Below are 57,671 nucleotides of genomic sequence, written 5' to 3'. Positions count from 1 at the left end.
AAATATCATAAAGATGTGAAGACTTTTGAAGTGTATGATATAAGTCAAAACTTCATTTCTCTGTTTTACGCCGATTTTCATCCAAGACCAGGTAAACGAGGCGGTGCTTGGATGACTTCTTTTAAATCACAATTCCGAAAGAATGGAGAAGATAATCGACCTCATATCTCCAATGTTTGCAATTTTACTCCTTCCACAGAGACAAAACCCTCATTGTTAACTTTTAACGAAGTAACCACACTCTTTCATGAATTTGGTCATGCTTTACATGGTATGCTTGCCAACACTACCTATCCGAGCTTATCAGGGACTTCTGTCTATTGGGATTTTGTGGAACTTCCCAGTCAGATTTTAGAAAACTGGTGCTACGAAAAAGAAGCTTTAGAGCTTTTTGCCAAACATTATGAAACAGGAGAAGTAATTTCTATGGAATTGATTCAAAAGATAAAAGATTCGGCTGCTTTTCAAGAAGGCATGGCTACCTTACGTCAAATCAGTTTTGCGAAATTAGATATGGAATGGCATGGTAAAGACCCATTTGACGTTGCTGCTGTCAAAGATTTTGAAACTAAAGCCTTTAAAGGCACACAACTGTATCCAGATACATCAGAAACTTGTATGAGTACGGCTTTTGCTCATATTTTTCAAGGAGGCTACTCCTCAGGATATTATAGCTATAAATGGGCCGAAGTTCTTGACGCCGATGCGTTTGCATACTTTAAAGAATATGATATTTTTAATTCTGAAGTTGCCGAAAAGTTCAAGGAACATATACTTTCAAAAGGGGGAACAGAAAACCCTATGACCCTATATAAGCGTTTTCGTGGACAAGAACCAAAAATTGAGGCCTTATTGGAGCGAGCGGGATTATTGGCGATCAACACGTAACTAGTGTTAAGCATAGCCCAAAATTACTGATTGTGATCTTCTTGTGATATTTTTTTGAGTCGTTTGTTAAGACAAGAAAGATATTTAACTTAAAACCTGTAATTTTGACACTCCGAAAAACAAATATGCCCCTTCACGAATTACATCCTGATACTTGGATAGACAAATACGCTGATTATCTTTTTAATTATGCAATTACACGTGTGAGCGATACTGAAATTGCTAAAGATTTAGTACAGGAAACTTTTTTTGCAGGATTAAAATCAGCAAAAAATTATAAAGGTGAAGCTGCCGAACGCACATGGCTTATAGCCATTCTTAAACGAAAAGTTATTGATCATTACCGAAAAATCAATTCAAAAAAAGGTAAAGCAGAAGTTAGAATGAGTTATGCCAACACCTCTGAAGAAGAAGGAGATTGGCTTGAAGAACGTGTCGCAGACCCATTTAGCAAAGGCGGTGATGAAACTTTGGAAAATGAAGAATTAGGACTGGCGATTCAAGATTGTATTTCAAAATTGCCAAAAAAACAGTCCTTAGTCTTCTCAATGAAAACAATACAGGGCATGAGTACCGAAGATATTTGTAATGAATTAGGAATTAATCCGTCCAACTTATGGGTCATGATACATCGAGCACGTACGGCGCTCATGGGCTGTATGAATCAAACATGGTTTTAGACGTATGAAAACATCTCGTGAAAAGGCAAAGGAAATTTGCACCAAAAGTCAATATGGAGAAGCTACTTGGTGGGAAATTCTTCAACTTAATGTTTATTTACTCTTTTATAAAGATTGCGCCCAATTTTCTGCAAAGAACAGTAAGCTTACATCATTATGCGAACAGGCTAACATGCAAGTAATTTCCGAAGAGGATAAAGAGGCCATGAAAAAAGAATTAGAAAAACAACTTTAAACCGCTTTGGTCAACATGCACCAAATTCCTAAAAACATTATTGGCAGTAACTCAACCCAAAAAGAAGCAAAATACCTAGGTTGTTTCTCCCTCGTCAGTTTAATTGCATAAAATAATAACACTCCTATAGCCAATTCGCCAATTACTATCATATTTGATAATCCATCTTTTAAAAAAACAAGGCCAACGTAAATTATGATTAAGAAATAAGTGACCGACTTCGTTTTTTTGACTCCTATTCTTTGAGGCAATGTTTTTAAGTTAAAATCATCATAGCGCAAATCTCTAATTTCGAAAGGCATTAACAAGATCAATACGACCAGAACACGTTGTATCATCAAAACGACAATGTCCCATGTCAATGGTAATCCTTCATCTTTCACCGGCAATAGTACTGTACACCCCATCCAAACCAGGGCGACCAAATAAGTTTTCATTCCACAAAGACTTCTCAAATTCTTGGCTCGCGGTAAAAAAGGAATGGCATATAAGGCGCTTACAAGTACTAAACAGACTATAACAATCCAGAGCTCTGTTTTTAGGTAAATCAAAAAATACATAGCTCCAAAAAAAGATAAAAAACTAAAAGCCTGAATTAATCGATGATATGGATTTGATATAATTAGATATTTTTTCGCCTCTACGCCGTACTTAATGAAATTATAACAAACAATGGTACCAAAAAACAAAAAACCGATTAAGGCAGTATTTGTTGAAGTTTCTAGGGTTTTCACAGAAATAAAGTAAAAGGAGACCACTGCTAACCCCACATGAATACTAGCATCTAAATAAAAATTAAAAATATGCTTAAACAGCTTCATTAAACAAAATTAGGCAAACCAAAATCATAGTGGATTTCTGGTTAAAAACTTTGTGCTCAATAGTTTTAAATTCAGCTGTTTTCATAGAATTAATCCCTAATTTTGTGGACTTTATTTGATAAAAATATGAATACAGATTCATTCGCTTTACGCCATATTGGCGTTCATGAAAAAGATTTAAAAAGAATGTTCGAAATCGTTGGAGTAAATGATTTGGAAGAACTTATTAGCCAAACCATTCCTGATGATATTCGTTTAAGCAACAAACTCGATTTACCAGATGGCATAAGTGAACATGAATTTTTAAATCATATACAGCACCTCTCAAATAAGAATAAAGTATTCAAATCGTATATAGGACTAGGTTATCATGAAAGCTTAACCCCTTCCGTTATAAAAAGAAACATTCTTGAAAATCCGGGGTGGTACACTGCATATACCCCTTACCAAGCTGAAATAGCCCAAGGCAGGTTAGAGGCCTTATTGAACTACCAAACTATGATCTGCGATTTAACAGGAATGGAATTGGCCAATGCATCTCTTTTAGATGAGAGTACTGCTGCGGCAGAAGCCATGACCATGTTATATGATATTCGCAGTAGACAACAGAAAAAAAATGGGGTTTTGAAATTCTTCGTGTCTGAAGAAATACTGCCCCAAACCATGAGTCTATTGGAAACACGATCAACTCCTTTAGGTATTGAACTTGTTGTAGGTAATCATGAAGAATTTGATTTTTCAAACGACTTTTACGGTGCTATTCTGCAATATCCAGGCAAATATGGGCAAGTGCATGATTATGCTGCTTTTGTTAAAAAAGCGCAAGAGAATGATATTAAAGTTGCTGTTGCAGCAGATATTTTAAGCTTGGTGTTATTGACCCCTCCCGGTGAATGGGGTGTAGACGTTGTAGTGGGCACCACCCAGCGATTCGGAATCCCTTTGGGATATGGAGGGCCTCACGCTGCATTTTTTACTACTAAAGAAGCTTATAAAAGGAGTATACCTGGTCGTATTATTGGAATGACCAAAGATACTGATGGCAATCCGGCAATGCGCATGGCATTACAAACCCGAGAGCAACATATTAAGCGTGACAAAGCAACTTCAAACATTTGTACCGCTCAAGTATTACTTGCAGTGATGGCAGGAATGTATGCCGTATATCACGGTCCTGTTGGGTTGAAGTATATTGCCAAAAAAATACACAATGCTGCTAAGGTGGCTGATGGGTTTCTGCAAAACTTAGGTTATAAACAGCTAAATTCAACTTACTTTGACACCATAAAAATTGAAGTTGAAAACTCTAAAGAAGTTCAAAGTATTGCTGAAAAGCATGGGGTTAATTTAAACTATATTGATTCTAAAACAATTTCTATTTCATTTAATGAAGCAACTTCATCTCATGACTTAAAGGTCTTAATGGGAATTTTTTCTTCTATAAAAGAGTATAATGTAGAGAAAGAAAGTTTCATGGTTTTTGCAAATCAAATAGACAGTATTTCAGATTCACTAAAACGTAAATCCTCTTTTTTACAACAGCCTGTTTTCAATTCCTATCATTCAGAGACCGAATTGATGCGCTATATCAAAAAACTCGAGCGTAAAGATTTGGCATTAAACCATTCAATGATTTCTTTGGGCAGTTGTACCATGAAGCTAAATGCTGCATCAGAAATGCTGCCTTTAAGTCTAGCAAATTGGGGAAATGTTCATCCATTTGTGCCATTGAATCAAGCAGAAGGATATCAAATTATGCTTCAGGAATTAGAAAAACAATTGAATGTAATTACTGGTTTTGCGGCGACATCATTACAACCTAATTCTGGTGCTCAAGGGGAGTATGCCGGTTTAATGACCATTCGAGCTTATCATAAATCTCGTGGAGATTCACATAGGAACATTTGTATTATTCCTGCTTCGGCCCATGGCACTAATCCTGCTTCAGCAGTAATGGCAGGCATGAAAGTAGTCGTTACCAAAACTGATGAAAAAGGAAATATTGATGTTATTGATTTAGAAGAAAAAGTCAATTTACATTCAGATAATTTGGCCGCATTGATGGTTACCTACCCCTCAACACATGGTGTATTTGAGTCATCTATCAAATATATTACCAAATTGGTACATGATAATGGAGGACAAGTGTATATGGATGGTGCAAATATGAACGCTCAGGTAGGTTTGACCAATCCAGCAACTATAGGTGCCGATGTTTGTCACTTGAACCTACATAAAACCTTTGCTATTCCACATGGGGGTGGCGGACCAGGTGTTGGACCCATTTGTGTAGCAGAACAGCTAAAACCTTTCTTACCATCAAACCCTGTAGTTGAAACGGGTGGAGAGCATGCTATTACCGCTATTTCTGGTGCCCCTTGGGGCAGTGCTTTGGCTTGCTTAATTTCTTACGGATATATTAAAATGCTTGGTGCTGACGGCGTTACTGATTCGACAAAAATTGCCATATTAAACGCAAACTATATCAAAGAGCGTCTTAACGGTAAGTATGATGTACTCTACACTGGAGAAAAAGGACGGGCAGCCCATGAAATGATAATTGATTGTAGGCCTTTTAAAGAGCATGGTATTGAGGTTACAGATATTGCAAAACGTTTAATGGATTATGGTTTTCACGCACCCACAGTATCTTTTCCAGTAGCTGGCACCATGATGATAGAACCTACGGAAAGTGAAAGCTTGGCGGAGTTGGATAAGTTTTGTGAAGCGATGCTTTCAATTCGAGAAGAAATTCAGCATGCCATTATTGAAAACCCAAATAACGTATTAAAAAATTCACCACATACTTTAACCATGGTTACCTCTGATACTTGGGATTTTCCATATACGCGAGAACAAGCCGCATTTCCACTTTCATTTGTAAGCGAAAACAAATTTTGGCCATCGGCGAGACGTACTGATGAAGCATTTGGGGATCGTAATCTAATCTGTACTTGTACTCCTATCGAGGCATATGCCGAAGTATAACTAAACCCTTGTATTGCAGGAACTAAGCTTGTTTACACAAAAAGATAATGGAGTTTTTATTCGATTAGCAATAGTAAGCTGATAGTTGAATATCGTAACATTTATTATGCATGCATAATAACGAGTTTAGTTTTACAGTATCTTGTAATTTACAATTAGATTTTACTAACTACACATGAAAATAGGAATCACAGGAACAGGTAGTTATTTACCCGAAATTATAACCACAAACGATGATTTTATAAATCATAGATTTCTTGGTCCTGATGGTAGCGAATTTGAACATTCAAATGCCACCATTATCGAAAAATTTCATGCAATTACCGGAATTGTTGAACGTAGATATGCCCCACCTGAGTTAAAGACGTCTGACCTTGGGTTCTTATCCGCAGAAAAGGCCATAACAGATGCTGGCATTGATAAAGAAGAGTTAGACTATATCATTTTTGCCCATAATTTTGGTGATGTCCAAACCGGTAAAATACAAGGCGATACTTTACCATCACTAGCTACTCGAGTAAAACACCTTCTTAAAATAAAAAACACCTCATGTGTTGCTTATGACATACTTTTTGGCTGCCCAGGTTGGATTGAGGGTGTAATTCAAGCAAAAGCTTTTATTCAAAGCGGAATGGCTAAAAAATGTCTGGTCATTGGTGGCGAAACCTTATCACGGGTTATTGACCCACATGACAGGGACAGTATGATTTACTCTGATGGTGCTGGTGCATGTATCTTAGAGGCAGATAGTAATAAGGGCGAAATTTTGGCCCATGCAAGTCAAACACACGCTAATGGCGAAGCCTATTATCTTTATTTTGATAAAACCAATGATCAAGAGGGATGTACTGATACAAGATATATTAAAATGCATGGTAGAAAAATATATGAATTCGCATGTTCGAATGTTCCGCAGGCCATGGCTGATTGTGTTGATAAAGCTGGAGTCGGAATTGATGATGTAAAAAAGGTATTCATTCATCAAGCCAATGAAAAAATGGATGAGGCCATTATAAAACGATTTTACAGACTATATGGAAAAGAAGCTCCAGATGGGGTAATGCCTATGATTATTCAAGAAATGGGAAATAATTCGGTCGCTACGGTTCCTATTCTTTTTGACCGTGTTCGAAAAGGTAAGGTAGAAAACCACGGATTAAAAAAGGGAGATGTTGTCATTTTTGCCAGCGTTGGAGCTGGTATGAACATTAATGCGATTGTATATCGCATATAGCGCGATACAATCTTCTTTATCTTTTGTTTTTTATTTTGTCAGGTATTAGTTGTCATTTGTCATTTGTTTTTTGGAATTTTAGCCCATGTATGAAGGCAAATATCCATATAAACGTTACCGAATCACCCTTGAATTTCTTAAAAAGCATATTTCAAAAGATGCAAGTATTTTAGATTTGGGCGTTGAAAACCCATTTTCTGAAATATTAAAATCTGAAGGGTATGCTATACAGAATACCAAAGGTGAAGATTTAGATCTTAATTTTAAAAATGTAATTGATTCCCAGGCCGAGGTTATAACTGCTTTTGAGATTTTTGAACACCTTGTAGCTCCTTTCAATGTTTTAAAAACGATTAAAGCAGACAAGTTGGTTGCCAGTATTCCTATGCGATTATGGTTTGCATCAGCTTATCGGAGCAAAACGGACCCCTGGGATAGGCATTATCATGAGTTTGAAGATTGGCAATTTGATTGGCTTTTAGAGAAAGCAGGTTGGAAAATTGTAGATTCGATCAAATGGACCAACCCAACAAAAAAGATAGGGTTTCGCCCACTGTTGCGATACTTTACGAATAGGTACTACCTAGTTTATGCAGAAAGGGTTTAAATTTGGCTTATGCATATAAGCATTGTCATTCCTGCCCATAATGAAGAAAAGTTTCTCGAGGTTTGTCTAGAATCATTTGTTGTGCAAACTCAACCACCGGAAGAGCTTATTATTGTTGACGACAACTCTTCAGACCGTACTTTTGAAATAGCAACGGCATTCAGCAAAAAATATGACTGGATTTCAGTTCTTCAACGTAAAAGTTCTGATAAACATAGACCAGGTAAAAAAGTAGTAGATGCGTTTAACTATGGGCTGAAATACGTCTCTAATTATAATTTAATCGGAAAGTTTGATGCCGATATTGTTCTCCCCTCGAATTATTTTGAGCAAATGTGTAACCATTTTCAAAGCAATTGGAAATTAGGCATGTGTTCTGGGCTGCTCTATATTAAAAAAGATGAAAATTGGGTGTATGAAAACATTGCTGAGAAGACCCATATTCGTGGCCCGATAAAACTATATCACCAAGCCTGTTTTAATAAAATTGAAGGTTTGAGGCTTGGAACGGGTTGGGATACCGTTGATACTTTGTTGGCAAAGTACCATGATTTTGAAACCTTGACTGACGAAAACCTTAAAGTAAAACATTTGCGACCAACAGGTAAAGGATATACAGCAAAAAATTATCAAGCTAAAGGTGAAGCCCTATATAGAATGCGATACGGATTGCCCTTGGCGAAAATTGCACTCTTAAAAATGGCTTTACAAGCCAAAAGTCCGAAGCTCTATCTGCAAGGAATTTTTAGTTATTTAGGGGCTTGGTTAACCAGAAAAGAACGCTTTGTTAATACCGATGAGGGTCGTTTTATAAGACAGTTACGTTGGAAAGGCATACTTGCTAAATTGTTTTGATTATAAACTTACTTATTTAAGTCAATTGCCATTGAGGCCATTTTGATCAAAGAATGAAATATAGCATTAATCCAATACCTCAACAATTGGTTTCCCAGTAGTTCCATTAGGGAAAGCAATTCCTAACATACTGGCAATCGTTGGAGCAATATCAGGAATCTCTGTTCTTGAGAAGGTCTCTCCTTTTTTAATTCCATTACCATAAAACAATAGCGGCACATGGGTATCATAAATCATTGGAGAGCCATGGGTTGACCCTGTTCTTGGATATGATATAAAACTCGGCTTTAGCACAAAAAGGACATCTCCAGAACGTTTTTGATTCCATCCATTTTGTAAAATATAGGGAATACCTCTAGTATACTCATTTTGCCACATTTGATAGCCAGTATATACCATATTCACATCTTTATAGCCTTGTAGTTCAAATGCAATTTCTTCTTGTACATCATCCAAATCCATATCAAGGTTATTAATGACTTTATGATCTAAAAACACTTGATAATTACTGATGTTCTTTACCAAATCAGTCGTTCCGTACTTATATTTCAAGAACTCATTAAATTGTTTTTTTAATTCATCCATTTCAATATAACCTGCCGGGATTTTTTGGTCTTTTAAATAGGCCGGAACATGAATTGCGCCATGGTCGGCAGTTAAAAAAACAGTATAATTTCCGCTACCAACTTCTTGGTCCAGAGAGTTCAATAAACGCTCTAAATCTTGATCCAATCGCAGATAAGTGTCTTGTATCTCTTTTGAATTCACACCAAACTTATGGCCTACATAATCAGTACTAGAATAACTTACTGCCAAAAAATCAGGTACGCTATCTACCCCAAGGTTTTCATTTTTTAATGCCTCAATGGCGAAATCTGTAGTTACACTATTTCCAAAAGGCGTGGCTTTAATAAATTCATAGTCTCTTGTTTTATCTAATAAATTTGGAGTGCTATGCGGAAATGTAGGGGTTGTTTCTGTTTTAAATAGACCTTCATATTTATTATTATCTGAACCACTTTCTACATATAAATCAATACTTTTTATTGTTGTCCATGCTTTCTTATAACTCTGCGCTGCCTCAGATTCGTTAAAAGCCATCACCCAATTTGGCAAAGTTTCCATATAATATGAACTGGTCACCCATTTGCCAGTATCATCGCCTTCAAACCAATACGCTGCATTTGCAGTATGTCCGCCAGGTAAAACGGCACCTCTATCTTTAAGCGCTATAGCAATGGTTTTACCTTTCATTTGAGTATGTAGCCGTAATTGGTCAGTTATGGTGGTCGTAAGCATTCGATGTGGAGACATTTTTCCGGCTTCTGAGGTTGTACCAATAGATTCTTGGGTGTCGTCAGAGGCGCAATACACTTCTTTATCTTGTTGTTTATCATACCAATTATTACCTATTATACCGTGTGATGACGGGCTAGCGCCAGTATATACGGAGGCATGTCCAGGACCAGTGCTGGTCGGCGCATAATTAAAATGATGGTTTTTACAATTGAACCCTTGATTTGCTAATCTTTTAAATCCGCCTTCACCATAGTGATTCCAAAAACGGGTCAAATAATCATAGCGCATTTGGTCTACTACAATACCGACTACCAACTTTGGGTTTGTTTGTGATTGTGAGACAGCAATCGCATTTTTAGTTTTTGCTTTTCGTTGTGCATTAGCAACTGAAAAACTAGCAAATAATGCAACTATCGTTATAATTAGGCATAATTTTTTCATCTTCTAAATTTGAATCCCACAAAGCTATCAATTAAAATTTTTAAAAATTTAAATCAAGGTTAAATACACATCAATATTGTTATTTTTACGCTTGAAGTAGATTTTGCATTTTATGAATTACATAGCTTCTATCGGCAAGTATTTTATAATGGTATGGGAAATTTTTAAAAAACCTACCAAATGGCGTATTATGCGTTCTTTAATTTTAAAAGAAATTGATGAACTCATCTATGGTTCCATGGGCATCATCATTTTCATAGCTTTCTTTATTGGCGGTGTTGTTACCATACAAACAGCTCTAAATTTAAATAGTCCTTTTTTGCCCAAAAGCCTTATAGGTTTTGCAACGAGACAATCAGTAATTTTAGAATTTGCACCAACGTTTACTTCAATAATAATGGCAGGTAAGGTAGGCTCATATATCACTTCAAGTATTGGCACCATGCGTGTTACCGAACAAATTGATGCTTTAGAAGTAATGGGTGTAAATTCGCTGAATTACCTTGTTTTTCCAAAAATAATTGCCATGCTCATGTATCCTTTTGCCGTGGCAATTGCCATGTATGTTGGCGTATTGGGTGGTTGGGTTGCAGCTGTCTTTGGCGAATATGCACCAAGTGGAGAATTCATAAAAGGCCTTCAGCTTGACTTTACTCCATTTCATGTAACATACGCTTTTGTTAAGACACTGGTCTTTGCGCTCGTTATTGCAACAGTGCCTTCATTTCATGGGTTTTATATGAGAGGTGGGGCGTTAGAGGTTGGTAAAGCCAGTACAACAGCTTTTGTCTGGACCAGTGTGGTAATCATCATATTAAACTATGTATTAACACAATTGATGCTAGGGCAATGATAGAAGTAGATAACATACACAAATCGTTTGGTGACGCTCATGTTTTAAAGGGCGTTTCAACTTGTTTTGACCAAGGCAAAACCAATTTAATCATTGGGCAAAGTGGCTCTGGTAAAACCGTGTTTTTAAAGTGTTTACTAGGGCTTTTCGTACCTGAAGAAGGTAGTATCAGTTATAGTGGACAAAAATATTCTGAATTATCTACCAGTGAAAAACGAGACTTGCGTCAAGACATGGGAATGGTATTTCAGGGTAGCGCCCTTTTTGACTCCATGACCGTAGAAGAAAATGTGATGTTTCCTATGGATATGTTTACCAAAAGAAATATGGGTGAAATGAGGGATAGGGTCAATGAGGTACTACAACGGGTAAATCTAGTTGATGCTAACAAAAAATATCCTTCAGAAATTTCTGGAGGAATGCAGAAAAGAGTTGCCATTGCTAGAGCAATTGTTATGAACCCGAAATATCTTTTCTGTGATGAACCTAATTCAGGTTTAGATCCTAAAACTGCAATTTTGATTGATAATTTGATTCAAGAAATTACTCAAGAATTTAATATTACCACGATTATCAACACCCATGATATGAATTCGGTTATGGAGATTGGCGAAAAAATTATTTTTCTAAAAAATGGTTTTAAAGAATGGGAAGGTACCAACAAAGAAATTTTTAAAACAGACAATGGCGCGGTAACTGACTTTGTGTACTCTTCTGAGTTATTTAAAAAAGTGCGCCAAATGTATATTGAAGAACGGAATTAAATCATACTACTCCACTTTTCTCACTTGAATTGTGCTGTCTTTCAAACGAACTTTTAACCAATCGCTTATTTTGTCCATCTGGGCCTGACCTTCGTTCTGAGATAATCCATCTTTAAATTTTACCTCAAACAAAGCAGTAGTATCCGTTTTATTAAAATCAGTCTGGATACGGTTGGAAAAACCAATCCCTATAACGTGTTCATAATTCACTTTGGCTTCTGCTGTGATTTCTTTAAAAGGTATACTTTGAGAAGCGTATCTACCCAAGTTGGCAACTTCTTCCTCTAAAACGCGAATACGTTCTTCTTTTGTCAAAAGTTCAGCTTTTTTAGACTCGTACAATTCGTTTACATAATCAAATTTTTGCTGTGAATCGTCACGCCCACCTTGTAAAACCCTTAATTCTGTATCTATAAGCCTAGTGTACGAATTCTTTCTGTTACGCCAAGTATTTACAATATTTTCTGGCACTTCTTCTGTTCCTAAAATGGCGACTTCAATATAAGACCCGTATTTTTTATCAAAATGAAGATCAGTTAAATCATTCTCATAGCGACCACTACCTTCAAATTCATAAATCTCAATGGTATCGGCTAAAAACTCTTGAGCCTGTTTTCTAAACAAAGATTCTTGCAGTACGTCATAAAATGTAATTCCCGCAGGAATCATAACGGCTAAACCTACTAAAGAAGCTATTCTAGCTATAAACCTTCGTCTTTTTGAGTTGGCATAACGGACCATAGGAAAACGTAAATATTTAACCACTAAAAAAGTAGCTAAACCTATAAAAATGGTGTTTATAGTAAAGAGATACATGGCCCCTAATGCATATAACGGTTTACCTATGGCCAAACCAAAACCTACGGTACAAAGAGGAGGCATTAAAGCTGTAGCAATGGCAACTCCAAAAATAACACTGGCTATAGTACCCTTTTTTGCTCTTGCAATTACCAGTGCTAAACCACCAAAAAAAGCAATCAATACATCCCGAATATCTGGAGCTGTTCTTGCCAATAATTCTGAAGATTCATCACGCAAAGGAAACAAATAGAAGAAAAGAAAAGCTGTCAGCACACTCAAAACAACCATTACGGTAAAATTCTTTAGTGAGCGCCTGAGCATATCGATATCATTAATGGCCAATGACAAACCCATACCCAAAATAGGACCCATTAATGGTGAAATTAACATTGCACCAATAACCACAGCGGTAGAGTTTGCATTTAAACCTACAGAAGCGATAAAAATAGAACATATGAGAATCCAAGAAGTATGACCCTTGAATGGAATATCGGCAATTATCGATTCTTTCGTAGCAATGGGGTCTGTATTACTTCGTATCTCTAAAAGCTCAAAAAGAAATTTTTGAGCATTACCCAATAAACCTTTAAAGTCCTTTTTTATTTCTTCCCCACTATCTGGAGTAGTATTTGTGTTATTTTCTTGAAAAAGATTTTCACTCATAATTTATGCATACTGTTCACCAAATTCATCTTGAACCTGGCCTCGTACTTTCTTGATATCTTGTTGTTTTGATTTGGGATAAATTAATAATACATCATCTTTATCAACAATGATATAATCTTCTAAGCCATCAACCACAATAATTTTTCCTTTTGCCGAACGAATCATATTTCCTTTAGCATCAACTAGTAAAGACTCTGCATTAACAACAGCATTGTCTGATTCATCTTTGTCTAATTTCTCATACAAAGCTCCCCAGGTGCCCAAATCATTCCAATCAAAGGTTGCTGGAAGGGTAAATATTGACCCGGAATTTTCCAAGATAGCATAATCTATTGAAATGTTTTCTGCTTTAGGGTAATTTTCAGCTATAAACTCTTGTTCTTCAGCAGTATTATAGCAAGACATTCCTTTATCAAATAAGTCAAATTGCTCTGATTGATAATTTTTAAATGCCTTTACGATTGTAGTCACGCTCCACATAAAAATACCCGCATTCCATAAAAAGTTACCTTGAGCCAAAAAATCTTTAGCAGTTTCTAAATTTGGTTTCTCACGAAATTGGGCTACTTTTTTTATCCGATTCTGACGCTCTTTCTCATATTCAATATATCCAAAACCTGTATTTGGATATGCAGGTTGAATGCCCAAGGTACATAGCACTTCTTCTTTTTCGCACTTTTCAAAACAAGCAATAACATCATTCTCAAAAGCTTGTTCATCTTCAATCCAGTGATCGCTAGGAGCAACAATCATCACAGCATTCGGATTCATTTTTTGAATCTTGAGTGAAGCATACAAAATGCAAGGTGCTGTATTTCTCATAGCTGGCTCTAAAACTACTTGCGCTTGTTTCACCAATGGAAGTTGTTCTAGTACCAAATCATTATAACGTTCATTGGTCAGGATAAGAATATTTTCTGTCGGAATAAATTTATTCAGACGAGAAAAAGTTTTTTGAATTAGGGTATCACCTGTCCCCAACATATCATGAAATTGCTTAGGGTTATTTGTTGTACTTACCGGCCAAAATCTAGATCCAACGCCACCTGCCATTAAAACAGCATAATAATTTTTATTCATGGTTTATCTTTTAGTCACTGATTAATTCTACTTCTGCATTAGGTTGAAACAAATATAGTCTGCCGGTTGATAGTTCAATGCATTCATAACGTTTTACGCGCTTCTTCCCCTTCTGAAAAAGTTTACCGTTATAGATTCGAAACTTACTACCTAATGGTAATTCAAAAACGTAAGAATTTTCTTTCTGTTGTTCTGTGTCAAAAGCTTTTAAAGCAATAGACAAATTTGCATCTGTACTACTACTCGCTTTAGGGTTTTTAAAATGACGGGCAATAACGGGTAATAATTTAATAGGGAAAATTTCAGGCCTTATAAATGGTACCATTAAATGCTGAAAGGTTCGCTTCCACTCTAAACCATGAGGTTTTATACAACGGCCAAATTTTTCAAAAGCAACTAAATGTGCAATCTCGTGCACAAGTGTAATCAAAAAACGATATTTATTCAAAGATGCATTTACCGTTATTTGATGCAAGCCATTCGGTAATTTTCTGTAATCACCATGCCTTGTAACACGATGATTTACAATTTTTAGATTTACCCCATGCATTTTAATCAAACTAAAGCATGGAGCTACTGCTCTCTCTGGAAGATATTTTTGTAAGACATCATTCACATGAACAAAAATAGGAGATAAAAATAATTAGCGGGAATATCTGTATTTTTAAATCAAAGATAATTTTCATGACTGTGAAACCTATTCTAACATTTAGTTGTTTCATACTTTTTTTGATAGGATGTACCGAAAAAAAAGAAACTACGTTTAGTGAAATGCTAAAGGACGAACCTTCAATTATCGGTAAAACCAAATATCTGACCTCACCGTATGTTACCGCTGGAAATCGGATTTATATGGTCGGACATCAAGATGGTTCTTTTCCAGAATTAGGGTGGCATGTTAAAGGCGAGATGGGGGGGATTTGGAACCATCCTATCAAACTTATGGATGGTTTTGACATACACCTGAACTGGGCAGATGAATCTTACTCACTTAATAGTGCACACAGTTTCACGAATTACCCATATACCAATAAACATCATTTTTTAATTAATGAAAAAGCATTAGAAATTGAGCGATGGCAATTTGTACCCGATGATAATGAGGGGCTTGTCGTACAAATACATATTATAAACAAAGGAGTGAGCACACAGTCCTTTTCGGTTGATTTTGTTGGTCATTCAGATTTAAGGCCGACCTGGCTTGGTGAAAGAACGGATATGATAGATAGTCAAGATTTAGCAAATTTCAACGATGTTATAAATGGATGGGTAGTAAAAGATGAAAAAAATCCGTGGTTTGTTTGTTATAATTCTCAATTAGTTCCTGAAAGAACTACCAATACAAATCAAAAATATAAAGGAAATGGAGTTTCTAATGCTCTTAGCTATTCCATAACCTTAAAACCTAATGAATCAAAAACTATAACTTTTGCCATCGCGGGATCTTACAAGTCTGAAAAAGCTGCTATTACTACCTTGCACACCATTCAAAATAGCCTGCCAACACTAGTTAAGAAGAAGAAAAATCGATATCAAAAATTGGCAAATCAAACCAAACTGAACATTCCTGATAAAAGATTAGAACAAACTTTTGAATGGTTAAAATACAATTGTGATTGGTTAGTTAGAACCGTTCCTGAAATAGGAACAGGCATCACGGCTGGTATTCCTGACTACCCTTGGTGGTTTGGTGTTGATAGCGAATATGCCCTACAAGGGTATATGGCCGTTGGTCAAGAAGATGCGGTTTACAAAACAATCAAGCTTTTAGATAGTGTTTCTGAAGCAGTAAACGGCAACGGCAAAATAATTCATGAAATGTCAACCAATGGTGCTGTTTTTAATGATGGTAATATCAACGAAACACCGCAATTTGCCACTTTAATTTGGCGTATTTATCAATGGAACGGTGATAAAGCTTTTTTAGAAGAGTACTTCCCTACTATAGAAAAAGGATTGAAATGGCTTATGGATACCAATGACTTGGACAAGAATGGTTTTCCCGAAGGATTTGGCATGATGGAAATTCACGGTCTTGATAGTGAAATGATTGACGTGGCTGTTTATACCCAGAAAGCATTTGCCGATGCGGCGAAAATAGCCGACATATTAGAGAAAAAAGCTTTAGCCAATACCTATGAGGCCGTAGCAGCGAATTTAAAAGACAAAATAAACACCGATTTCTGGTCAGAAGATTTTAATTCATATGCCGATTTTATTGGAACAGATGAACAGACCCTGCACCTTATTGAAGATGCCATTATAAGAGCTGACACCCTAAAAAAACCATGGTCGATTGCAGAAATGGAACAGACCAAACAATTTGTTTTAGATAATCCTTCTGATAAACCCCGTCCTTTTGTCTTACATCATAATTGGGTCGTGAACACTCCAATGGAAATGGGCATTGCTGATAATGACAAAGCTCTAAGAGCACTAGAAACCGCCAAAAATTATGTAAATCCTTTTGGGGTTTTTGTTACAGGCATTGACCGTGATGAATCCGCAGGGTCTAATGAAAATACGTATATAGCCCCTCCAATTTTTACTTATACAGGGGCAGTCATGACTTTGCCCACAGGAGTTTCTGCCATAGCCGAAAATAACTATGGTAGACCTAATGAAGCTTTAGATTACTTAGAACGTATGACACGATCTTTTAGTTATGCATTGCCCGGCAGTATGTACGAAGTATCTCCTGATTTTGGAATGATGGCACAGGCATGGAATATCTATAGTTACGCCTACCCTATTGTACATCAATTTTTTGGCATACAACCCAATGCCGCTGAAAAAGAAGTTGTGATAAGTCCGCAAATGCCTGATATGTGGAATGAAGCCTCTTTGGAGAATATAAAAATCGGTGATAATGAAATCTCGGTGTATTATGCCAAAAATAATGGTAAGCCTTCAATTAAGGTAAAACAAACCAATACGGATTGGAACCTTATTTTGAAAACAATACATACCAAGCAACCAAAAGATTATAAGGGTGAAATCGCGATTTCAGAAAATGAGACTATAGTCACCGGACAAGGAGAAACGATTTCCATAACCTATTAAAAAAAATGAGGTATTTAAAAATTACAGTTATTTTAACTTTTGTTTTGATAAGTCTGGGCTGTTCAAGTTCAAAATTCAAATCGAGTTGGACAAAAACTCAAGCCCCTGAAACTTTTACGACAAAGTTTATGACTTCAAAAGGTGACTTTGAGGTAGTTGTGAACGCAAGTCATCACCAAGGGCTGTGGACCGTTTTTACCAATTGGTCAAAACACGCTATTTTGACAATATTTTATTTTACAGGGTTAATCCCGGTTTTGTTGCCCAATTCGGAGGTAATTTCAGTGTTTTATACAATGCCTGGAACCGCTACAAAATAGCTAACAAACCCTTACTGCAAGGTAATGTGATAAGGGAACCTTAAGTTTTGCTCGTGGAGGAAAAGAAAGCAGAGGTACGGATTTATTTATCAACTTGCGCGACAACAGTCGTTTGGACACCCTTGATTATAATGATGTTAAGGGTTTTCCAACTTTTGGTAAAGTGACCATAGGCATGAAAGTTTTAGAAACGCTATATGATGGTTATTCTGATACTACTATGAACGACCTTGAGACTATGTATAAAGATCTGGATGCCTTTATCAAAAAATATCCAAAACTGGATACTATTTTTAAAGTTGAACTTATCAAAAACTAAGGCGTACTATTACTTACCTGTAGTAATTTGCCATTATATAATTTATGTCCTGTCAATGCAAAATCCTTTATATAAGTAGCCATTTCTTTTGCCGTAACCGGCGCTTCATAACCAGGAAAGGCTTCAGCCAACATTTCGGTCTTTACCGCACCTATGGCCAAAACATTAAATGAAGGGCCTGTCTCTTTAAATTCCTCGGCCCAAAGTTCCGTTAATGTGATTACGGCCGCTTTACTAGAACTATATGCTGACAAACCCGGGAATTTCATACTCCCTTGCACGCCACCCATAGAACTTATAGTAACCACATGGGCATCTTTGCGCATTTTAGGCAATAAAATTCGAGTCAGTTCCGCGACACCAAAAACATTTACCTTATAGACCTTTTCAAAATCTTCAGGCGAAGTTTCCAAAAAAGGCTTGTTCAAGAGACTTCCGGCATTATTGATGAGTACATCTACTTTTCCCCAGTCTTGAATGAACTCTTCTACTTTTCTGTAATCATCGGCTTCACACAAATCAAAGGCAAAAGTGGCAATATTGTTGTGGTTTAAATCGAGTATAGGTCTTGGATTTCTGGATAATGCAAGTACTTTATGCCCTTCATCTGCAAGTAATTTGGCCAATTCAAAGCCGATTCCCCGGCTTGTTCCTGATATGATTATATTTTTATGAGACATGTATCTTATTAAATGACTATTATTCCCGTTAGAAAGAAATATGAAAGCTGTTGACTCAAATCGTGGTTATGCTCTGTATTTAATTTAGTCTTATTTCTTGAGTTGGCGCATTTGTAATTCCTTCAATAACAGGAATCATTTTATTGACCATAGTGGCCATATGTTCAAAATCGATAATATCAGCCTCATCACCTACTTTGTGATAAAAAGCAAAATTGGTAAAATCAAAGGTGCAGAAGGTATGTGCAGGAACTTGAAATTCTTGATGAAAAGGATAGTTATCAGAACGTTGAAAGAGGTTGAATTCTTTAGCCGTGGGCAAAAAACCTACCAAATTTTCTTCAGCGTACATGTTGCTGACTTTAGCCAAGTTTGACATTTCAAATCCTGTAATATAAACCTGATAGTCTTTTTTCACTAAGGGAACACCTGTCATTTCGAAATTCAACATGGCATACAGGTTCAATCCTTCATCCTTTAACCTTTTTGCTAAATGTTTTGAGCCTAAAAGCCCCTTTTCTTCAGCACTGAACAGCGCGAAAATCAGACTTCGTTTATTAGTTTGGCCATTGCCAAAATAACGGGCAAATTCCATTACCGAAGTAGTACCTGAAGCATTGTCATTGGCACCATTGGCAATAGCATCGCCATTTTCAGGGGCAATAATTCCAATATGGTCGTAATGTGCACCTATAAGAACATATTCCTCTTTCAATTTAGGGTCTGTACCTTCTAATAATCCGACAACATTAAAAGCCATTTTTTCAAAATTGGACAAGGTATCCCGATAAGAATTGAAGTACGGCTGAATTCCATTATCCATAAAGCTCTTTTCAATAAAAGTAGCTGCGGTCGCAATTCCCTCACTACCTGAATCGCGACCCTGTAGCGCGTCAGAAGCTAGAAAATTCATAATTTCACTAATGTCGTCAATAGTAGTAAATCCGTTCGCATCACTAGAATCCATCTTTGTGATTTTCGCTTTTACTCCCTCGGGACCACCAGGCTCAGCAACTTCCTTGGTTGAGGTTTCCTGTATTTGAGAACTTCCACAAGTATAGGCCAATGCCAAAGCACAAAACGCCAGTAAACTTTTCATTTAATTCGATTTAGTTCTAAAGATAAAAAAAGCATCCTTTAGAATAGGATGCTTTTTTTTGATTTAAAGCTTTATTAAAAGACTTATGCCAACATGGTAACTGGATTCTCTAAATAAGCTCTTAAAGTTTGTAAAAATTGAGCCCCAGTAGCACCATCAACCGTTCTATGGTCACATGCTAAAGTAACCTTCATAGTATTGCCTACTACAATTTCACCATTTTTGACCACTGGTTTTTGAACAATTGCGCCTACCGATAAAATAGCGGAGTTGGGTTGGTTTATGATTGAAGTAAATTCTAAAATACCAAACATGCCCAAATTCGAGACTGTAAAGGTACTACCCTCCATTTCTGCGGGGGTCAACTTTTTATTTCTAGCACGACCGGCCATGTCTTTTACCGCTCCACCAATAGTTGTCAGATTCATTTGATCTGTAAACTTCAAAACTGGAACTACAAGACCATCATCAACTGCCACTGCGACACCGATATGAACATGATGGTTATAGCGAGTTGTATCATTGTTCCAAGTCGTATTGACTTGTGGGTGCTTTTTCAATGCCATCGCACAGGCCTTTAATACCATATCATTAAAAGATACTTTTGTATCTGGCAAGCCGTTAATTTGAGCCCTTGAGGCTTTAGAATTATCCATGTCGACCTCAATGGTCAAATAATAATGTGGGGCTGAGAATTTAGATTCACTTAAACGCTTGGCAATCACCTTGCGCATTTGTGAATTTTTAACTTCTTCGCTACCCTCTTCACCAACAGGCAGATTAATAGGTGCCATTGCAGCTACAGGAGCTGCCTGTTCCATTGGGGCTCTTGAAGTTGCTCCACTAGCAGCTGGTGCTGCATTTGGCTTAAATCTTTCTATGTCACGTTTTACAATTCGACCATTATCACCAGTACCGGTCACCTCAGACAAGTTAATCCCTTTATCTGCGGCAATTTTCTTTGCTAAAGGCGAGGCGTATATCCTTCCACTATCACTAGTAATACTGATAGGAACAGGTGCCGTATCAACACTTTTAGTTTCTTCAGAAGCAGGTTTTGCCTTCTCGGCATTATCAGTCGAAGCTGCATTTAACGGTTTTGCATTTAAAACTGCATCAACATCAGTTCCTTGAGGGCCAATAACAGCTAGTAGGGAATCTACAGGAGCACCTTCCCCTTCTTGAATACCGATATGCAAAAGTGTACCTGAATAAAATGACTCAAACTCCATGGTAGCTTTATCCGTCTCAATTTCAGCAAGAATATCACCTTCTTCGACCGTATCGCCTACTTTTTTCAACCAGCTCGCCACAGTACCTTCTTCCATAGTATCACTCAAGCGAGGCATGGTAATAATCTCAACTCCTTCGGGAACTTCGGTTGAAGAAGTTTGAGCTTCAGGTTCTGCTGGAACGGAATTCTCTTCTATCTTAGGAGTTTCTTCTGTCGCGGCAGCTCCTCTTCCATTTAGTAAACCAGAAATATCTTCGCCTTCTTCGCCGATAATGGCCAATAGCGTATCAACTGGGGCGCCATCTCCTTCTGCGATTCCAATATGCAATAAAGTTCCTTCATTGAAAGATTCAAATTCCATTGTGGCCTTATCAGTTTCAATCTCGGCCAAAATATCTCCTTCTTCAACTTTATCACCTACATTTTTAAGCCATTTTGCTACGGTACCTTCTTCCATGGTATCGCTCAATCTTGGCATATTTATTACTTCTGCCATGTCCCTAGAGTTTGTGTTTTAAAAACGGATAATCTTCTTGTTCGTATACCATGTCATACAATTGCTGTACTGGAGGAAAGTCAGATTCCTCAGCAAATTTTTCACATTCCGAAACTAAGTCCTTCACTTTTTTATCAATTGCCTTAATATCATCTTCAGTTGAATACTTCTTTTCAAGAATGACATCTTTAACCTGAGTAATTGGGTCAATTTTCTTATACTCTTCTACTTCTGCTTTTGTTCTGTAGTGCTGCGCATCAGACATTGAATGACCACGATATCGGTATGTTTTCATTTCTAAGAAAGTAGGTCCTCCCCCTGTTCTTGCCCTTTCAATAGCTTTATCAACTTCTTTAGCCACTGTAACTGGATCCATACCATCTACTGCGGCACAAGGCATTTCATAGCCCAGCCCTAATTTGTAAATATCAGTGGAATATGAGGTTCTTGCGACAGAAGTACCCATAGCATACCCATTATTCTCACAAATAAAAACAACCGGTAACTGCCAAAGCATTGCCAAATTAAATGACTCATGCAAAGAACCTTGTCTTACAGCTCCGTCACCCATATAACATAGGGTCACGTTATCGCGTTTAAAATATTTATCTGCAAAGGCCATACCTGCGCCCAAAGGTATTTGCCCTCCAACAATGCCATGACCGCCATAAAATCGATGCTCCTTTGAAAAAATATGCATTGAACCACCCATGCCTTTTGAAGTACCTGTTACTTTTCCGTAGAGCTCGGCCATCACTCTTTTTGGGTCAACACCCATACCAATAGGCTGCACATGGTTTCTGTAAGCAGTAATCATTCGGTCTTTCGTCAAATCCATCGCATGTAAAGACCCAGCTAAAACAGCCTCTTGTCCATTATAAAGATGGAGAAAACCTCTTACTTTTTGTTGAATGTAAACGGCAGCAAGTTTATCTTCAAATTTGCGCCAAAACAACATGTCCTCGTACCATCTTAGGTAAACCTCTTTTGTGATTTTTTTCATCAATTTGGCATGTTAAATAACGTTGTCCCTTTTTTGGGAAAAACAAAAATAGGGATATATCTCTTTTTGAGAAAATTTGGATTAAGAATCACTCAAAAAAGAATTATTAAATCCTAAAGGTAACATATCAGTAACTGCATCGCATTTATAGATTGGCCCACTCTCTCCTCTCATTATAATGGGAATTGGAGTTTTTTGCTTGTACTCGTATTCCGCAATAGCTTGTCTGCAATTGCCACAAGGGCCAGCAGGCTCCTTGACTTCATAATCATTAGATGCTGCGCTTATTGCAATTTTTTTAATCTCCTCATTTGGATAATTAGCTCCTGCATAGAAAATCGCAACCCGCTCAGCACAAAGCCCCGAAGGATAAGAAGCATTTTCTTGATTGTTTCCTAAGACAATTTCACCATTCTCGAGAAGGACAGCAGCCCCAACCAGAAAATTAGAATACGGTGCATAGGCTTTTATCCTTGCATTCACTGCCTGTTTCAACAAATTTGAATCTTCAACCGAAAGCTCTTCTTCTGTTTTGTAAATGCTTAGCTCGAATGCTATTTTCTTTTTCAAATTAAAACCTTTAGGTATTGACTAAAAATAAGAAAACCTCAACGCAATGTTGAGGTTTTAAAAATATTTTAAATATTTAATTCTAGTCGTTTAAAAATTCTTCTCCAAAATTAAATGTCAAAGAAAAACGCAGGGTATTTTCTAAAGGATTTCTTACTTGTGAGGTAGAGAACAGGTAAGATAGGTCAACTTGTGCTGATTTAAACTTAAAACCTGCTCCAAGTGTAAAAAATTGTCTTGCTCCTTTTACTTCATTTTCATTAAAATATCCAGCTCTGAACATAAAAGCATCTTGATATTTGTATTCTGCTCCAAGAGCCCAGGTTATTTCTTGTAACTCTTCACTAAAGCCATCTGGTGCATCACCGAAAGATTCAAAAACTCCATTAAAGAAACTAATACCTTGATATTCCGCATTATCTTCAGCATCAATATCTCCATCACCATCAAAATCTCTAGGAGTTGGCACCAATAGTTTATTGAATTCAGTATAAAGCCCTAAAACATTGTCTTGATCCAAAATAAAATCAAATCCTGCTCCGAATTTTAAATTCGTTGGTAAAAAGTTTTCTTGCCCGCCTGCATCATATTGAATCTTTCCTCCAAGGTTTGAAATATTGAATCCAGCTCTCCAACGTCCATCAAAAGAATTATAAGCTATTTCCCTTGAACGGTAAAAACCTGCAATATCAACGGCAAAAGCATTTGCAGCTTGAGAGTCTTGTTGCCCATCTTGAAATCTTAAGTTTGAGCTTATAAAACGCCCACCTACGGCCATAGAAAATGTCTCACTCAATTTTAAGGAATATGAACCATCCAGAGAAAACTCATTTGGCTTTACAATAGTTGGCGTTTCATCAACAGTCTGCCTAAGCTCTATCTCTCCTAAACCAAAGTATTTTATCCCAAAAGCAAATGCACTTCTATCACTTAACTTATTATAAAGGCTTGCATTCAAAAGTGAAATATCGGTAACTATACTTTCTAAATACGGAGTGTAACTTACACCTATTCCTAATTTTTGAGTTGCAAAAGCATATTTTGCAGGATTCCATTGTTGAGAAAACGCATCCACTGAGGTAGCAACACCCATATCACCCATACCGGCAGCTCTAGCGTCAGCGGCAATGTTTAAAAAAGGAACTGCTGTCGTAATAGTGCGTTCTTGTTGCCCAAATACTTTGGCTACAAAGCATAAAACAATCAAAGGAATTAACTTTTTCATTTTCTTCTTTTAAATTTGATGTGGTCTAATGTCTAAATAAGCGCAATTATGCTAAAATATTTCAGACGTATTATTTTCTTAAACGAGCTTTTCGGCGAATTCTTATACCTTAAACATTTATTTTCGATAAAAAGCATAACAATTTTCACTCATCAAGCTGTTAAAGCTATTACCACCCTATACTATAACTCATTTTCATGCGTTATTTCCAGTAATGGAACCACAATGAAATAGTTGGACAGAAATATTTTCATTTTATAAAATATTGTGCTCATCTTTTCGTTCTATTGCCGAAAGTGATTTAAATCGAATAAAACCAAAGTGCCGATATGTTTGAATTATCGGTTATTGAACTCAAGTCCTAATTATGAAAAAATTCTTTTTTAAAGTTGTACTTTCTTGTGCTATTGTAGGTGGAACGTTGACGAGTTGCAAGAACTCTTCTTCTTCATCTTCTAAGAATGTCTCTAGAGCCACAGGATGGAAAATTAATGCCAAAGAAGGTGGTTTTCAGTACAATTCTAGTTTCAAAGAACAAGAAACACCTCCCGGAACGGTATTTATTGAAGGCGGTACCTTTACAAAAGGTCAGGTTCAAGATGATGTTATGCATGATTGGAACAATTCTCCTACAGCACAGCATGTACAATCATTTTATATGGATGAAACTGAGGTCACTAATGTGATGTACTTAGAATACTTAGATTATCTGAAGGCAGTTTATCCTCCAGAGAACCCTATGTATGAGAATATCTATAAAGGTGCACTACCTGACACCCTTGTTTGGAGAAATCGATTAGGTTTTAATGAAACCATGACCAATAGTTATTTACGTCATCCGGCTTATGCAGAATACCCAGTAGTAGGCGTAAACTGGATTCAAGCAACTCAATATGCAGAGTGGAGAACAGACCGTGTGAACGAGGCAACTTTAGAAAGAGAAGGTTATTTGGCCAAAGATGCCAAATATCAAGTTCTAAATGGTGAAATTGGCGGTACGTTTAGTACGGAAGCCTACTTGAACAACCCTGAATCAGTATATGGAGGCCAGATAGATTCTCTTCAAGGAAAGCAGAAAAAAGATTCCATAAACAACTTTGCAAAAAGAAGTAGTGGTATTATAACACCAGAATATCGTTTGCCTACTGAAACCGAATGGGAATATGCGGCTCAAGCCTTAATCGGTAGTCGTGAATACAACAATTATAGAGGTAGAAAAAAATATCCTTGGGAAGGTGATTATACTCGAAATGGACAACGTTTAGGTCGCGGTGACCAATTAGCAAACTTTAAACAAGGAAAAGGTGATTATGGCGGAATTGCAGGTTGGTCTGACGATGGCGCCGATATTACCGGTGAGGTAAAGTCATACAAACCCAACGATTTTGGATTATATGATATGGCAGGTAATGTTTCTGAATGGGTTGCGGATGTTTACAGGCCTATTGTTGATGATGAAATCAGTGATTTCAACTATTATCGTGGTAATATTTACATGAAAAAGGCCATAGGTGAAGATGGAAAAGTTCAAATTCTTAGAGATTCTGTAGTCTTTGACACCTTGCCCAATGGAAAAGTTGTGGCCATGAATCTACCAGGTGAAATAAAAATGGTTGCTGTTGATGAAGAGGAGACCTATTTGAGAACAAATTTCTCATCTAGTGATAATAGAGGATTTCGTGATGGTGATCCAGGATCATCAAGATTTTTCGAGCGCTTTAGTGATGAAGAATCTGATAATAGAAAAATGTATGATTCTCCAAAACATAAAGTAGAAAGAGACTCTACTGGCAAGCTTTTACGACAATATGATACTTCAAATTATAGAACTTCATTGATCAATGATGAGGTTAGAGTTTATAAAGGTGGTTCTTGGAGAGATAGAGCCTTTTGGTTAGATCCAGCGCAACGCCGTTACTTACCTCAGTATATGTCAACAGATGATATCGGATTCAGATGCGCAATGTCCAGGGTTGGCTCCAAGGCAAAAACTAAAAACAAGACCGTACGTCATAAAAAAGTAAAATAAATCATCTTTCGAATAAAATAAATTGAAAGCCCTTAACTAAAGAGTTAGGGGCTTTTTTTATCTTCGAATTATGGAATTAACTGACTTTTACCGTATTTTTCTGCAACATCCCGTTGTCTGTACGGATACCAGAAAGATTAAGAAAAACTGTATTTATTTTGCACTAAAGGGCTCTAATTTTAATGGCAACGCTTTTGCAAAAGATGCATTGCAAAAAGGCGCAGCTTATGCGGTAATAGATGAAGAGAGTCATAAAATTTCAGATAAGACCATCTTGGTTGATGATGTTTTAAAAACATTGCAAGAACTTGCTAACTATCACAGAAATCAATCCAAGACAAAAGTAGTTTCACTTACAGGAAGTAACGGAAAAACCACTACTAAAGAGCTTATCCATAAAGTACTTTCCAAAAAATACAATACCATTGCTACGGTTGGCAACTTAAACAATCATATCGGTGTACCATTAACACTGTTGACCATTAAAGAAGATACTGAAATTGGCATCATTGAAATGGGGGCCAACCATCAAAAAGAAATTGAATTTCTGGCCTCGATAGCAGAGCCTGATTTTGGGTATATCACCAATTTTGGAAAAGCACATTTAGAAGGTTTTGGCGGTATAGATGGTGTCATTAAAGGTAAAAGCGAATTATATGATTATTTGCAGGCCAACGAAAAGTATGTTTTTTTAAATGCTGATGACCCTATTCAAAAAGAAAGACTATCTACCTACATTAACAAGTTTGGATTTAGTGAAACTGACCATGAATATTATAATATTAAGTTTCTAGGGGCCAATCCTTTTGTGAAGTTCAAATTTGAGAATGAAGAGGTTTCAACTCAGCTTATAGGCGCATACAATTTTACAAATTGTGCCATAGCAGTTTTAGTGGGTAAATATTTTAATATCCCAAAAACAGCTATCAAAGACGCCATAGAAAGTTATCACCCTGAAAACAATAGGTCTCAACTCATTGAAAAAAATGGTCATCATATTATTTTAGATGCCTATAACGCCAATCCAACCAGTATGAAAGCTGCTTTGGATAGCTTTGGTGAAGTTGAATCAAAAAGCAAAGTTCTTTTTTTGGGCGATATGTTTGAGTTAGGCGAAACAGCAGCTAAGGAGCATCAGGCAATTGCTCATTTAGCTGAAGAAATGGAGTTTAATAATACTTTTCTTGTTGGCGAAAATTTTTCGAAAGTAGCCTCTACATTTAAAAAATTCAAGTCTTTTGAAACTTTAAAAGCTCATCTGGAAAACGATAAACTAAGCCCTGCGTCAATACTCATTAAAGGTTCTAGAGGAATGGCTTTGGAAAGAATTCTGGAATATCTTTAAATCATAAATTTTTCTAAAAATCTTTTTTTCTTGAAATGATTTGGGTGTTGTTTCGTACAAAGAACAATAACTAAGTTACCATGAGAGAAAATATCATAATTTTTGATGGAGAATGTAATCTTTGTAATGGTGTAGTCGGCTGGCTATTAAAATTTGCTCCGGAAGATAGTTTTAGTTTTGTTGCATTTCAATCACCTTATGGGCAACAACTGCTCCATACCTTTGGTTTTCCTAAAAAAGAACTTACCACGGTAATTTTGATTGATGAAGCGGGGGCACATACGCACTCTGATGGATTTTTAAAGATAGTATCTCAAATACCTAAATGGAAGTTAGTAGCAGCACTATTGGCATTTATCCCTAGAATAATTCGTGATACTATTTACAATTTAGCATCAAAAAACAGGGTAAGATGGTTTGGAAAATCAAAAACCTGTACAGTCAGTTTTTAAAAAAGTGGAGTATACTGGATTCGAACCAGTGACCTCTGCCCTGTCAAGGCAGCGCTCTAAACCAACTGAGCTAATACTCCAAAAAGTGTTGCAATATCGTAAAAATGTTACCAATCTCCATACGCTGCAGAATTCTTTTGTGTTTCGTGCAAAGTAATGTGCAATAGATGCCCTTTTTCTAATTTAGGCTTTAGAATACCGTAGATAATTTGCACAAAATACTCCGTTGAAGGCAATATGTTTTCAAATTCAGGGCAATCTTCATTCAAATTTTTATGATCAAAACGTTCTTCAACTTCATCTTTTATCAAATTACCCAAAACGGCCAAATCCATAACAAAACCCGTATTTGGATTTACCTCGCCACGTATTCGAACTTCTAAATCAAAATTGTGTCCATGATAATGCGGACTGTTACATTTACCAAAAACCTTGAGGTTTTTCTCATCGCTCCATTTTGGATTATGTAAGCGATGGGCAGCGTTAAAATGTGCTTTTCTACAAATTGTAGCGATCATAACATCAAATAAGGATGCAAATTTAATTCATTATTAGTTTAAAAACAGCAAATGACAAAATAGTACTTGGTTATAGAAATAGCATAAAGTAACTTTCATGCAATTAGTACTTCTATTAAAAACCAGTCGATATGAAACTTTTTAACAATGTACTTTTATTAGCCTCAGCACTATTTTTTTCTTCTTGCGAACAAAAAGTCAAAAAAGATGAGTTCAATAGACCAAATATTATTGTCATTCTTACTGATGATCAAGGTTGGGGTGATTTGAGTTTTAATGGCAATACCAACTTAAACACTCCTAATATTGATTCTATTGCCTTTCAAGGGGCTGTGATGGAGAACTTTTTTGTGCAACCTGTCTGCTCACCAACAAGGGCCGAGCTTTTAACCGGTCAGTATTTCTCGAGACTTGGTGTATACGCCACTTCAGAAGGTGGTGAAAGAATGAATTTAGGAGTACCAACCATAGCAGAGATTTTTAAAAAATCTGGCTATAAAACTGCTGCCTATGGCAAATGGCACAATGGAACGCAACCTCCATACCATCCAAATTCAAGAGGTTTTGATGATTTTTATGGATTCTGTTCTGGGCATTGGGGTAATTACTTTAGTCCTATGCTAGAGTACAATGGTATAATCACTAAAGGCAATGGTTTTTTGGTCGATGATTTGTTCAATCATGGTATTGAATTTATATCTCAAAATAAGGAAAGCCCATTTTTAGTATATCTACCAATAAACACACCACATAGCCCTATGCAGTCACCTGATAAATACTGGAATAGATTTAAAGATAAAGAGCTCGACCTTAAATATGGAGGTAAAGAATATGAAGATGAGCAATTTACAAAAGCTGCACTTGCAATGGTTGAAAATGTTGATTGGAATGTGGGCCGGTTGAATAGACATCTAAAAAGATTAGGGTTAGAAGAAAATACCATAGTCATATACATGTCAGACAATGGACCAAATGGCTGGCGTTGGAATGGCGGCTTACGGGGCAAAAAAGGGTCAACGGATGAAGGTGGTGTGAAATCTCCATTTTTCATGAAATGGCCTAAAAAAATTACCTCCGGATTACGCTCAGCACAAATAATGGGAACTGTTGATTTATTGCCTACCTTGGCAAGCCTCGCCCAAGTTCCATTATCAGATACTTTAGATTTGAATGGAGTTGATTTAAGCATCAACCTGCTTTCAAAAAAAGAAGAAATTAAAGACAGAACCATCTATAACCACTGGAACGGCAAAACAAGCATTCGCACTCAAAAATATAGATTGGATCAAGAAAACAGATTATATGATATGGTAAGTGATCTTGGACAAAAAAATGATATTTCCAAAAATAATCTGGCTATAAAAGATTCTTTAATCACTTTAAAAAAAATATGGGAGGAAGAAGTTAATGTAAGCTTTAGACCCAAAACAAAACGACTTTTTCCTATTGGAGCATCTGGTTATAATTTCACGCAATTACCCGCACGCGATGGTATAGCTCATGGCAACATTAAAAGAAGTAATCGATGGCCCAATGACTCTTTTTATGTGAATTGGACCAGTAAAAACGATTCCATTACTTGGGATGTCAATGTTTTAGAAAGTGGGACTTTTGAAGTATTTCTCTATTATACCTGCAAAGCTGAAGATTTAGGAACGGAGCTCGAGCTAAAGTTTAAAGATTCAAAAATCATCAAAAAAATTACTGAAGCTCATAATCCCCCTTTAATTGGAGCGGAAAAAGACAGATTTCCACGAATGGAATCTTATGTAAAAGACTTTAAGGCCATTAAAATGGGTGAAATCTATTTAGATAAAGGCATAGGTCAATTGAATTTAAAAGCAATTACCATGCTCGGTAGTGGCGTTATTGATTTTCGATTATTGAATTTTAAGCGAAAATAGTTTAAGGTTTTCTTTCCTTCCAAATAGATGCTAAGGAAGAACCAGAGATGTTCATCCAAGGGCCAAATACGGCAGAAGCAAGACCCATGGTGGCAAGTTTACCCATTTCGAGGGCTATCCCAGAAGCCAAGCCAGCATTTTGCATACCTACCTCAAAAGCTATAGTTCTAGAAGATGCAACATCTAAACCACAAAGTCTACCCCCAAAATAACCCAGTAGAAAACCACATAAATTATGAGCTATGACCACTAAGATTAAAATCAAACCTATAGAAAGTAATGAATCCCTTCCAGCTGCTGTAATGATTACAATAATAGAGGCAATACCTGCCATAGAAACCAGTGGTAATATTTTATTGAGGAAAGTTATTCTGGTCTTTGCAAAATGATTAAGCAAAAGTCCTAAAACTATCGGTAAAATGACAATTTTAACAATACTCCAAAACATGGTAATAAAATCAATAGGTACCAGCTCATTCGCCAACAATTTCATAAAAAAAGGAGTTACCAACGGAGCTAATAAAGTAGCGACTGCTGTCAATGTTAAGGACAAAGCCAAGTTGGCTCCCGAAATATAGGCCATAACGTTAGAAGCAAGTCCGCTAGGCGAACAACCAACTAAAATCACTCCAGCTGCAATTTCTGGTGGTAAATTAGAGACATAGGCCAACCCAAACCCAATAAATGGCATAACTGTAAACTGCAATAGCAGACCTATTAAAACTCCTTTCGGCATTTTCACTACACCAACAAAGTCTAAAAAACTCATTGATGTACCCATACCAAACATAATTATCATTAGAAGTGGTATAATTAGTTTTTTTAACTCAAAAGAACCTATTTGAATAAAAACTTCAGGGTAGAAAAGGGCGCCTATAACCGCAGCGAAAATGAGAACAGTAAATGAGAAACCTTTAAGCTTTTTTGAGGTCTGCAAAACCAATGCTAATAAAATAAATAGCAGTACCAAAGCGATTCCTAACCATTGAATTTTATTACAAAAGAACAAGCTAATGGAAACTAAGACCAAGCCTATTATTAAGTACCACCCAAACTTTTTCAATTTCTTCACGGTTTATGAGTTTAACAGTCAGTTATTGATGCTAACCCTAATTCAAGACCTCTTAATTCAGCAAGCCCTCTAAGTCTGCCAATAGCAGAATATCCCGGATTAGTCTTTTTATTTAAATCATCCAACATTTGATGTCCATGGTCAGGCCGCATTGGAATACGCACTTTTCTTCGCCTTGATAACTTTATAATTTCGGCAACGATTTCTGTCATGTCTACATTACCAGTTAAATGGTTCGCCTCATGAAAACTACCTTCACCTTCTAATTTTACATTTCGTAAGTGTAAAAAATTAATTCTTTCTGAAAAGGTTTGTAATATGGAAAGCAAGTCATTATCAGATCTTGCACCCAATGAACCGCTACAGAAACACAACCCATTGGATGTGTTAAGAACCATTTCAAACAATTTTCTCAAATCTGTTTTTGTGCTTATAACTCTTGGCAAACCCAGAATACTAATTGGAGGGTCATCTGGGTGAATGGAAAGCTTAATTCCAATTTCGTCTGCCAAAGGACATATTTCATTTAAAAAATAGAAAAGGTGCCTTCTTAAATGGTCACCATCAATATTTTCATATCTATCCAATCGATTTTGAAACTCTTTTAGAGTAAAGCTATTTTCACTTCCTGGGAGTCCGGCAATTATATTTCGTTGCAGAAGAAGCTTATCTTCTTCAGACATTGAATCAAAATATATTTTTGCTTCTTTAAGTTCTTTTTTAGTATAGTCGTTTTCAGCTTTTGGGCGTTTAAGAATATAAAGGTCAAAAACAATTAAAGCCTTAAAATCAAAACGCAACGCCAAGGAACCATCATGAAATTTGAGCTTTAAATCTGTTCTTGTCCAATCTAGAACTGGCATAAAGTTATAGACCACACGGAATATGCCACAATCAGCCAAATTTTTTAAAGACTGTTTATAATTATCAATAAAAACTTTGAAATTATTGGTTTGTGATTTTATGTCTTCGTGCACTGGAAGACTTTCAACAACCGACCAAACTAAGCCAACATCTTCAATTACTTTTTTTCTTTTTAAAATAGCGTCAATGCCCCAAACCTCACCATTAGGTATATCATGTAATGCACTTACAATGCCCGTGCATCCAGCTTGTTTAATATCAAGTAACCCAACAGAATCTTCGGGGCCATACCATCGCATGGTCTGTTCCATTAAATAGTTCTGAAATGCTGCATCTTTCATTTATTAAGATTACTGGAAAAAATCTTTATGGATAAACTTACCCAAGATTATTATAACTATAAAAAATATAGATACTGTTGATAGTTACTACTTGCTTAACATTTATGCAATTAATTTAAGGTTCAATGGTGCTAGTTTAAAAAATCTTGGAGATTCATTTCAAATATAGCTTTACGTCAACAAGTTTCCATTATCATCCCATTCGGCAATTACCCCACGTTTACTCTGATCTACGCATTTAGCAATCCATTCGGGGTCATATGCCACCCCATGTTGATCTAAAATATCTTGCGGCACGCCATCCCATACATTGGGCATATTCCCTTTATATCCTAAATCAGCAATACCAACTTTTGAAGTATAGTAACCGCAAACCGTTAAGTTTCGCATTAAAGCAAAAAACTGTATCTCTAAGGCTTGCTTATCTAAAGGTTCTTCAGGGTCATGCCAGCAAATTTGATCGCAAATTTGCTTTTGCTGTTCTAAAGTTGCCGACTTAAACTCAATTCCAAAATCTGTATTGGATTTATGATCTAACCACATCAACCCACCTAAAAGTGTTGGTTTTAATTCAGGAATATCTTTTCCCATAAATTCAATAAATTCGGGCACATTTGCCTCTAAAGGCCCACCATGCGGTTCTTTTGGAGGTAAGATAACGGTGCTCAAAACGCCGAGCGTATCTAGTTCATGAGCATTAAATAACTCTTCCGTATTGAGTTTTTCAAGGCGTTCGAGTTCGGCAGGTGTGCGACCAAAATACTTTTCATCAGTATTTATCGAGGTCTCTTTTGATAATGCGCCATCTGTTTTACAACCATGAAATGCTAATGCAGAAGCACCCGCACCAAGAATTATGGTTTGTATACTTTTTCTTCTGTCCATGGTTAAATATTTTGTTGTTTTAATTGTTCAATGATGTAGTCCGAGGCTCGCCAAGAAAGCGCCAAAATAGTCCAAGTACAATTTTTATCTGCTTGAGAAACAAAAGGTCCGGCATCAACTATAAAAACATTATCGACATCGTGTAACTGATTGAACTTATTGGTAACCGATGTTTTAGGGTCATCACCCATTCTAGTAGTACCTACTTCATGAATAATTTGACCAGGGGCAAGTAAACCATAGTTACTCTCTTTTCCAGGTTTTTCACCTAAAGGATGACCTCCCATATTATAAATCAACTCTTCAAAAGTATCTTGCATATGTTTGGCCTGTTTCTTTTCAAGGTCGGACCATTTGTAGTTAAACTTTAAAACAGGAATACCATACTCGTCAAGTGTAGTTGGATCTATTTCGCAGTAATTTTCTTTTCTTGCAATACCCTCACCCCTGCCTCCAAAACCAACAACAGAACCATAGTACTTTTTAACATCATCACGCAAACTCTCACCATAACCACCTACTTCTAATCCAAAGAATTTATTAAAGTCATTGGCGTTAAAGCCGAATCCATAATTAGGTTGGCCCATGCCGCCCCATACCTCAATATGATAACCCCGAGGAAAATCTAATTTTGAATTATCGCCCCACCAAGGTGAATACACGTGCATACCCCCTACACCGTCTTCATTGTAGGAAGTTTTTCTGTTCATGAGGCCAGGTATAAACCCGGCAGCACTTGCTCCTGTAGAGTCATGCAAATATTTACCGACCAAATCACTACTATTTCCTAGTCCATTTGGGTGTTGCTTACTTTTAGAATTCAAAAGAATACGCGCAGAACTGCACGCAGATGCGGCTAAAACAACAACCTTACCTTTAAGTTTGTATTCTTTTCTATCTTCTTTATTGATATAAGAAACCCCAGTGGCTTTGCCTTCTTCATTTGTAGTCACTTCGCGGACCATTGAATTCACATATATTTTAACTTGACCACCACTTTTTTGGGCTGGAAAAATAAGACAGCTCCCAGAGGAAAAATCTGCATAGACGGAGCATGATCTCGAACATTGTCCACAATAAAAACAGACACCACGGTCATTATTTATTCTTTTGGTTAACATGGACATTCTTGACGGTATCACCGGAATACCAGATTTTTTTGCTCCATTGATATAAAAAAGTTCATGTAAACGCGGTTTTGGCGGGGGTAGAAAAAAACCATCTGGATCGTTCTCAAGACCTTCATTGGTACCAAAAACTCCTATTAATTTATCTACTTTATCGTAATAAGGCTTTACATCATCATAACCAATAGGCCAGTCATCACCTAAACCATCTCTTGTTTTACCCTTAAAATCTTTGGGGCCAAAACGCAAAGAAATCCTGCCCCAGTGATTGGTTCTACCACCTAGCATTCTAGAGCGCCACCATTTAAACTCAGTACCATCTTCAACGGTATAGGGTTCGCCGTCTACTTCCCAATCACCATAAGACATATCCCATTCCCCAAAAGCACGGTCGGTACTGGCCCCTCTTCGGGGTGATTCATAGGGCCATTTTAACTGGGTCATGGTTTTAGGGTCTGCAGGATCAAAATATGGTCCAGCTTCAACTACGGCCACTTTAAAACCAGCATCCGCTAATTGTTTGGTAGCCATGCCACCGCCAGCACCAGAGCCCACTATGATAACATCAAACTCTTCTGAATCTTCAATTATTTGCATTATTCTTTATATTAGTTTAGTTATTTAGGTTAATGTATTCTAGTTAGCCTATAAAACTCTTTTCTATATTGACTTGGGGTGCACCCTTTAATTTTTTTGAAAATCCTATTGAAATTTGCAATATTGTAAAAACCACATTTATACGCTATTTCAGAAATCCCCTGCTCTTCTTCAGCTAACATTCTTGAAGCGTTCTCCACACGAATGTCATTCAAATACTCAACAAAGGTACGTTCCGTGCTTTTTTTTATAAATCTGTTAAACGATACCTTACTCATGTTTAACATGTTCGATACTTGATCCAAAGTAATCTTATTGGCGTAATTCTCTTGAATAAAATTATAGAAGAGTTGAATTCTATCACTATTATCAAAATCATCCCTAGAAATTTTCGAAACAGATAGCAACCGTTGATTTTTAGTCATCGACAAATCATAAAGAATAGAGAACATTTCCAAAAAATATTCAAACCCTTCTAGTTCTGAAACGTTAATTATACGCTGAGATATTTTTTTTGTCTCCTTTTTATCAAAGTGAATACCGTGTATCGAACGATTCATCATTTCTCTAAAAGGTCTCATTACACTTCTTCTAGTGAGATTATCTTCAAAAAGATCATTATGAAATTGAATGGTCACTTCATGTACACTATGAGTGCAATTGTGCATTTTCCATGCATGATAAACATTAGAACCTACCAAAACTAATTCGTAATCATCAATTTCTTCTATGCTAAAGCCCACGGTTCGTTGCATACCCTTACCATTCAAGATAAAATTAAGTTCCAATTCTGGGTGAAAATGAACAGGGTAATCAAAAGTGTCTCTAAAGCGGTTTATTACTAAAAAACTGTCTTGTGGCGACAAGTTCGTAATCTCTCTTTGGTATTTTCTTAACATACGAAAACGTTTTCGTTAAATAATCAATACTATTTTGTCACGCAAAAGAATCATAGCATCAAAATCATTTATGAAACTACAATAATATTTGTTAAAATATGACATGATTACGAATTAAGACATGTTTTTTTCAGTATCTTACTCCCTGAGCTTACCTAGAAAAACAAGTTTTTTGTATTAAATAATTGTTTGTCAAGTGATTATATAATCTATTAACATTAAATTTACCTTCCTTAAAAATAGTACAAAAGAATGATAATATAATATCAGTTTAATGTATCTCATTTATATAATTTTATCATTTATGTGACATTCGATCAAACTAACTGGTAGAATGGCTGAACTATTTAACATAACTTAATTAATAACTCATGATTATGAAACAATCAAATGAACTTGGTCTTTATGCATGGAGAACCAAGACCATGACTTTGTTTAAGGCAGTTCAAGGGCTTGCTTTGGCATTATTTATGGTTTTAGGAACTCAGGCAGTTCAGGCAAACAACAACTTAAACGAAGAAGGCATTGCGGTTTTTCAAACCACAGTTTCCGGTACGGTCACTGATTCTGACGGGGCCCCATTGCCGGGAGCTAGTGTTTTAGTCAAAGGAACGACTAATGGAACACAAACAGATTTTGATGGCAACTATACCATTGAAGCTGACGCCAACGCAACATTGGTATTCAGCTATATTGGTTTTGCATCACAAGAAATTGCAATCAATGGGCAAACAACAATTAATGCCACCATGGCGGAAGATGCTGCTAAACTCAGTGAAGTCGTAGTAGTTGGTTATACCACGCAGACCCGTGGAGACCTAACTGGATCCGTTGCTTCGGTTGATGTCTCTGAAGCTACAAAGCAACCTGTTGTTAACGTTGCTGAAGCTCTAGAAGGTAGGGCCACCGGTGTAAGTATTATTAATAATGGAGCACCAGGCAGTCCTCCTATTGTTCGTATTCGCGGTCTTGGTACACCGAACAACAACAATCCTTTGTATATTATCGATGGAGCACAGACTATAGATCCAAACATCTTGAACACCATCAATCCGGCGGATATTGCTCAGATTAACGTTCTTAAGGATGGCGCTGCCTCTATTTATGGTGCAAGAGCATCAAATGGTGTTATCATTATCACTACTAAAAGTGGTAGTTATAACCAAAACAAACTAAATGTAAGCCTAGATGTATCTACCGGTTTTAGTAGAGCCACCAGATTGCCAGATATACTAGGTGCTCAAGCTTTGGGTGATGTATTTTTTGAAAGTCAGACAAATGATGCCATACGTCTTGGGACTCCCGTAGCAGATATTTCGCACCCACAATATTTCCCAACAGGGGGAGCAGCAACAGTTCCTTCTCAACTATTAGGAGTTTCCCTGTTAGGAACAGGTGAAGCTGTCAATGCACCTGTGCAACCTGGCGGAACCAACTGGTTAGATGAAATATTTAGATCAGCACCCACACAAAATATTACGGCCAACTTCTCTAACGGTAATGAAACCTCAAAATATTCGGCAACTATCGGCTATTTAAATCGTGAAGGTATACCTAATGATGTAGGGTTTAAAAGAGCTCAAGTACGTTTAAATTCTGAATTCAAGGTAAGTGATCGATTGACCATCGGCGAACATTTGAATGTTTCTTTTAGTAATAATAAAGGAAACGTGGACAATGCTATCCAGTTTGCACTAAGATCAAGTCCTTTAGTACCTGTTTTTGACGATTTAGGCAGGTTTGCCGGAGGTTACGCCAATTCAAATGGACTGTCAAATTCTGAGAATCCAGTTGCTATTTTAAGTAGAAATGGTGACGATTTTCTGAAACAAACCAGGATTATCGGTGATGTCTATGCCAGCCTTAATATAGCCGATGGGCTTACAGCAAAAACTAGCATTGGTGGCGATATAAGCTATTTAAATAGTAGAGATTTTCTTGCTACGGATCCTGAATCGCCAGAGCCTAGAGGAACCAACACCTTAACGGAGCGCAACCAACAAACTTACAACTGGGTCTGGACCAACACCTTAAACTATTCTAAAACTTTTGGTGATCATTCTATCAATGCCTTAGTTGGTTTAGAAGCAAATTCAAGTACAGGAAAAAGTTTACAAGTAGCTGCAACAGGTTTCTTATTTGAAACTCCTGATTTTTACCTTTTAGACAATGCGTCAGGAGCGGCGATAGTAGATCCTGATAATACATTTGATTTTGAAAATACACTTTCTTCTATTTTTGGATCGGTCAACTATTCGTTTTCGAATAAGTATTTAGCAAGCGCAACGGTACGTCGTGATCGCTCTTCGAGATTTCTAGGTGATAACCAAACCGGTGTCTTTCCTGCCTTTAGTGGAGGTTGGGTTATGAGTAATGAAGATTTTTTTCCTCAAGATGGCATTATAAATAGACTGAAATTAAAAGCTTCATGGGGTGCTTTGGGTAACCAAGAATTACCAGTAGGCAACCCTGGTATCAACCAATCCAATCTTAATAATCAACTTGCTGATTATGCCTTTGGGGGAGGCGGCAATGCCACTACTGGGGCTTTACTAAGTGCCGTAGGAAATGCTGACATTCGTTGGGAGACCAGTGAAACTTTAAATATAGGTGCTGAATTCGGTCTTTTTGATGATGCCCTATCCATTTCATTAGAGTATTATGAGCTCACTACAGAAGATTTAATTGTAGCGAATGGAAATATTATCGGGGACACCGCAATCGATGCTGCTCCGCCTTTCGTAAACTCTGGAAATGTTAAAAACTCTGGTATTGATTTAAACATCTCTTTTCAGAAACAAGCTAATGCTGATTTCTCGTATGGGATAGATTTTAACTTGTCAACTGTTAAGAACGAAGTGACTGCTTTGTTCAATGATGTTCCATTGCTAGGAAACACTGGCTTTAGAGGTGGTAATATTACCGTTACTGAAGTTGGTCAACCCATATCTTCTTTCTTCGGTAGGGTGGCAGACGGTATCTATCGCAGTGAAGCAGAAGTTGCTGCTGGTCCAGACCAAGGTTTTGCAAATGATGCTGCTGGAGTAGGACGTTTGAGATATAGAGATTTGAATGATGACGGGGTCATCAACGATGATGATAGAGATTTTATTGGTAATCCAATACCAGATGCAACTTTTGGGTTAAATCTTAATGCTAATTATAAAAACTGGGATTTCAGTGCATTCTTTGCTGGAACTTTAGGAAATGACATTTACAATTATGATAAAATCTTTACGGATTTTGCAACATTTCCTAACGGTAACAGAAATGCAAGGGTATTAGATGCTTTTAATGCAACAACAAACCCCAATGGTTCTCAACCTGCTTTAAGTTTTGGTCTATTGAACAACGAGACTGCTCCTAACTCTTTCTTAGTTGAGGATGGATCATTTGTACGACTTAAAAATGTTGTAATCGGTTATACTTTGCCAGATCAAATTACTGATAAATTAGGTCTTTCAAGTTTGCGTTTTTATATTAACGCAAGTAACTTGTTTACCATTACTGGCTATGATGGCATTGATCCTGAAATACAGCCTACGAATGTAAATGGTTCACCTGCTAATACGGCATTAACTTTAGGTGTGGATCAAAACACTTTCCCTCTATCTCAAATCTTTCTTTTGGGAGTTAATTTAAAAATGTAAAAAAAATGAAAAAGAAATTTATTTATTGTATTCTAGCAGTTTTTACCGCAATTTCATGTGGTGATGACTTTTCGACAACACCCGCTGTAGGGGCGTTAAGCGATGAAACTTTAGCAAATCCAGCAGGAGTGGATTTATTACTTACAGGTGCCTATTCGGTATTGGATGGGCAGCGAAATAATGCTGCCGGAAATGGTTTTGGCCGAGGTGGTGATAACTGGTGGCTCGATGTCATGTCAGATGATGCCCATAAAGGGAGTACTGATGGTGACCAAGGAGAGCTGCTTCAAATTGAGATTAACGACATTCAAACTTCAAATGGTTATTTCAGAGCAAAATTTCAAGCCTTATATGCCGGTGTGAACAGGGCCAATGCAGCCCTTTCAGTTATAGCAGGTATTGATAGAGAGGCTTTATTACCAAGTGATGCTGATGCTATTACCGCTCAAGAAGGGGAAGCACGATTTTTACGTGGGCATTTCTACTTTGAATTGATTAAAATTTTCGGTAACGTCGCATTAATTTCTGTTGAAAATTATGATGCACAAGAATTTAATCAGCCTAATGTTGAAGGAACCGCTGTTACTTCATTTGTCAATAGCCCAGCCTGGGAACAAGTAGAAGCGGATTTTCAATTTGCTGCAGAAAATCTACCGGCCACACAATCAGATCCGGGTAGACCCACAGTAATGGTGGCTAGAGCGTATTTGGGTAAGGCGCACTTATACCAATCTGACTGGGCAAATGCGTTAACAGAGTTAACCGCCGTAATTAATAGCGGTGAATTCGCATTGAATGCTGAATACCTTAACAATTTTAATGCAGCTGGTGAGAATAGTTCAGAATCTGTATTCGCTATTCAGTTTGCTGCAGATGATGGGCAATCTTTTAATGGGAATATAGGCGGAACTTTAAACTTCCCAGGTGGGGGACCATTCGGCTCTTGCTGTGGGTTCTACCAACCAACTATTGATTTAGCCAATGCGTTTAGAGTTGATGCAAATGGACTACCATTATTAGACACCTTTAATGATTCAGATTTCTTGAATGATTATGGCATCAATAGTGATGAAGCGTTCACACCAGACACCACAACACCAGTAGACCCTAGATTGGATTATACTGTAGGTAGACGAGGCATTGATTTTAATGGCTTTGGAGAACACGTTGGTAAAGAATGGATTAGAGCTGGATTTACCGATTTATCTGGCCCATATCTCCCAAAAAAGAATGTCTATCAAGAAAGTGAAGTAGGCACAAATCGTGGATCTGGTGCTTGGGGCCAAGAACATTCTGGTGTTAACTATAATATTATCCGTTATGCAGACGTGCTTTTAATGGCTGCTGAAGCGGCCGTTGAAACAGGTGATTTAGCTTCGGCATTGACTTATGTAAATGAAGTTAGAGATCGTGCTGCAAATACTACTGTAGTTCAGGCTGTTGATGGTAGCGGGCCTGCTGCTAACTATCAGGTTGGCACCTACGCCTCATTCCCTGATGCTTCTTTTGCAAGAGCTGCTGTTCGTTTTGAACGTCGTGTTGAATTGGGCATGGAAGGCCATCGTACATTTGACCTAAGAAGATGGGGGGTAACAACAACGGTTCTTCCTGACTATTATGCTAACGAAACACGAACCATAACCAATTTTGGTCCTAAAGTCGGACCTTATACAACCACGTATGATTTAATACCTATACCGGTTGATGCTATTGGTTTAAGCGGTGGTATTTTATCACAAAACCCCGGTTATTAAGAATTAAGTTTAGTTGAGTTATTATTAGTTTAAGTTTAGCTGCAACGGAACAGGGCATCTCATAAGTGCCCTGTTTTTTTGTTTATGACTTTGCATTGAGCTAAATTAGTATTTGCAAAATTGTAGTATGAAATTGATATTTTACAAAACCTTATTCGTTGTTTTCACCTCCATTTTTCTCGTCAATTGCAAAAACGGAATGAAGCAAAAAATCAGTTCAGAAAACACTATTTTCAACAAACTGAATAAGAAGAATACAGGAATAGACTTTTCAAACAGACTTACAGAAAATGACTCGCTAAATTACTTTACCTATTCATATATCTATATGGGTGGTGGTGTTTCTGCAGGAGACATTAACAATGATGGGTTAACAGATTTATATTTCACAGGTAATATGGTACCCAATAAGCTCTACCTCAACAAAGGAAATCTGAAGTTCGAAGATATTTCAGATTCTGCAGGAGTTTCTGGAGATAATAGATGGTACACTGGCACTACAATGAGTGACGTAAACCATGATGGTTTTCTAGATATTTATGTTTCGGTAGGTGGAAAATTTGGACCAAAAGAGAATCAATTGTTTATCAATAATGGCGATAATACTTTCTCTGAACAGGCAAAAAAATATAACATCGCTGACCCAAGCAATAGCGTTCAATCTACTTTTTTTGATTATGACCGTGATGGTGATTTAGATTTATATGTGGCAAATTATCCTCCAACACCATTCGATGCACCTAATTACTATTATGCTTTTAAGAAATTATCGCCAAAGCCACTTGAAACAGACCGTCTATTTAGAAATGATGGAGACACCTTTACAGATGTTACCAAAGAAGCAGGCCTAAAAACCTTCGGACTTTCTTTAAGTGCAACTGTAGGAGATTTGAATCAAGATGGATGGTCAGACCTTTATGTTTCTAATGATTTTAGTACACCCGATTACTATTTCTCAAATAACCAAGATGGCACCTTTTCAGAAGTTTCGCTATTATCGATGAAAAATACTTCTTTTTATGGCATGGGTGTAGATATTGCCGATTTTAATAATGACAACTTACTCGATATTCTTCAAGTTGATATGACCGCCCAAATCAATAGAAGATCAAAAGCTAATATGGCCAGTATGAACCCCGATTTGTTTTGGAGCACCGTCAATGCAGGGTTTAATTATCAATACATGCAGAATAGCCTTCAAATGAACAATGGAAACCTATTAGATTCATTGCCTGATTTCAGTAATGTATCAAGAATTGCAGGAGTCTCTTCAACAGATTGGAGCTGGGGACCTTTGATTGCCGATTTAGATAATGATGGCTGGAAAGATATTTTCATTTCTAACGGAACAAGGCGTGAAATCAACAATCGAGACTTTTTTAAAGAAATTGAAAAAAAAGGATTGCCAAAAGACAGTACATTACAAAAGAGCTTGTCAATACCTTCGGAGAAAATTGACAATTATGCTTTTAAAAATAATAAAGACCTCACTTTTAGTCGCATGAATAAAGAATGGGGCATTGAGCATAGGGGTTTCTCCAATGGAAGCCTTTATGTTGATTTAGACAACGACGGTGATTTAGAAATTGTGACCAATAACATTGATGATGTTGCATCTGTATTTGAAAATAAAAGTTCAATTACTAATAATCACTTGACCATTGATTTTAAAGGAACTACCGAAAATCCATTAGGGATTGGTACAAAAACCACTTTATTTGCCAATGGCCTACAACAGTATCAAGAATTGACGATGACCAGGGGATTCCAATCTTCCGTAGCACCAAAAATACATTTCGGATTAGGAAAAACTACACAAATTGATTCCGTAAAAGTGATCTGGCCTGATAGTAAAACTCAAGTCTTGACAGATATTAAAATTAATGCCTTGGTGACGGTAAAGTACTCAGACGCTGCTGAAAATAATAAACCAATCCAAATAAAGTCTGAAAACATTTTTGAAACGGTAAAAGACAAATCAATAGTGGTTAATCATAGGCAAATAGAAAACATCTACAATGATTTTGTTAAAGAAATACTGCTACCACACGCTACATCAAGGTTTGGCCCTAATATAGCTGTTGGGGATCTTAATGGTGACCATATTGATGATTTTGTAATTGGAGGGTCCTCTTTGAATCTGACTACCGCTTACTACCAAACCCAAAACGGATTTGAAAAGGCTAAAATCGAAGCTTTTGCCTTAGACATTGGCTCTGAAGATATGGGTATTCATATTTTTGATGCCGATAATGATGGTGATAACGATATTTATATTACCAGTGGAGGTAACGAATTTACTACTGATTCAAAAGCGTTACAGGATCGCATTTATAGTAATGACGGTAAGGGTAATTTTGAGAAATTGGAAAAAGCCTTACCAGAAATGATTACTAGTGCCTCAAGGGTTCATAGCTACGATTATGATAAAGATGGTGATTTAGATCTATTTGTTGGAGGCCGGTTGGTTCCCGGTAATTATCCCGCTCCTGCTAGTAGCTACATTTTAGAAAATATAAGTACAAGCGATGAAGTTAAATTTGTAGATGCTACTCAAAAAATAGCTCCCTTTTTAGAAAAAATTGGAATGGTAACGGATGCGCTTTGGACTGACTTTGACAATGACGGGTGGACCGACTTAATTTTGACAGGTGAATGGATGCCCGTAACAATATTAAAGAATGATGAAGGGTACTTCAAGGACATATCTCAACAAGTTGGCACAGATGATTCGAGAGGATGGTGGTTTAGTATCAAAGATGGTGATTTTGATAATGATGGAGATACTGACTACATAGTTGGCAATTTGGGCCTCAACTATAAGTATAAGGCCAATGAAAAGGAAACCTTTGATATTTATTTTAATGATTTTGATAACAATAACACAAATGATATTGTATTGAGTTATTACAATGAAGGGGAAAAGTTTCCCGTAAGAGGCCGAGAATGCACTTCGCAACAAATGCCTGGAATCAAAGAGAAATTTAAAGACTATGAATCTTTTTCGAACGCCACTTTAAGTGATGTCTATACCGAAGATGTACTGGAAGAATCTTTGCATTATCAGGTGAAATCATTTGAAAGTATCTATATGGAGAATAAAGATGGCAAGTTCGTTTTCCATAAGCTTCCAAATTTGGCACAACTTTCGTCTATCAATCAAATTGCTATCGAAGATTTTGATGAAGATGGTAATTTAGATTTCTTGGCTGTTGGAAATCTTTACGGTTCAGAAGTTGAAACACCGCGAAATGATGCGAGCAATGGAATTTTATTGCTAGGAGATGGAAAGGGTGATTTTGAACCTATAACCTCTAGAAAAAGTGGTTTTTACGCCAATGGCGACGTAAAGGACATGGCCAAAATTAATATTAAAGGCAAAAACTATTTTATTATTGCCAAAAATTCGGACTACCTGCAATTTGTTGAAATAAAAAAGGGGTAATCAAAAGACCGCCCAAAATCACAATCACTTAGATAAAAAAACGCAAACCATTTATCTCAATTTAAAGGTATTGATTCTACAGATGAAAATCTGTGAACTGTCTGACTAGACAAAACAAAAAAATCCTAATACAAGTTGTACAGGATTTTTATTTACTGTGGGCGCTGAGGGATTCGAACCCCCGACCCCCTCGGTGTAAACGAGGTGCTCTGAACCAACTGAGCTAAGCGCCCTAATTTGATTTCTCAAATAAGGAGTGCAAATATAGCACCATTTTTTCTTTACCTAAAAGAAAATAACAGAAAAAATTAAACTACTTCTGCGACTACAAAAGTGCTACCGCCAACATAGATAAAATCTTTCTTTTTAGCGTTTGATTTTGCCTTATCCAATCCTTTTTCTACAGAACTATAGGCTTTCCCTTTCAAACCATACACTTCACCCAAAATTTTTAAGTCTTTTGAATCTAATCCTCTAGGAACATTAGGCTTGACAAAATAATAATTGGCATTTTTAGGAAATAAAGGCAAAATATCACTTAAATTCTTATCACTAACAAAACCAAGGACTAAATGTAACTCTTCAAATTTTTGCTTTAAAAGTTGCTTCAGCACCAAAGTCAATCCTTCTTTATTGTGTGCCGTGTCGCATATTACTGTTGGTTTTTGCTGTAATATTTGCCATCTTCCCAAAAGCTCTGTATTAGAGACAACAGTGGAAAGACCCTTTTTTATATGCCCGGAGGTTATTTTAAATTCCTTTAACTGATCTAATGTCGTTACAACTCCTTTTATGTTTTGATGCTGGTAGCTACCTAACAAATCGGTACTATATGAATCATGCTTTTTTTCATCCGAAAAAATAATGTTGGTCTTTAATTGATTTGCTATCAGTTTAAAAATCATTTCTGTTTGAGGCTGCCTTTCACTAATGACAATAGGCGTATTTCGTTTTATGATACCCGCCTTCTCCATAGCAATCTTTTCTATAGTGTTTCCCAAAATATCAGTGTGGTCAAAACCAATATTTGTTATCAATGAAACTTCAGGACTAATAATATTTGTGGAATCTAAGCGCCCACCCAATCCAACTTCAATGACTGCAATATCAACTTTTTCTTTATCAAAAAAGTCAAATGCCATACCAACGGTCATCTCAAAAAAAGAAAGCTGGTTGTATTCAAAAAAAGGTCGGTGTGTTTCAATAAAATCTTTAACAAATTCTTTATGAACCTTCTTTCCATTTATTTTTATTCGCTCTCTAAAGTCTTTTAAATGAGGTGAAGTATAAAGCCCTACTTTGTATCCTGCTTCTTGCAAAATGGAGGCGAGCATATGACAACTCGAACCTTTTCCATTAGTTCCTGCAACATGAATACTTTTAAACTTTTTTTCAGGATTACCCAATTGATGGGCAAAGTTTACAATATTGTCAAGCTTGTTTTTAAGAGCGGAACTTCCCTTTTGTTGATATATTGGAAGTTGGGAAAACATCCAATCTAGTGCTTCTTTATAGGTCACTACTGTCCTAATTTAAAATTGACCACTACAAAGCCGACTTGCTTTGAGGGGGCATTGGCATCTAAGTTCCATTTGTGCATAAAAGCGGTTTTACGGGCGGGCTCAAGAAGACAAGGTGCATTATTTGTGGTTCCTTTTACACCCGGAGTAGCTTTAATAACCTTTCCATTTCTATCAACCACAATCTTTACCACTACCCTGCCATCTTCATTACATTCTTGTTGCACTTTGCCTTTAGTGACCAATGAGCGTCCATTTAGTCCATAGCCCCCTGTTCCACTTCCGCTACCTGGTGCACCGTAGTATGTAGTCGCATAAGGATTGCCACTGGGTTGGCCTTTATCTCCAACTTGGTTATCATCACCCTCACTACCTGATTCGGTTCCATCTGATTTTCCGATACCACCCATCATGGCGTCTAATTTTTTCTTTTTGGCTTCCTGTTCTCGCTTTAGACGTTCTTCAGCTTCGCGTTCTTCTTGCGCTTTTCTATCTGCCTCTGCTTTTGCTATAGCTGCCGCAGCATCTGCCCTGCGCTTAGCTTCTTTTTGCTGTCTGATTTTTATAGACTCCTCACTCTCTTGAGTCAATACTTTTTCGGTGGGTTGTTCTTTTAACTCCTTTTCTTCCGCAATTTTTTCTTCTACAACTTCTTTTACCTCTTCTTGAACTTCCTTCTTTTCTTCGGGCGGTTTTGGAATATCTAAAGGCTCAGACTTAATTTTCTGTTTTGGCTGTTTATTACCACTGCCAAAATCCATAGTACCAAAATTAACAGCAATTCCACTTTCTTCAGGTGGATCTAAATAGGTCAATCCTATATAAAAAAGCAATAGTAGTAGTACACTTAACAGTAGTGTTGTAAGTGTGAATGATTTTTTCTTGTGTCTCGTATTTAAAAACGACATTACTTAGGTCGCACAGCCAAAATTACTTTGTAATTATTTCTATTGGCAATATCCATAACGTTTACAGCCTCTTTTATAGCTACGCTTTCTTCTGCCCTCAAAATAATAGTAGGTTTATCTTGACCTTCAAGTGCTTTTCTTAATTCAATTTCAATGTATTCTCCGTTAATCTGTTCGTTGTTCACGTAATATTTTAGATTCTTGTCAATGGTGACAGATACGTTCTGGGTATTGGTAGATTTGCCTTTGGCTTTTGGCAAGAGTAAATCCAAGGCATTGGGTGCATTAGAGGTTAGCATGAAAAAAACCAACAATAAGAACACAATGTCTGTCATTGAAGACATGCTAAAATCAGGACTGACCTTATTTCTTCCTTTCAATTTCATAGTTGATAATCTAGATGGGTTCGTTCAAGAGGTCTAAAAACTCAACCGCATTAGCTTCCATTTTATGTACAATCTTGTCTGTTCTATTGACCAAATGATTATAACCGATATATGCGATGATACCTACTATTAAGCCAGCGACTGTAGTTGTCATTGCCGTATAAATACCAGATGCCAAAGATCCCATTTCAGCTTGCCCTCCACTGCTTGCCATTTGATGAAATGCCAAAATCATACCAATAACCGTTCCTAAAAACCCAATCATTGGGGCAGCACCAGCAACCGTTGCAAGAATATTTACATTTTTTTCCAATTTGTAAACTTCAAGCGTACCAGCATTTTCAATTGCAGTATTAATATCGTCCAAAGGTTTCCCTATTCTTGAAACTCCTTTCTCTGTTAAGCGAGCTACCGGTGAGTCAGTTTGTACACATAATAATTTAGCTGCCTCAAGTTTACCATTCATGACATGGTCACGGATTTGATTCATGAAGTTCTTATCAATTTTAGATGCAGCGTTAATTGCAAACGTTCTTTCAAAGTAGATATACAATGCTACGAATAAGAGCACAAAAAGTACTACGACGATAATTGTGCTAGCGGCACCTCCGTTTAGGATTAAGTCAACTACGGATAATGTCTTTTCTTCTGAGATAGCCTCGGCTAAATCTTCAGATGATGTTTGATCTTGAAATAATGTCATAAGTGGTCCCCAATTTTAATTGACTTTATAACGGGGATTTCCGCAGAAAATTATATCTAAAAAATAAAATCACGCATTAGTATAAATACAATGGCTCCAGCAACAAAACCAACAAATGCCAACCACGCAATTTTCTTTAAATACCAGAAAAAATCTATTTTTTCCATTCCCATCGCAACAACACCTGCAGCTGAACCAATAATGAGCATACTACCTCCGGTACCAGCAGAATACGCTATAAAATGCCAGAGGGGGTTATCTCCTGCTTCAGAGAACATACCAATACTTGCGGCAACTAAAGGCACATTGTCTATAACTGCAGAACCAATACCCAACAACATCACAACAATATCAGTTTGTGGAATGGCAGCATTTAAACTCTCGGCATAGTTGAATAAAATACCTAAAGATTCAAGCGCAGCAACTGCCAATAAAATACCTAAAAAGAAGAGAATACTAGGCAGCTCGATTTTAGTTAATGCCGAATGAACTGGGCTATGATGTGCAGATTCATGATGATCCTCGTCAATAGCAGAACTAATACTAAATTTTGCATTACTATAAATTTCTGCAAAAGTGGCCACTATAGCCAATGAAAGCATCATACCTACATAAGGGGGTAAATGTGTAATCGTTTTGAAAAAAGGTACAAAGACAATAGCCCCTAAACCTAGATAAAGCATTGTTGGGCCATATTTTGATTTAGAACCAACTGTATCTTCAATATCCGCCTCACCACTAAACACCCTAAATCTACTAGCGATTATGGTAGGTACAACCATACAAACAATAGATGGAACCAAAACTCTCGTCACTAAAGAACCTGCCTCTACTTTGCCAGCAATCCATAACATTGTTGTAGTAACATCCCCAATTGGTGACCAAGCACCACCTGCATTAGCATTAATAATAATTAAACCGGCAAACCAAAGTCGTGTCTCACGATCTTTAATGACCTTTTGAAGGATAGTAATTAAGACTATTGTAGCAGTCAGATTGTCAATTATGGCTGAAAGTATAAAAGCTAGAATTGAAAATATCCAAAGCAGCTTGCGTTTACTTCTTGTTTTAATGTAGCTCTTAATCGCTGCAAAACCATCAAAATAATCAATAATTTCAACTATAGTCATCGCACCTAGTAAGAATACCAGAATCTCAGCGGTCTTGCCCAAATGATGAAGTAAAATTTCGTCAATATGGGTTGGTTCAAGCTTTTTAAGTTCTGCATTGACCTCAAAAACGTCCATATGGGTAAGAGCAATAACAGCCCATAAAATGGCCATCATAGCCAACGCAGGAATCAGCTTATCGATTTTTAAGTTATGCTCTAAGGTAATAGCCAAGTATCCAGCTAGAAAGACAATAATTACTATAGTTTCCATTATTTAGTTGGTTTTGTAGATATGTTAGTTATTTCTTGAAAAACGAGAATTCACAATTCAGTTTCAAGATAAGTTAAATATAGCGATTGGAAAAAAGAACTCCCAATGAGAACTCTACTTTTTATCATATTAACTAATTCTTGTATTTCATTCAAAAACCTTAAAGAATTCATACTCAAACCGTATCTTTGGACATATTTTTTATCTTATTCTCAACATTATGGACTTTACCCTTTCAGAAGAGCAATTAATGATACAAGAAGCGGCAAGAGACTTTGCTCAAAATGAATTATTGCCAGGCATAATTGAACGTGATGACGCTCAAGAATTTCCAGCTGAACAGGTGAAAAAAATGGCTGAACTAGGGTTCTTAGGAATGATGGTTGATTCAAAATATGGCGGCAGCGGCTTAGACACACTATCATATGTTTTGGTGATGGAGGAACTTTCTAAGGTAGACGCCTCATCTTCCGTCATAGTTTCCGTAAATAATTCACTGGTATGTTGGGGCCTGGAAACTTTTGGGACAGAAGAGCAAAAACAAAAGTACCTGACAAAACTAGCAACGGGTGAAATCATTGGAGCTTTTTGTCTTTCTGAGCCAGAAGCAGGAAGCGATGCAACATCTCAAAAAACAACTGCTATTGATAAGGGAGATCATTATATTTTGAATGGGACTAAAAATTGGATAACCAATGGTAACTCAGCCGAAGTTTATTTGGTAATAGCACAGACCAATGTCGAAAAAAGACACAAAGGTATTAATGCTTTGATTGTCGAAAAAGGAATGAAGGGATTCGAAATAGGGCCTAAAGAAAATAAATTAGGTATAAGGGGTAGTGATACCCACTCCTTGCTTTTTAATGATGTAAAAGTGCCAAAAGAAAATCGAATTGCGGAAGATGGGTTTGGATTTAAATTTGCAATGAAAACCTTGGCAGGTGGTCGAATTGGTATTGCCGCTCAAGCACTTGGAATTGCAGCTGGAGCTTATGAACTTGCCTTAAAATATTCTAAAGAACGTAAGGCATTTGGCACAGAAATTTCAAATCATCAAGCTATCGCCTTTAAGTTGGCAGACATGCATACTAAAATTCAAGCGGCTAGGCATCTAGTTTACAAAGCAGCTTGGGACAAGGACAATGGTAATAACTATGACATTTCTGGAGCTATGGCCAAATTATATGCTGCAGAAACTGCTATGGAGGTAGCGGTAGAAGCTGTACAGATTCACGGCGGCAATGGTTTTGTCAAGGATTACCATGTAGAACGCTTAATGCGCGATGCCAAAATCACACAAATATATGAAGGTACTTCAGAAATTCAAAAAATTGTAATTTCAAGAGGCATACTAAAAGTATAAATTTAAAGACCCCCTATTTTTTAAGGGGTCAACTTCTAAGTTTTTACATTTTATAAAAAAATAGGACCTTCACTTGTGCGGTAAACCCATTATTGAACATTTTTAATTACCATTACGGATTATAAAGACCTCTAAAGCATATTTAATTGTTTTTTATTGTCATATTCACAATTTTGTTTTGCTGATATTTTGAATTTGAATATTATTTAACCAATTATTACAATCCTTGATTTTTTTACTGTATTTCGTTTGAAACATTGATTTTTATTCACTGATTATGATATTTTTGAATAAATACCATAACAATGAAGTTAGAAAAACAAGGGCTATATCTTCCTGAATTTGAACATGACAATTGTGGTGCAGGATTCATTTGCAGTCTTCAAGGAAAAAAATCAAATGACATTATTCACAAAGCGCTTGAGATATTAGACAAGTTAGAGCATCGCGGTGCCGTAAGCTCAGATGGGAAAACCGGTGATGGGGCTGGTATATTAATTGATATTCCTCATGATTTTTTTCAAAGTGCCTGTGATTTTGAATTACCCAAAGCGGGAGATTATGCCACTGGCAATGTATTTCTTCCGCAAAAAGAAAATCAAAGACAATTTTGCATTGACACCTTTGAAAAGAACATCAAAAAACAAGGATTAGAGCTTATAGGGTGGAGAGCGGTGCCAGTCAACAAATCTGTTCCTGGTCGAATTGCTGCTGAAACCGAGCCTTTTGTTAAACAAATTTTTATTGGTAATGGTGGTGAAGAAAATAATTTTCAATTCAACCTTAAACTTTTCATTGCAAGAAAAGTAACGGAACATGAAATAAATAAATCAAAACTCTCACAAAGTCAGTTTTTCTACCTCCCCAGTTTATCTCAAAAAATCATCATATTCAAAGGCTTGCTTGTTCCAATTGACATTAGCAAGTACTATGAAGATCTTTTGGACCCTAGAGTAGTAACAAGATTAGCATTGGTACACCAACGTTTTTCTACGAACACCTTCCCCACTTGGGATTTGGCACAGCCCTTTAGATATATGTGCCATAACGGTGAAATAAATACCCTAAGGGGCAATGTTGCACGTATGCGCTCTAGAGAAGAATTGCTGAAAAGCGATTGGTTCGGAGATGAGATAAAAAATATTATCCCAACCGTACTTCCTGGCAAGTCAGATTCCGCAAGTATGGATATGGTAGTAGAATTGCTACTAATGACTGGTAGGTCCTTACCCGAAGTTATGATGATGCTAGTGCCAGAGGCATGGGAAAAAAATAACGAAATGTCTGAAGCCAAAAAAGCTTTTTATGAATACAATTCGTGCCTAATGGAACCTTGGGATGGTCCTGCCTCTATCCCTTTTACCGATGGAAACTATATTGGGGCTGTTTTAGATAGAAATGGATTACGACCTTCTCGCTATTCAGTGACCAAGCAAGGATACGTTATTATGTCATCTGAAACCGGCGTCGTTGATTTACAGCCAGAAGATATTCAATACCATGGTCGTCTTGAACCTGGTAAAATGTTCTTGGTAAACATGGAAGAAGGGCGAATCATAAATGATGAGGAAGTAAAGGAGGCTATTGCCGCCAAACATCCCTATAAAAAATGGTTAAAAGACAATCTAGTTCACTTAAAAGATATTCCCTATAACGACTGTCCTGTTTTTTTTGGTGAGTTTCCCTTAGAAACGAGACGTTCAGCATTTGGTTATACTCAAGAAGATATCAACACCATTATTATGCCAATGGCAAAACATGGCAAAGAACCAATTGGTTCAATGGGTTCTGATACGCCAATTGCAGTACTTTCTGAGCGTCCACAACTGATTTATAATTATTTTAAACAATTATTCGCTCAGGTTACAAATCCACCACTTGATGGTATACGCGAAGAGTTGATTACAGATATCAGCTTAACACTTGGTAGCGACCATAATATTTTTGAATTTACTCAAGAACACTGTCGCAAACTTAAAATTCAAAACCCAGTCATCTCTAAAGAAGATTTAGACAAAATCAAAAACTATGATAGTAGTCCTGACTATAAAGTAACTTCAATCTCTACGTTGTATGAAATTGCCAAGGGTCATAACGGTCTTGAAGAGGCCTTAGCATCTATTTTAAAACAGGCATCTAAAGCAGTTGACGAAGGATCAAATATCATTATTCTTTCTGACCGAATGGTAAGTGCTGAAATGGCGGCTATTCCAGCACTTTTATCTTGCTCATTTGTTAATAGCGGACTAAGAAAACTAAAAAAACGCTCTCGTTTAAGTATCATTATAGAATCTGCCGAACCAAGAGAGGTACATCATTTTGCGTTATTGTTTGGCTTTGGCGCGAGTGCCATTAACCCGTACTTGGTCAATGAAATAATTGGAGAGCAAATTGAAGAAAACAAAATTACCGATTATACTTTTGACCAAGCCATAAAAAATTACAACAAGGCGGTTGGAAAAGGTATTCTTAAAGTGATGAATAAAATTGGTATCTCTACTTTGAATTCCTACAGAGGATCACAATTGTTTGAGTGTATTGGAATAAACACCAAAGTTGTTGACCAGTATTTTCCTAACACTCCGACTAGAATTCAAGGTATTGGGCTTTACGAAATCGAAAAGGAAATAGCCAAAAGGCATCGTAAGGCATTTAATCGTGACAAGGTTGACGCAAGTTTAGATTTAGAGATTGGGGGTGAGTATCGCTGGAGAAGAGATGGGGAAAAACATATGTTCAACCCCCTAAGTATTGCCAAGTTACAAAAGGCAGTTCGCAATAATGAAAAGACTACTTATAAAGAATACTCGGAATTGGTCAATGAACAGTCAAAAAGCCTAATGACAATTAGGGGCTTATTTGAGTTTTCAAATTACGACCCTATTCCTTTGGAAGAAGTTGAACCGTGGACAGAAATCGTCAAAAGGTTTAAGACGGGTGCCATGTCGTACGGAAGCATTAGTAAGGAAGCGCATGAAAATTTGGCTATTGCCATGAACCGAATTGGAGGAAAAAGCAATTCTGGTGAAGGTGGTGAAGATGCGGAACGTTTTTACAAAAATCAGTCAGGTGACTGGCGAAACAGTGCCATTAAGCAAGTAGCTTCCGGAAGATTTGGCGTTACTTCTAATTATCTGACCAATGCCCAAGAAATACAAATTAAAATGGCCCAAGGAGCTAAACCAGGAGAAGGTGGACAATTACCTGGGCCAAAAGTAAATCCTTCCATAGCTAAAACAAGAAATTCAACCCCATATGTAGGGTTGATTTCCCCACCTCCACATCACGATATCTATTCTATTGAGGATTTATCACAATTAATCTTTGATTTAAAATCCGCGAATAGGGAAGCGAGGGTAAATGTAAAATTAGTTTCAGAAGTTGGTGTAGGTACCGTTGCCGCCGGTGTTGCCAAAGCAAAAGCAGATGTCGTTCTCATTTCTGGTTTTGATGGCGGCACGGGAGCCTCACCATTGACCTCTTTAAAACATGCAGGACTTCCATGGGAGTTAGGAATTGCAGAAGCTCAACAGACCTTGGTATTGAACGACTTACGAAACCGAATTGTTTTAGAATGTGATGGCCAATTAAAAACTGGTCGTGACGTTGCTATAGCTTGCTTATTAGGTGCAGAAGAATTTGGTTTTGCTACAGCTCCACTAGTTGCTTCTGGTTGTATTATGATGCGTGTTTGTCACTTGAATACTTGTCCAGTGGGTATCGCTACGCAAAACCCAGAATTACGCAAAAAGTTTAAGGGCAAACCAGAACATGTAGTAAACTACATGTATTTTGTTGCACAAGAGTTACGAGAAATCATGGCAAAGCTTGGTTTCAGAACTGTTGATGAAATGGTAGGGCAAGTTCAAAAGTTAGATAGAAAAAAGGCTATCGACCACTATAAGTCCGCCGGTATTGACCTCACCCCAATTTTATATCAAGTTGATGTAACAAAAGAAACAAAGCTTTACAACACCCAGCAGCAAGTTCATAATATTGAAAAATCAATTGAATTTGAAATTATTGCAAAAGCACATCCTGCATTATTTAGAAAAGAGAAGACGACTTTAGATTTTCCAATACATAATACTGACAGAGCCGTTGGAGCAATCATTAGTAATGAAATTTCTAAGATTTATGGTGCTGATGGCCTCCCTGAAAACACACTGAAACTTAATTTTTCCGGTTCAGCTGGACAAAGTTTTGGTGCCTTCGCTACAAAGGGCCTTACCATGATTGTCAATGGTAATACAAATGATTATCTAGGTAAAGGGCTTTCGGGTGCGAAACTTGTGATTAAAGTGCCTGACAAATCTACATTGCGGCCTGAAGAAAATGTGATTACGGGAAATGTTACACTTTACGGAGCTACCTCTGGAGAGGCATATATTAATGGAAAAGCAGGGGAACGTTTTTGTGTAAGAAATTCTGGAGCTAAGGCAGTAGTCGAAGGTATTGGTGATCATGGTTGTGAATATATGACGGGTGGAATAGCTGTCATTTTAGGTGAAGTAGGTCGAAATTTTGGTGCTGGTATGAGCGGTGGTATTGCCTATGTTTATAATAAAAATAAAACCTTTAAAAAGAAGTGTAATTCCGAATCCTTGAATTTACTTAAAGTAGATGAAGATAAGGATATACAAGAATTAAGACAGTTAATTGAAAACCATTATAATGCTACAATAAGTCCTTTGGCACAGCATATACTTGAAAATTGGGAAGTTTCTCTTCCAATGTTCATTAAAGTATTTCCAGAAGAATACAGACAGGCATTGGTACGATTGGAAAAAGAAAAGTTAGAAACTTTATAATAACGAATAGGATGGGAAAGACGACAGGATTTTTAGAGTTCAAAAGAAAAGACGAAAGCCATATACCGGTTAATGAACGCATTAAAAATTACAAGGAATTTACCAAATCTCTGAAGGAAAAAGAACTTAAAAACCAGGGCGCAAGGTGTATGGATTGTGGAATTCCTTTTTGCCACAGTGGATGTCCATTGGGTAATCTTATCCCTGATTTCAATGACGCGGTATATCAAGGCAAATGGGAAAAAGCCACAAGTATTCTTCATTCTACCAACAATTTTCCAGAATTTACGGGAAGGTTATGTCCCGCCCCTTGTGAAGAAGCCTGTGTATTAGGAATAAATGAAGACCCGGTTTCTATCGAAAATATTGAAAAAAATATTGTGGAAAATGCTTTTAAAAATGGTTGGATTACTGCTAATCCACCATTAAAAAGAACAACCAAGAAAGTAGCGGTTATTGGTTCTGGACCAGCTGGATTAGCCACTGCACAACAACTAAACCGGGCAGGGCATACCGTGACGGTTTTTGAACGAGATGAAAAAGTAGGTGGTCTACTTAGATACGGCATTCCCGATTTTAAAATGGAAAAAAAAGTTATCGATAGAAGGTTAGGTATTTTAGAAGAAGAAGGTATCATTTTCAAAACGGGTATACATGTAGGAGTTGATATTAAAGCTAGTGACCTAAAATCAAATTTTGATGCAATTGTACTTTGTGGAGGGGCAACCGTTAGAAGAAATTTACCTATCCCAGGTTCAGGTTTAGAAGGTGTAGTTCAGGCCATGGACTTTTTACCACAAAACAATCGCAGAGTTGATGGAATTAAAGACCTTGGTAAAGAAATTTTAGCAACCGGTAAAGATGTAGTTGTGATCGGCGGTGGTGATACGGGCTCTGATTGTATTGGCACTTCAATTCGCCAAGGAGCCGACTCAGTTTCAAACTTTGAAATCATGCCAATGGCTACAGAAAATCGTCCGGCCAATCAGCCTTGGCCCTTCTGGCCTATGCGGCTTCGCACTAGTTCTTCTCATAAAGAAGGCGCTGAACGATTTTTCAGTATTTCAACCAAAAAATTTATTGGAGACAAAGATGGAAAATTAAAGAGTCTTATAACATCTGAAATAGAATGGGAAATGATTCCTGGTCAAAGACCTAAGTTAAAAGAAATTCCAAATACCGAAAGAGAATGGAAATGTGAATTGGCTTTGTTAGCAATGGGATTCACTGGTTCAGAAACAACGTTGGCGGACCAATTTGGACTTGAAATGGACGAACGAACCAATATCAAGGCTACCGAGAACAACTATCAGACTAATATCTCTGGTGTTTTTGTTGCCGGAGATCAACGAAGAGGTCAATCACTAATTGTTTGGGCCATTTCGGAAGGGCGACAAGCTGCACATCATATAGATAAATATTTGATGGGAAATTCCAATCTTCCATTAAAAGGAGAAGGAGATTTACCAAGAGTTTAATCTTTATCTTTCATATT

The 57,671-nt window shown here is 36.9% G+C and carries 42 protein-coding genes, 2 tRNA genes and 2 pseudogenes (1 of these 46 running past the window's edge); 22 read left to right on the top strand and 24 right to left on the bottom strand.

Going from position 1 to position 57,671, the window contains the following annotated elements:
* From RM706_RS12710 to RM706_RS12700, 3 genes are all read left to right on the top strand, one after another.
* Positions 1 to 888, top strand: partial view of a M3 family metallopeptidase gene (locus RM706_RS12710; RefSeq protein ID WP_311352108.1) — the final stretch only. Its footprint begins 1,143 nt before the window's first position; the window shows 888 of its 2,031 coding nt (coding positions 1,144-2,031); its start codon lies off the left edge, out of view; the stop codon is at positions 886 to 888.
* A 125-nt stretch (positions 889 to 1,013) separates the two neighbouring features.
* Positions 1,014 to 1,568: a sigma-70 family RNA polymerase sigma factor gene (locus RM706_RS12705; protein WP_311353001.1), complete on the top strand. Its 555-nt coding sequence runs from the start codon at positions 1,014 to 1,016 to the stop codon at positions 1,566 to 1,568.
* A gap of 4 nt (positions 1,569 to 1,572) precedes the next feature.
* Positions 1,573 to 1,803 carry a hypothetical protein gene (locus tag RM706_RS12700; RefSeq protein ID WP_311352106.1) on the top strand — a complete coding sequence of 77 codons (231 nt, stop codon included), beginning with the start codon at positions 1,573 to 1,575 and terminating at the stop codon, positions 1,801 to 1,803.
* Here the strand turns inward: RM706_RS12700 and RM706_RS12695 are convergent.
* Positions 1,800 to 2,624 (bottom strand): UbiA prenyltransferase family protein, encoded by an 825-nt coding sequence (locus RM706_RS12695; protein WP_311352103.1) that lies wholly within the window; start codon positions 2,622 to 2,624, stop codon positions 1,800 to 1,802. The genes RM706_RS12700 and RM706_RS12695 overlap by 4 nt on opposite strands.
* Before the next feature lie 126 nt (positions 2,625 to 2,750).
* On the opposite strand from RM706_RS12695, the gene gcvP reads away from it, so the two are divergent.
* From gcvP to RM706_RS12675, 4 genes are all read left to right on the top strand, one after another.
* The gene (gcvP, locus tag RM706_RS12690) at positions 2,751 to 5,612 is read left to right on the top strand and encodes an aminomethyl-transferring glycine dehydrogenase (protein ID WP_311352101.1); all 2,862 of its coding nucleotides are present in this window, start codon (positions 2,751 to 2,753) and stop codon (positions 5,610 to 5,612) included.
* A 175-nt stretch (positions 5,613 to 5,787) separates the two neighbouring features.
* A complete protein-coding gene (locus RM706_RS12685) occupies positions 5,788 to 6,846 on the top strand; it encodes a 3-oxoacyl-ACP synthase III family protein (protein ID WP_311352099.1) in 1,059 nt (352 codons plus the stop codon).
* An 85-nt stretch (positions 6,847 to 6,931) separates the two neighbouring features.
* Positions 6,932 to 7,453, top strand: a complete 522-nt coding sequence (locus tag RM706_RS12680) for a class I SAM-dependent methyltransferase (RefSeq protein WP_311352096.1) — start codon at positions 6,932 to 6,934, stop codon at positions 7,451 to 7,453.
* A 9-nt stretch (positions 7,454 to 7,462) separates the two neighbouring features.
* On the top strand, positions 7,463 to 8,308 hold the full coding sequence (locus RM706_RS12675) for a glycosyltransferase family 2 protein (protein ID WP_311352094.1): 846 nt from the start codon (positions 7,463 to 7,465) through the stop codon (positions 8,306 to 8,308).
* A gap of 66 nt (positions 8,309 to 8,374) precedes the next feature.
* On the opposite strand, the gene pafA is transcribed toward RM706_RS12675, so the two are convergent.
* Positions 8,375 to 10,048 carry an alkaline phosphatase PafA gene (gene pafA / locus RM706_RS12670; protein WP_311352092.1) on the bottom strand — a complete coding sequence of 558 codons (1,674 nt, stop codon included), beginning with the start codon at positions 10,046 to 10,048 and terminating at the stop codon, positions 8,375 to 8,377.
* Between the two features lie 112 nt (positions 10,049 to 10,160).
* Here pafA and RM706_RS12665 point away from each other — a divergent pair, with 112 nt between their 5' ends.
* Positions 10,161 to 10,901 (top strand): MlaE family ABC transporter permease, encoded by a 741-nt coding sequence (locus tag RM706_RS12665; protein WP_311352090.1) that lies wholly within the window; start codon positions 10,161 to 10,163, stop codon positions 10,899 to 10,901.
* A complete protein-coding gene (locus RM706_RS12660) occupies positions 10,898 to 11,665 on the top strand; it encodes an ABC transporter ATP-binding protein (protein ID WP_311352088.1) in 768 nt (255 codons plus the stop codon). The genes RM706_RS12665 and RM706_RS12660 overlap by 4 nt, the downstream gene beginning before the upstream one ends.
* 6 nt (positions 11,666 to 11,671) lie before the next feature.
* On the opposite strand, the gene RM706_RS12655 is transcribed toward RM706_RS12660, so the two are convergent.
* From RM706_RS12655 to RM706_RS12645, 3 genes are read right to left on the bottom strand one after another with little or no spacing between them, the layout of a single operon-like run.
* Complete coding sequence (locus tag RM706_RS12655) at positions 11,672 to 13,129, bottom strand: DUF389 domain-containing protein (protein WP_311352086.1); 1,458 nt, start codon at positions 13,127 to 13,129, stop codon at positions 11,672 to 11,674.
* Positions 13,130 to 13,132: 3 nt separating this feature from the next.
* A complete protein-coding gene (locus tag RM706_RS12650) occupies positions 13,133 to 14,212 on the bottom strand; it encodes a mannose-1-phosphate guanylyltransferase (protein WP_311352084.1) in 1,080 nt (359 codons plus the stop codon).
* A gap of 10 nt (positions 14,213 to 14,222) precedes the next feature.
* A complete protein-coding gene (locus RM706_RS12645; RefSeq protein WP_311352082.1) occupies positions 14,223 to 14,828 on the bottom strand; it encodes a SprT-like domain-containing protein in 606 nt (201 codons plus the stop codon).
* A 68-nt stretch (positions 14,829 to 14,896) separates the two neighbouring features.
* Here RM706_RS12645 and RM706_RS12640 point away from each other — a divergent pair, with 68 nt between their 5' ends.
* The 3 genes and pseudogenes from RM706_RS12640 to RM706_RS12635 all read left to right on the top strand — a co-directional run.
* Positions 14,897 to 17,275 carry an amylo-alpha-1,6-glucosidase gene (locus tag RM706_RS12640; protein ID WP_311352079.1) on the top strand — a complete coding sequence of 793 codons (2,379 nt, stop codon included), beginning with the start codon at positions 14,897 to 14,899 and terminating at the stop codon, positions 17,273 to 17,275.
* A gap of 178 nt (positions 17,276 to 17,453) precedes the next feature.
* Positions 17,454 to 17,639, top strand: a pseudogene (locus RM706_RS16530) (peptidylprolyl isomerase); the annotation flags it as partial.
* Positions 17,639 to 17,914 (top strand): annotated as a pseudogene (locus RM706_RS12635) (peptidylprolyl isomerase); the annotation flags it as partial. The pseudogenes RM706_RS16530 and RM706_RS12635, both read left to right, overlap by 1 nt.
* Here RM706_RS12635 and RM706_RS12630 read toward each other — a convergent pair.
* The 6 genes from RM706_RS12630 to porV all read right to left on the bottom strand — a co-directional run bounded on the left by RM706_RS12630 (position 17,911) and on the right by porV (position 24,221).
* On the bottom strand, positions 17,911 to 18,594 hold the full coding sequence (locus RM706_RS12630) for an SDR family NAD(P)-dependent oxidoreductase (protein WP_311352077.1): 684 nt from the start codon (positions 18,592 to 18,594) through the stop codon (positions 17,911 to 17,913). The pseudogene RM706_RS12635 and the gene RM706_RS12630 overlap by 4 nt on opposite strands.
* Before the next feature lie 79 nt (positions 18,595 to 18,673).
* Complete coding sequence (locus tag RM706_RS12625; protein ID WP_311352075.1) at positions 18,674 to 19,693, bottom strand: M28 family metallopeptidase; 1,020 nt, start codon at positions 19,691 to 19,693, stop codon at positions 18,674 to 18,676.
* Between the two features lie 83 nt (positions 19,694 to 19,776).
* Complete coding sequence (locus tag RM706_RS12620; protein ID WP_311352073.1) at positions 19,777 to 21,423, bottom strand: dihydrolipoamide acetyltransferase family protein; 1,647 nt, start codon at positions 21,421 to 21,423, stop codon at positions 19,777 to 19,779.
* Positions 21,424 to 21,427: 4 nt separating this feature from the next.
* Positions 21,428 to 22,426, bottom strand: a complete 999-nt coding sequence (gene pdhA, locus RM706_RS12615) for a pyruvate dehydrogenase (acetyl-transferring) E1 component subunit alpha (protein WP_311352072.1) — start codon at positions 22,424 to 22,426, stop codon at positions 21,428 to 21,430.
* Between the two features lie 81 nt (positions 22,427 to 22,507).
* The gene (gene cdd, locus RM706_RS12610) at positions 22,508 to 22,996 is read right to left on the bottom strand and encodes a cytidine deaminase (protein ID WP_311352070.1); all 489 of its coding nucleotides are present in this window, start codon (positions 22,994 to 22,996) and stop codon (positions 22,508 to 22,510) included.
* Between the two features lie 82 nt (positions 22,997 to 23,078).
* Complete coding sequence (porV, locus tag RM706_RS12605; protein ID WP_311352068.1) at positions 23,079 to 24,221, bottom strand: type IX secretion system outer membrane channel protein PorV; 1,143 nt, start codon at positions 24,219 to 24,221, stop codon at positions 23,079 to 23,081.
* A gap of 367 nt (positions 24,222 to 24,588) precedes the next feature.
* On the opposite strand from porV, the gene gldJ reads away from it, so the two are divergent.
* The 3 genes from gldJ (at position 24,589) to RM706_RS12590 (ending at position 28,047) form a co-directional block, all read left to right on the top strand.
* Entirely contained in the window at positions 24,589 to 26,250 is a 1,662-nt protein-coding gene (gldJ, locus tag RM706_RS12600) for a gliding motility lipoprotein GldJ (protein ID WP_311352066.1), read from the top strand.
* 70 nt (positions 26,251 to 26,320) lie between these two features.
* Entirely contained in the window at positions 26,321 to 27,595 is a 1,275-nt protein-coding gene (locus RM706_RS12595; RefSeq protein WP_311352064.1) for a UDP-N-acetylmuramoyl-tripeptide--D-alanyl-D-alanine ligase, read from the top strand.
* Between the two features lie 80 nt (positions 27,596 to 27,675).
* Positions 27,676 to 28,047: a thiol-disulfide oxidoreductase DCC family protein gene (locus tag RM706_RS12590; RefSeq protein WP_311352062.1), complete on the top strand. Its 372-nt coding sequence runs from the start codon at positions 27,676 to 27,678 to the stop codon at positions 28,045 to 28,047.
* A gap of 5 nt (positions 28,048 to 28,052) precedes the next feature.
* Here the strand turns inward: RM706_RS12590 and RM706_RS12585 are convergent.
* Together RM706_RS12585 and RM706_RS12580 are read right to left on the bottom strand one after the other, a co-directional pair.
* Positions 28,053 to 28,127: transfer RNA gene (locus RM706_RS12585), tRNA-Val, on the bottom strand.
* 27 nt (positions 28,128 to 28,154) lie between these two features.
* Positions 28,155 to 28,565 (bottom strand): 6-carboxytetrahydropterin synthase, encoded by a 411-nt coding sequence (locus RM706_RS12580; protein WP_311352060.1) that lies wholly within the window; start codon positions 28,563 to 28,565, stop codon positions 28,155 to 28,157.
* 131 nt (positions 28,566 to 28,696) lie between these two features.
* Here RM706_RS12580 and RM706_RS12575 point away from each other — a divergent pair, with 131 nt between their 5' ends.
* Positions 28,697 to 30,469 carry an arylsulfatase gene (locus RM706_RS12575; RefSeq protein ID WP_311352058.1) on the top strand — a complete coding sequence of 591 codons (1,773 nt, stop codon included), beginning with the start codon at positions 28,697 to 28,699 and terminating at the stop codon, positions 30,467 to 30,469.
* A gap of 1 nt (position 30,470) precedes the next feature.
* Here RM706_RS12575 and RM706_RS12570 read toward each other — a convergent pair whose 3' ends face one another.
* From RM706_RS12570 to RM706_RS12550, 5 genes are all read right to left on the bottom strand, one after another.
* The gene (locus RM706_RS12570) at positions 30,471 to 31,541 is read right to left on the bottom strand and encodes a bile acid:sodium symporter family protein (RefSeq protein ID WP_311352056.1); all 1,071 of its coding nucleotides are present in this window, start codon (positions 31,539 to 31,541) and stop codon (positions 30,471 to 30,473) included.
* An 11-nt stretch (positions 31,542 to 31,552) separates the two neighbouring features.
* Positions 31,553 to 32,716, bottom strand: a complete 1,164-nt coding sequence (uxuA, locus tag RM706_RS12565; RefSeq protein WP_311352999.1) for a mannonate dehydratase — start codon at positions 32,714 to 32,716, stop codon at positions 31,553 to 31,555.
* Between the two features lie 201 nt (positions 32,717 to 32,917).
* The gene (locus RM706_RS12560; RefSeq protein WP_311352053.1) at positions 32,918 to 33,631 is read right to left on the bottom strand and encodes a gluconate 2-dehydrogenase subunit 3 family protein; all 714 of its coding nucleotides are present in this window, start codon (positions 33,629 to 33,631) and stop codon (positions 32,918 to 32,920) included.
* 2 nt (positions 33,632 to 33,633) lie between these two features.
* Complete coding sequence (locus tag RM706_RS12555) at positions 33,634 to 35,355, bottom strand: GMC family oxidoreductase (RefSeq protein WP_311352051.1); 1,722 nt, start codon at positions 35,353 to 35,355, stop codon at positions 33,634 to 33,636.
* 29 nt (positions 35,356 to 35,384) lie between these two features.
* Positions 35,385 to 36,254 (bottom strand): AraC family transcriptional regulator, encoded by an 870-nt coding sequence (locus RM706_RS12550; protein WP_311352049.1) that lies wholly within the window; start codon positions 36,252 to 36,254, stop codon positions 35,385 to 35,387.
* 377 nt (positions 36,255 to 36,631) lie between these two features.
* Between RM706_RS12550 and RM706_RS12545 the strand changes: the two genes are divergently transcribed.
* From RM706_RS12545 to RM706_RS12535, 3 genes are all read left to right on the top strand, one after another.
* On the top strand, positions 36,632 to 39,904 hold the full coding sequence (locus tag RM706_RS12545; protein ID WP_311352047.1) for a SusC/RagA family TonB-linked outer membrane protein: 3,273 nt from the start codon (positions 36,632 to 36,634) through the stop codon (positions 39,902 to 39,904).
* A 5-nt stretch (positions 39,905 to 39,909) separates the two neighbouring features.
* Entirely contained in the window at positions 39,910 to 41,658 is a 1,749-nt protein-coding gene (locus tag RM706_RS12540) for a RagB/SusD family nutrient uptake outer membrane protein (protein ID WP_311352045.1), read from the top strand.
* Between the two features lie 127 nt (positions 41,659 to 41,785).
* Complete coding sequence (locus tag RM706_RS12535; protein WP_311352043.1) at positions 41,786 to 45,103, top strand: VCBS repeat-containing protein; 3,318 nt, start codon at positions 41,786 to 41,788, stop codon at positions 45,101 to 45,103.
* A gap of 158 nt (positions 45,104 to 45,261) precedes the next feature.
* On the opposite strand, the gene RM706_RS12530 is transcribed toward RM706_RS12535, so the two are convergent.
* The 6 genes from RM706_RS12530 to nhaD form a co-directional block, all read right to left on the bottom strand.
* Positions 45,262 to 45,336: transfer RNA gene (locus tag RM706_RS12530), tRNA-Val, on the bottom strand.
* 75 nt (positions 45,337 to 45,411) lie between these two features.
* On the bottom strand, positions 45,412 to 46,623 hold the full coding sequence (locus RM706_RS12525; RefSeq protein WP_311352041.1) for a bifunctional folylpolyglutamate synthase/dihydrofolate synthase: 1,212 nt from the start codon (positions 46,621 to 46,623) through the stop codon (positions 45,412 to 45,414).
* Entirely contained in the window at positions 46,623 to 47,531 is a 909-nt protein-coding gene (locus RM706_RS12520) for an energy transducer TonB (protein WP_311352039.1), read from the bottom strand. The genes RM706_RS12525 and RM706_RS12520 overlap by 1 nt, the downstream gene beginning before the upstream one ends.
* A complete protein-coding gene (locus RM706_RS12515; RefSeq protein ID WP_311352037.1) occupies positions 47,531 to 47,917 on the bottom strand; it encodes an ExbD/TolR family protein in 387 nt (128 codons plus the stop codon). The genes RM706_RS12520 and RM706_RS12515 overlap by 1 nt, the downstream gene beginning before the upstream one ends.
* Positions 47,918 to 47,927: 10 nt before the next feature.
* On the bottom strand, positions 47,928 to 48,620 hold the full coding sequence (locus RM706_RS12510) for a MotA/TolQ/ExbB proton channel family protein (protein ID WP_311352035.1): 693 nt from the start codon (positions 48,618 to 48,620) through the stop codon (positions 47,928 to 47,930).
* A gap of 56 nt (positions 48,621 to 48,676) precedes the next feature.
* Entirely contained in the window at positions 48,677 to 50,002 is a 1,326-nt protein-coding gene (nhaD, locus tag RM706_RS12505; RefSeq protein WP_311352033.1) for a sodium:proton antiporter NhaD, read from the bottom strand.
* A 220-nt stretch (positions 50,003 to 50,222) separates the two neighbouring features.
* Here nhaD and RM706_RS12500 point away from each other — a divergent pair, with 220 nt between their 5' ends.
* The 3 genes from RM706_RS12500 to RM706_RS12490 all read left to right on the top strand — a co-directional run bounded on the left by RM706_RS12500 (position 50,223) and on the right by RM706_RS12490 (position 57,654).
* Complete coding sequence (locus tag RM706_RS12500) at positions 50,223 to 51,365, top strand: acyl-CoA dehydrogenase (protein ID WP_311352031.1); 1,143 nt, start codon at positions 50,223 to 50,225, stop codon at positions 51,363 to 51,365.
* Between the two features lie 305 nt (positions 51,366 to 51,670).
* On the top strand, positions 51,671 to 56,176 hold the full coding sequence (gltB, locus tag RM706_RS12495) for a glutamate synthase large subunit (protein ID WP_311352029.1): 4,506 nt from the start codon (positions 51,671 to 51,673) through the stop codon (positions 56,174 to 56,176).
* An 11-nt stretch (positions 56,177 to 56,187) separates the two neighbouring features.
* On the top strand, positions 56,188 to 57,654 hold the full coding sequence (locus RM706_RS12490; protein WP_311352027.1) for a glutamate synthase subunit beta: 1,467 nt from the start codon (positions 56,188 to 56,190) through the stop codon (positions 57,652 to 57,654).
* The last annotated feature ends 17 nt before the right edge of the window (positions 57,655 to 57,671 follow it).

The sequence above is a fragment of the Croceitalea rosinachiae genome, from assembly GCF_031846445.1.
Taxonomy (GTDB): domain Bacteria; phylum Bacteroidota; class Bacteroidia; order Flavobacteriales; family Flavobacteriaceae; genus Croceitalea; species Croceitalea rosinachiae.
Note: the sequence above shows the minus strand (reverse complement) of the source record. Positions and strands in the feature narration are given on the sequence as shown.

Coding starts and splice junctions, on each gene's coding strand:
- RM706_RS12705 (WP_311353001.1), top strand. CDS start 1,014: ATGCCCCTTCACGAATTACATCCTGATACTTGGATAGACAAATACGCT.
- RM706_RS12700 (WP_311352106.1), top strand. CDS start 1,573: ATGAAAACATCTCGTGAAAAGGCAAAGGAAATTTGCACCAAAAGTCAA.
- RM706_RS12695 (WP_311352103.1), bottom strand. CDS start 2,624: ATGAAGCTGTTTAAGCATATTTTTAATTTTTATTTAGATGCTAGTATT.
- gcvP (WP_311352101.1), top strand. CDS start 2,751: ATGAATACAGATTCATTCGCTTTACGCCATATTGGCGTTCATGAAAAA.
- RM706_RS12685 (WP_311352099.1), top strand. CDS start 5,788: ATGAAAATAGGAATCACAGGAACAGGTAGTTATTTACCCGAAATTATA.
- RM706_RS12680 (WP_311352096.1), top strand. CDS start 6,932: ATGTATGAAGGCAAATATCCATATAAACGTTACCGAATCACCCTTGAA.
- RM706_RS12675 (WP_311352094.1), top strand. CDS start 7,463: ATGCATATAAGCATTGTCATTCCTGCCCATAATGAAGAAAAGTTTCTC.
- pafA (WP_311352092.1), bottom strand. CDS start 10,048: ATGAAAAAATTATGCCTAATTATAACGATAGTTGCATTATTTGCTAGT.
- RM706_RS12665 (WP_311352090.1), top strand. CDS start 10,161: ATGAATTACATAGCTTCTATCGGCAAGTATTTTATAATGGTATGGGAA.
- RM706_RS12660 (WP_311352088.1), top strand. CDS start 10,898: ATGATAGAAGTAGATAACATACACAAATCGTTTGGTGACGCTCATGTT.
- RM706_RS12655 (WP_311352086.1), bottom strand. CDS start 13,129: ATGAGTGAAAATCTTTTTCAAGAAAATAACACAAATACTACTCCAGAT.
- RM706_RS12650 (WP_311352084.1), bottom strand. CDS start 14,212: ATGAATAAAAATTATTATGCTGTTTTAATGGCAGGTGGCGTTGGATCT.
- RM706_RS12640 (WP_311352079.1), top strand. CDS start 14,897: ATGACTGTGAAACCTATTCTAACATTTAGTTGTTTCATACTTTTTTTG.
- RM706_RS12630 (WP_311352077.1), bottom strand. CDS start 18,594: ATGTCTCATAAAAATATAATCATATCAGGAACAAGCCGGGGAATCGGC.
- RM706_RS12625 (WP_311352075.1), bottom strand. CDS start 19,693: ATGAAAAGTTTACTGGCGTTTTGTGCTTTGGCATTGGCCTATACTTGT.
- RM706_RS12620 (WP_311352073.1), bottom strand. CDS start 21,423: ATGGCAGAAGTAATAAATATGCCAAGATTGAGCGATACCATGGAAGAA.
- pdhA (WP_311352072.1), bottom strand. CDS start 22,426: ATGAAAAAAATCACAAAAGAGGTTTACCTAAGATGGTACGAGGACATG.
- porV (WP_311352068.1), bottom strand. CDS start 24,221: ATGAAAAAGTTAATTCCTTTGATTGTTTTATGCTTTGTAGCCAAAGTA.
- gldJ (WP_311352066.1), top strand. CDS start 24,589: ATGAAAAAATTCTTTTTTAAAGTTGTACTTTCTTGTGCTATTGTAGGT.
- RM706_RS12595 (WP_311352064.1), top strand. CDS start 26,321: ATGGAATTAACTGACTTTTACCGTATTTTTCTGCAACATCCCGTTGTC.
- RM706_RS12590 (WP_311352062.1), top strand. CDS start 27,676: ATGAGAGAAAATATCATAATTTTTGATGGAGAATGTAATCTTTGTAAT.
- RM706_RS12580 (WP_311352060.1), bottom strand. CDS start 28,565: ATGATCGCTACAATTTGTAGAAAAGCACATTTTAACGCTGCCCATCGC.
- RM706_RS12575 (WP_311352058.1), top strand. CDS start 28,697: ATGAAACTTTTTAACAATGTACTTTTATTAGCCTCAGCACTATTTTTT.
- uxuA (WP_311352999.1), bottom strand. CDS start 32,716: ATGGAACAGACCATGCGATGGTATGGCCCCGAAGATTCTGTTGGGTTA.
- RM706_RS12560 (WP_311352053.1), bottom strand. CDS start 33,631: ATGGACAGAAGAAAAAGTATACAAACCATAATTCTTGGTGCGGGTGCT.
- RM706_RS12555 (WP_311352051.1), bottom strand. CDS start 35,355: ATGCAAATAATTGAAGATTCAGAAGAGTTTGATGTTATCATAGTGGGC.
- RM706_RS12550 (WP_311352049.1), bottom strand. CDS start 36,254: ATGTTAAGAAAATACCAAAGAGAGATTACGAACTTGTCGCCACAAGAC.
- RM706_RS12545 (WP_311352047.1), top strand. CDS start 36,632: ATGAAACAATCAAATGAACTTGGTCTTTATGCATGGAGAACCAAGACC.
- RM706_RS12540 (WP_311352045.1), top strand. CDS start 39,910: ATGAAAAAGAAATTTATTTATTGTATTCTAGCAGTTTTTACCGCAATT.
- RM706_RS12535 (WP_311352043.1), top strand. CDS start 41,786: ATGAAATTGATATTTTACAAAACCTTATTCGTTGTTTTCACCTCCATT.
- RM706_RS12520 (WP_311352039.1), bottom strand. CDS start 47,531: ATGTCGTTTTTAAATACGAGACACAAGAAAAAATCATTCACACTTACA.
- RM706_RS12515 (WP_311352037.1), bottom strand. CDS start 47,917: ATGAAATTGAAAGGAAGAAATAAGGTCAGTCCTGATTTTAGCATGTCT.
- RM706_RS12510 (WP_311352035.1), bottom strand. CDS start 48,620: ATGACATTATTTCAAGATCAAACATCATCTGAAGATTTAGCCGAGGCT.
- nhaD (WP_311352033.1), bottom strand. CDS start 50,002: ATGGAAACTATAGTAATTATTGTCTTTCTAGCTGGATACTTGGCTATT.
- RM706_RS12500 (WP_311352031.1), top strand. CDS start 50,223: ATGGACTTTACCCTTTCAGAAGAGCAATTAATGATACAAGAAGCGGCA.
- gltB (WP_311352029.1), top strand. CDS start 51,671: ATGAAGTTAGAAAAACAAGGGCTATATCTTCCTGAATTTGAACATGAC.
- RM706_RS12490 (WP_311352027.1), top strand. CDS start 56,188: ATGGGAAAGACGACAGGATTTTTAGAGTTCAAAAGAAAAGACGAAAGC.